55 protein-coding genes, 2 tRNA genes and 1 riboswitch (1 of these 58 only partly in view) are annotated in these 54,852 nt (G+C 72.3%); of the genes, 20 read left to right on the top strand and 37 right to left on the bottom strand.

Annotated elements, in window-relative coordinates; genetic code table 11:
• From ABD207_RS12805 to ABD207_RS12795, 3 genes are all read left to right on the top strand, one after another.
• A protein-coding gene (locus ABD207_RS12805) for a phytanoyl-CoA dioxygenase family protein (protein WP_344012593.1) crosses the window boundary here: on the top strand, nucleotides 1-954 show its 3' portion. It extends 174 nt beyond the left edge of the window; only the last 954 of its 1,128 coding nucleotides appear in the window; its start codon lies off the left edge, out of view; the stop codon is at nucleotides 952-954.
• Between the two features lie 8 nt (nucleotides 955-962).
• Nucleotides 963-1,739, top strand: coding sequence for an SDR family oxidoreductase (locus ABD207_RS12800; protein WP_344012591.1), 777 nt, complete (start codon nucleotides 963-965; stop codon nucleotides 1,737-1,739).
• Between the two features lie 71 nt (nucleotides 1,740-1,810).
• A complete protein-coding gene (locus ABD207_RS12795) occupies nucleotides 1,811-2,815 on the top strand; it encodes a Gfo/Idh/MocA family protein (RefSeq protein WP_344005957.1) in 1,005 nt (334 codons plus the stop codon).
• 64 nt (nucleotides 2,816-2,879) lie between these two features.
• On the opposite strand, the gene ABD207_RS12790 is transcribed toward ABD207_RS12795, so the two are convergent.
• The 5 genes from ABD207_RS12790 to ABD207_RS12770 form a co-directional block, all read right to left on the bottom strand.
• A complete protein-coding gene (locus ABD207_RS12790; RefSeq protein ID WP_344012589.1) occupies nucleotides 2,880-3,899 on the bottom strand; it encodes a Gfo/Idh/MocA family protein in 1,020 nt (339 codons plus the stop codon).
• Between the two features lie 87 nt (nucleotides 3,900-3,986).
• Nucleotides 3,987-4,889 carry a sugar phosphate isomerase/epimerase family protein gene (locus tag ABD207_RS12785; RefSeq protein WP_344012587.1) on the bottom strand — a complete coding sequence of 301 codons (903 nt, stop codon included), beginning with the start codon at nucleotides 4,887-4,889 and terminating at the stop codon, nucleotides 3,987-3,989.
• A gap of 1 nt (nucleotide 4,890) precedes the next feature.
• A complete protein-coding gene (locus ABD207_RS12780) occupies nucleotides 4,891-5,802 on the bottom strand; it encodes an ATP-binding cassette domain-containing protein (protein ID WP_344012586.1) in 912 nt (303 codons plus the stop codon).
• A 5-nt stretch (nucleotides 5,803-5,807) separates the two neighbouring features.
• Nucleotides 5,808-6,884, bottom strand: coding sequence for an ABC transporter permease (locus ABD207_RS12775; RefSeq protein ID WP_344012754.1), 1,077 nt, complete (start codon nucleotides 6,882-6,884; stop codon nucleotides 5,808-5,810).
• Nucleotides 6,884-7,903 carry a sugar ABC transporter substrate-binding protein gene (locus tag ABD207_RS12770; RefSeq protein WP_344012584.1) on the bottom strand — a complete coding sequence of 340 codons (1,020 nt, stop codon included), beginning with the start codon at nucleotides 7,901-7,903 and terminating at the stop codon, nucleotides 6,884-6,886. Before ABD207_RS12770 ends, ABD207_RS12775 begins: the two co-directional genes overlap by 1 nt.
• A 343-nt stretch (nucleotides 7,904-8,246) precedes the next feature.
• Here ABD207_RS12770 and iolC point away from each other — a divergent pair, with 343 nt between their 5' ends.
• The 5 genes from iolC to ABD207_RS12745 are packed head-to-tail and all read left to right on the top strand — an operon-like array spanning nucleotide 8,247 to nucleotide 13,741.
• On the top strand, nucleotides 8,247-9,239 hold the full coding sequence (gene iolC / locus ABD207_RS12765; RefSeq protein ID WP_344012583.1) for a 5-dehydro-2-deoxygluconokinase: 993 nt from the start codon (nucleotides 8,247-8,249) through the stop codon (nucleotides 9,237-9,239).
• Nucleotides 9,240-9,252: 13 nt separating this feature from the next.
• Complete coding sequence (locus ABD207_RS12760; protein WP_344005943.1) at nucleotides 9,253-10,128, top strand: Cgl0159 family (beta/alpha)8-fold protein; 876 nt, start codon at nucleotides 9,253-9,255, stop codon at nucleotides 10,126-10,128.
• 27 nt (nucleotides 10,129-10,155) lie between these two features.
• Nucleotides 10,156-11,049, top strand: a complete 894-nt coding sequence (iolB, locus tag ABD207_RS12755) for a 5-deoxy-glucuronate isomerase (protein WP_344012582.1) — start codon at nucleotides 10,156-10,158, stop codon at nucleotides 11,047-11,049.
• The gene (gene iolD, locus ABD207_RS12750; RefSeq protein ID WP_344012581.1) at nucleotides 11,046-12,923 is read left to right on the top strand and encodes a 3D-(3,5/4)-trihydroxycyclohexane-1,2-dione acylhydrolase (decyclizing); all 1,878 of its coding nucleotides are present in this window, start codon (nucleotides 11,046-11,048) and stop codon (nucleotides 12,921-12,923) included. The genes iolB and iolD overlap by 4 nt, the downstream gene beginning before the upstream one ends.
• Before the next feature lie 32 nt (nucleotides 12,924-12,955).
• A complete protein-coding gene (locus ABD207_RS12745) occupies nucleotides 12,956-13,741 on the top strand; it encodes a GntR family transcriptional regulator (protein ID WP_344012579.1) in 786 nt (261 codons plus the stop codon).
• Nucleotides 13,742-13,748: 7 nt separating this feature from the next.
• Here the strand turns inward: ABD207_RS12745 and ABD207_RS12740 are convergent, their stop codons facing one another.
• The 3 genes from ABD207_RS12740 to ABD207_RS12730 form a co-directional block, all read right to left on the bottom strand.
• Nucleotides 13,749-14,552, bottom strand: a complete 804-nt coding sequence (locus tag ABD207_RS12740; protein WP_344012577.1) for a DUF427 domain-containing protein — start codon at nucleotides 14,550-14,552, stop codon at nucleotides 13,749-13,751.
• Nucleotides 14,553-14,641: 89 nt separating this feature from the next.
• On the bottom strand, nucleotides 14,642-15,313 hold the full coding sequence (locus tag ABD207_RS12735; RefSeq protein WP_344012576.1) for an NUDIX domain-containing protein: 672 nt from the start codon (nucleotides 15,311-15,313) through the stop codon (nucleotides 14,642-14,644).
• A 111-nt stretch (nucleotides 15,314-15,424) separates the two neighbouring features.
• Nucleotides 15,425-15,498 (bottom strand) — tRNA-Pro (locus tag ABD207_RS12730).
• Nucleotides 15,499-15,610: 112 nt separating this feature from the next.
• Between ABD207_RS12730 and ABD207_RS12725 the strand changes: the two genes are divergently transcribed.
• Nucleotides 15,611-16,174, top strand: coding sequence for a DUF309 domain-containing protein (locus ABD207_RS12725; protein WP_344012752.1), 564 nt, complete (start codon nucleotides 15,611-15,613; stop codon nucleotides 16,172-16,174).
• A gap of 92 nt (nucleotides 16,175-16,266) precedes the next feature.
• The gene (gene cobF, locus ABD207_RS12720; RefSeq protein WP_344012575.1) at nucleotides 16,267-17,040 is read left to right on the top strand and encodes a precorrin-6A synthase (deacetylating); all 774 of its coding nucleotides are present in this window, start codon (nucleotides 16,267-16,269) and stop codon (nucleotides 17,038-17,040) included.
• Nucleotides 17,041-17,063: 23 nt separating this feature from the next.
• On the opposite strand, the gene ABD207_RS12715 is transcribed toward cobF, so the two are convergent.
• Nucleotides 17,064-17,816 (bottom strand): cobalt-precorrin-6A reductase, encoded by a 753-nt coding sequence (locus tag ABD207_RS12715; protein WP_344012573.1) that lies wholly within the window; start codon nucleotides 17,814-17,816, stop codon nucleotides 17,064-17,066.
• Nucleotides 17,817-17,905: 89 nt separating this feature from the next.
• On the opposite strand from ABD207_RS12715, the gene ABD207_RS12710 reads away from it, so the two are divergent.
• Nucleotides 17,906-19,426: a diacylglycerol/lipid kinase family protein gene (locus tag ABD207_RS12710; protein WP_344012571.1), complete on the top strand. Its 1,521-nt coding sequence runs from the start codon at nucleotides 17,906-17,908 to the stop codon at nucleotides 19,424-19,426.
• Between the two features lie 11 nt (nucleotides 19,427-19,437).
• On the opposite strand, the gene ABD207_RS12705 is transcribed toward ABD207_RS12710, so the two are convergent.
• Together ABD207_RS12705 and ABD207_RS12700 are read right to left on the bottom strand one after the other, a co-directional pair.
• Complete coding sequence (locus ABD207_RS12705) at nucleotides 19,438-20,205, bottom strand: sulfite exporter TauE/SafE family protein (RefSeq protein WP_344012570.1); 768 nt, start codon at nucleotides 20,203-20,205, stop codon at nucleotides 19,438-19,440.
• A gap of 281 nt (nucleotides 20,206-20,486) precedes the next feature.
• Nucleotides 20,487-21,674, bottom strand: coding sequence for a thiolase family protein (locus tag ABD207_RS12700; protein ID WP_344012568.1), 1,188 nt, complete (start codon nucleotides 21,672-21,674; stop codon nucleotides 20,487-20,489).
• 149 nt (nucleotides 21,675-21,823) lie between these two features.
• Here ABD207_RS12700 and ABD207_RS12695 point away from each other — a divergent pair, with 149 nt between their 5' ends.
• The 5 genes from ABD207_RS12695 (at nucleotide 21,824) to ABD207_RS12675 (ending at nucleotide 25,227) form a co-directional block, all read left to right on the top strand.
• Nucleotides 21,824-22,633 carry an alpha/beta hydrolase gene (locus ABD207_RS12695; protein WP_344012567.1) on the top strand — a complete coding sequence of 270 codons (810 nt, stop codon included), beginning with the start codon at nucleotides 21,824-21,826 and terminating at the stop codon, nucleotides 22,631-22,633.
• An 89-nt stretch (nucleotides 22,634-22,722) separates the two neighbouring features.
• Complete coding sequence (locus ABD207_RS12690; RefSeq protein WP_344012566.1) at nucleotides 22,723-23,205, top strand: Dps family protein; 483 nt, start codon at nucleotides 22,723-22,725, stop codon at nucleotides 23,203-23,205.
• Nucleotides 23,206-23,257: 52 nt separating this feature from the next.
• Complete coding sequence (locus ABD207_RS12685; protein ID WP_344012565.1) at nucleotides 23,258-23,584, top strand: DUF3140 domain-containing protein; 327 nt, start codon at nucleotides 23,258-23,260, stop codon at nucleotides 23,582-23,584.
• A 185-nt stretch (nucleotides 23,585-23,769) separates the two neighbouring features.
• Complete coding sequence (locus tag ABD207_RS12680; protein ID WP_344012564.1) at nucleotides 23,770-24,582, top strand: SAM-dependent methyltransferase; 813 nt, start codon at nucleotides 23,770-23,772, stop codon at nucleotides 24,580-24,582.
• A gap of 117 nt (nucleotides 24,583-24,699) precedes the next feature.
• A complete protein-coding gene (locus tag ABD207_RS12675) occupies nucleotides 24,700-25,227 on the top strand; it encodes an NUDIX hydrolase family protein (protein WP_344005469.1) in 528 nt (175 codons plus the stop codon).
• Between the two features lie 18 nt (nucleotides 25,228-25,245).
• Here the strand turns inward: ABD207_RS12675 and ABD207_RS12670 are convergent, their stop codons facing one another.
• The 9 genes from ABD207_RS12670 to ABD207_RS12630 form a co-directional block, all read right to left on the bottom strand.
• A complete protein-coding gene (locus ABD207_RS12670) occupies nucleotides 25,246-26,433 on the bottom strand; it encodes an ABC transporter ATP-binding protein (protein WP_344012563.1) in 1,188 nt (395 codons plus the stop codon).
• A 25-nt stretch (nucleotides 26,434-26,458) separates the two neighbouring features.
• Nucleotides 26,459-27,292, bottom strand: coding sequence for a carbohydrate ABC transporter permease (locus ABD207_RS12665; protein ID WP_344012562.1), 834 nt, complete (start codon nucleotides 27,290-27,292; stop codon nucleotides 26,459-26,461).
• Nucleotides 27,292-28,200 carry a carbohydrate ABC transporter permease gene (locus ABD207_RS12660; protein ID WP_344012560.1) on the bottom strand — a complete coding sequence of 303 codons (909 nt, stop codon included), beginning with the start codon at nucleotides 28,198-28,200 and terminating at the stop codon, nucleotides 27,292-27,294. The genes ABD207_RS12665 and ABD207_RS12660 overlap by 1 nt, the downstream gene beginning before the upstream one ends.
• Nucleotides 28,197-29,447, bottom strand: a complete 1,251-nt coding sequence (locus ABD207_RS12655; protein ID WP_344012558.1) for an ABC transporter substrate-binding protein — start codon at nucleotides 29,445-29,447, stop codon at nucleotides 28,197-28,199. Before ABD207_RS12655 ends, ABD207_RS12660 begins: the two co-directional genes overlap by 4 nt.
• A gap of 185 nt (nucleotides 29,448-29,632) precedes the next feature.
• Nucleotides 29,633-30,331, bottom strand: a complete 699-nt coding sequence (locus tag ABD207_RS12650) for a response regulator (RefSeq protein WP_344012556.1) — start codon at nucleotides 30,329-30,331, stop codon at nucleotides 29,633-29,635.
• 16 nt (nucleotides 30,332-30,347) lie between these two features.
• Nucleotides 30,348-31,577: a sensor histidine kinase gene (locus ABD207_RS12645; RefSeq protein ID WP_344012554.1), complete on the bottom strand. Its 1,230-nt coding sequence runs from the start codon at nucleotides 31,575-31,577 to the stop codon at nucleotides 30,348-30,350.
• A gap of 129 nt (nucleotides 31,578-31,706) precedes the next feature.
• A complete protein-coding gene (locus ABD207_RS12640) occupies nucleotides 31,707-32,177 on the bottom strand; it encodes a hypothetical protein (RefSeq protein WP_344012552.1) in 471 nt (156 codons plus the stop codon).
• Between the two features lie 104 nt (nucleotides 32,178-32,281).
• Nucleotides 32,282-33,256, bottom strand: coding sequence for a hypothetical protein (locus ABD207_RS12635; RefSeq protein ID WP_344012551.1), 975 nt, complete (start codon nucleotides 33,254-33,256; stop codon nucleotides 32,282-32,284).
• A 265-nt stretch (nucleotides 33,257-33,521) separates the two neighbouring features.
• Nucleotides 33,522-33,595 (bottom strand) — tRNA-Pro (locus ABD207_RS12630).
• Between the two features lie 127 nt (nucleotides 33,596-33,722).
• On the opposite strand from ABD207_RS12630, the gene ABD207_RS12625 reads away from it, so the two are divergent.
• Together ABD207_RS12625 and ABD207_RS12620 are read left to right on the top strand one after the other, a co-directional pair.
• Nucleotides 33,723-34,430, top strand: coding sequence for a transketolase (locus tag ABD207_RS12625; protein WP_344012549.1), 708 nt, complete (start codon nucleotides 33,723-33,725; stop codon nucleotides 34,428-34,430).
• Nucleotides 34,431-34,501: 71 nt separating this feature from the next.
• Nucleotides 34,502-35,422 (top strand): transketolase family protein, encoded by a 921-nt coding sequence (locus tag ABD207_RS12620; RefSeq protein WP_344012547.1) that lies wholly within the window; start codon nucleotides 34,502-34,504, stop codon nucleotides 35,420-35,422.
• Nucleotides 35,423-35,436: 14 nt separating this feature from the next.
• Here ABD207_RS12620 and ABD207_RS12615 read toward each other — a convergent pair whose 3' ends face one another.
• The 10 genes from ABD207_RS12615 to ABD207_RS12570 form a co-directional block, all read right to left on the bottom strand.
• Complete coding sequence (locus ABD207_RS12615) at nucleotides 35,437-35,817, bottom strand: MmcQ/YjbR family DNA-binding protein (RefSeq protein ID WP_344012546.1); 381 nt, start codon at nucleotides 35,815-35,817, stop codon at nucleotides 35,437-35,439.
• A gap of 30 nt (nucleotides 35,818-35,847) precedes the next feature.
• Nucleotides 35,848-36,762, bottom strand: coding sequence for a LysR family transcriptional regulator (locus ABD207_RS12610; RefSeq protein ID WP_344012544.1), 915 nt, complete (start codon nucleotides 36,760-36,762; stop codon nucleotides 35,848-35,850).
• Nucleotides 36,763-36,868: 106 nt separating this feature from the next.
• Nucleotides 36,869-38,065, bottom strand: coding sequence for a glycine C-acetyltransferase (locus ABD207_RS12605; protein WP_344012542.1), 1,197 nt, complete (start codon nucleotides 38,063-38,065; stop codon nucleotides 36,869-36,871).
• A gap of 74 nt (nucleotides 38,066-38,139) precedes the next feature.
• Nucleotides 38,140-39,171, bottom strand: a complete 1,032-nt coding sequence (gene tdh, locus ABD207_RS12600; protein ID WP_344012539.1) for an L-threonine 3-dehydrogenase — start codon at nucleotides 39,169-39,171, stop codon at nucleotides 38,140-38,142.
• A 210-nt stretch (nucleotides 39,172-39,381) separates the two neighbouring features.
• Complete coding sequence (locus ABD207_RS12595; protein ID WP_344012538.1) at nucleotides 39,382-39,957, bottom strand: GAF domain-containing protein; 576 nt, start codon at nucleotides 39,955-39,957, stop codon at nucleotides 39,382-39,384.
• Nucleotides 39,958-40,017: 60 nt separating this feature from the next.
• A complete protein-coding gene (locus ABD207_RS12590; protein ID WP_344012537.1) occupies nucleotides 40,018-40,647 on the bottom strand; it encodes a GTP-binding protein in 630 nt (209 codons plus the stop codon).
• Entirely contained in the window at nucleotides 40,625-41,002 is a 378-nt protein-coding gene (locus ABD207_RS12585) for a DUF742 domain-containing protein (RefSeq protein WP_167996948.1), read from the bottom strand. The genes ABD207_RS12590 and ABD207_RS12585 overlap by 23 nt, the downstream gene beginning before the upstream one ends.
• The gene (locus ABD207_RS12580) at nucleotides 40,999-41,460 is read right to left on the bottom strand and encodes a roadblock/LC7 domain-containing protein (protein WP_344012535.1); all 462 of its coding nucleotides are present in this window, start codon (nucleotides 41,458-41,460) and stop codon (nucleotides 40,999-41,001) included. Before ABD207_RS12580 ends, ABD207_RS12585 begins: the two co-directional genes overlap by 4 nt.
• A 68-nt stretch (nucleotides 41,461-41,528) precedes the next feature.
• Complete coding sequence (locus ABD207_RS12575) at nucleotides 41,529-43,589, bottom strand: sensor histidine kinase (RefSeq protein ID WP_344012750.1); 2,061 nt, start codon at nucleotides 43,587-43,589, stop codon at nucleotides 41,529-41,531.
• Nucleotides 43,590-44,226: 637 nt separating this feature from the next.
• The gene (locus ABD207_RS12570; protein WP_344012533.1) at nucleotides 44,227-45,429 is read right to left on the bottom strand and encodes an MBL fold metallo-hydrolase; all 1,203 of its coding nucleotides are present in this window, start codon (nucleotides 45,427-45,429) and stop codon (nucleotides 44,227-44,229) included.
• A 139-nt stretch (nucleotides 45,430-45,568) separates the two neighbouring features.
• Here ABD207_RS12570 and ABD207_RS12565 point away from each other — a divergent pair, with 139 nt between their 5' ends.
• The gene (locus ABD207_RS12565) at nucleotides 45,569-46,174 is read left to right on the top strand and encodes a TetR/AcrR family transcriptional regulator (protein ID WP_344012531.1); all 606 of its coding nucleotides are present in this window, start codon (nucleotides 45,569-45,571) and stop codon (nucleotides 46,172-46,174) included.
• A 428-nt stretch (nucleotides 46,175-46,602) separates the two neighbouring features.
• On the opposite strand, the gene ABD207_RS12560 is transcribed toward ABD207_RS12565, so the two are convergent.
• Both ABD207_RS12560 and ABD207_RS12555 read right to left on the bottom strand, forming a co-directional pair.
• Nucleotides 46,603-47,388: an SGNH/GDSL hydrolase family protein gene (locus ABD207_RS12560; RefSeq protein ID WP_344005467.1), complete on the bottom strand. Its 786-nt coding sequence runs from the start codon at nucleotides 47,386-47,388 to the stop codon at nucleotides 46,603-46,605.
• 235 nt (nucleotides 47,389-47,623) lie between these two features.
• On the bottom strand, nucleotides 47,624-48,547 hold the full coding sequence (locus ABD207_RS12555; RefSeq protein WP_344012529.1) for a M23 family metallopeptidase: 924 nt from the start codon (nucleotides 48,545-48,547) through the stop codon (nucleotides 47,624-47,626).
• A 2-nt stretch (nucleotides 48,548-48,549) separates the two neighbouring features.
• Nucleotides 48,550-48,713: riboswitch (cyclic di-AMP (ydaO/yuaA leader) on the bottom strand.
• A 500-nt stretch (nucleotides 48,714-49,213) separates the two neighbouring features.
• On the opposite strand from ABD207_RS12555, the gene ABD207_RS12550 reads away from it, so the two are divergent.
• On the top strand, nucleotides 49,214-50,011 hold the full coding sequence (locus ABD207_RS12550) for a tyrosine-protein phosphatase (protein ID WP_344012528.1): 798 nt from the start codon (nucleotides 49,214-49,216) through the stop codon (nucleotides 50,009-50,011).
• A gap of 31 nt (nucleotides 50,012-50,042) precedes the next feature.
• Here the strand turns inward: ABD207_RS12550 and ABD207_RS12545 are convergent, their stop codons facing one another.
• The 5 genes from ABD207_RS12545 to ABD207_RS12525 form a co-directional block, all read right to left on the bottom strand.
• The gene (locus ABD207_RS12545; protein WP_344005465.1) at nucleotides 50,043-50,153 is read right to left on the bottom strand and encodes a DUF6126 family protein; all 111 of its coding nucleotides are present in this window, start codon (nucleotides 50,151-50,153) and stop codon (nucleotides 50,043-50,045) included.
• A 41-nt stretch (nucleotides 50,154-50,194) separates the two neighbouring features.
• A complete protein-coding gene (locus ABD207_RS12540) occupies nucleotides 50,195-50,818 on the bottom strand; it encodes a helix-turn-helix domain-containing protein (RefSeq protein ID WP_344012527.1) in 624 nt (207 codons plus the stop codon).
• Nucleotides 50,819-50,975: 157 nt separating this feature from the next.
• Nucleotides 50,976-52,394 (bottom strand): aspartate aminotransferase family protein, encoded by a 1,419-nt coding sequence (locus ABD207_RS12535; RefSeq protein ID WP_344012525.1) that lies wholly within the window; start codon nucleotides 52,392-52,394, stop codon nucleotides 50,976-50,978.
• The gene (gene dxs, locus ABD207_RS12530; protein ID WP_344012524.1) at nucleotides 52,391-54,364 is read right to left on the bottom strand and encodes a 1-deoxy-D-xylulose-5-phosphate synthase; all 1,974 of its coding nucleotides are present in this window, start codon (nucleotides 54,362-54,364) and stop codon (nucleotides 52,391-52,393) included. The genes ABD207_RS12535 and dxs overlap by 4 nt, the downstream gene beginning before the upstream one ends.
• 28 nt (nucleotides 54,365-54,392) lie before the next feature.
• Nucleotides 54,393-54,852: flavodoxin-dependent (E)-4-hydroxy-3-methylbut-2-enyl-diphosphate synthase (locus tag ABD207_RS12525; RefSeq protein WP_344012523.1), on the bottom strand; the 460-nt coding region annotated here is incomplete at its 5' end.

Raw genomic sequence — 54,852 nt, 5'->3', positions numbered from 1 at the left:
GGCGGTCCCGGCATCGTGGTCGTCCGCGGGGCCTTCCCCGACACCGCCGTGGTGGACCGGGCCACCGCCGTGTTCGACGCCCTGATCGCCGCCCAGCGCGCCGCGGGCACCGTGGCCGGGGACCACTTCGCCGCGCCGGGCGCCAACGACCGGGTGTGGAACGCCCTGGAGAAGGCGGCCCTGCACGACGCGGAGACGTTCGCCGACTACTACGCCAACGAGGTGATCGCCCTGGTCTCCTCGGCCTGGCTGGGGCCCGGCTACCAGATCACCTCGCAGATCAACGTGGTCAACCCGGGCGGCGCCGCCCAGACCGTGCACCGCGACTACCACCTCGGTTTCCTGTCCGACGAGGCGGCCGCCGCCTATCCCCCGCATGTGCACCGCCTCTCCCCCGTGCTCACGCTCCAGGGCGCCGTCGCGCACTGCGACATGCCGGTGGAGTCCGGCCCGACCATGTACCTGCCGCACTCGCAGAAGTACGAGCCCGGCTACCTGGCCTGGCGGCGCCCCGAGTTCCAGGAGTACTTCGCGGCGCACCATGTGCAGCTCCCGCTCGCCAAGGGCGACGCGGTGTTCTTCAACCCCGCGCTGTTCCACGCGGCCGGCGCCAACCGCTCGGCGGACATCCGGCGCATGGCCAATCTGCTGCAGGTGTCCTCCGCGTTCGGGCGGGCGATGGAGACGGTGGACCGCACGGCCGTGGTCGACGCCGTGTACCCGGTGCTGCTCAAGCGCAAGGCGGAAGGGGCCGGCGAGGAGTGGCTCGAGCGGGTGATCGCCGCGAGCGCCGAGGGCTATCCCTTCCCCACCAACCTCGACCGGGACCCGCCGGTCGACGGGCTGGCCCCGCCCTCGCAGGCGGACCTGGTACGGCGCGCGCTGCGCGAGGAATGGAGTCCGCAGACGCTCCGGGAGGAGCTGCGGGCCGCCGACTCACGGCGAGAGAGCTGAGGTACGCGATGGGACTTCTCGACGACAAGGTCGTCCTGGTCAACGGCGGCAGCCAGGGCGTGGGCGCCGCGATCGCCCGGGCCGCCGTCCGCGAGGGCGCGGTGGTGGCGTTCACCGGGCGGCGCCCCGAGCCCGGCGAGGCGCTGGTGGACGAGCTGACCGCCGCGGGCGGCAAGGCGATGTTCGTGCGCGCCGACCTGGCCGACGCCGAGCAGGCCAAGGCGTCGGTGGCGGAGGTGGTACAGGCCCACGGCAGGGTCGACTGCCTGGTGAACTCGGCCGGGCTCACCTCCCGCGGCACGCTGCTCGACACCACGCCGGAGCTGTTCGACCAGCACATCGCGATCAATCTGCGGGCGCCGTTCTTCGCCATGCAGGCCGCCGTCGCCGACATGGTGCGCCGCGAGGCGCCCGGCACCATCGTCAACATCATCACCTCGTCCGCGCACGGCGGGCAGCCGTTCCTCGCCCCGTACGTCGCCGCCAAGGCCGGGCTGATGGGCCTGACCCGCAACGCGGCGCACGCCCACCGGTGGGACCGCATCCGGATCAACGGCCTGAACATCGGCTGGACCGCCACCGAGGGCGAGGACGCCACGCAGCGGGCCTTCCACGGGGCCGGGGACGACTGGCGCGAGCGCGCCGCCGCCCGGCTGCCGATGGGCAAGCTGGGCCAGCCGGACGAGATCGCGGACTTCGTGGTGTTCCTGCTCTCGGACCGTTCCGGAGTGGTCACCGGGTCCGTGATCGACTGGGACCAGAACGTGCTCGGCGCCCTCGACTGAGGACCCTCCCCCACAGCTCCGTGTCCCCGTGAGGGGGCGCGGTTCGTACCCCTCTCAAGGAGCAACACCCCATGCGTATCGGAATTCTCGGTCTCGGACGGATCGGCGCCTTCCACGCCGAGACCCTGCACGGGCTCGGTGCCGTCGAGTCGCTGGTCGTCTCCGACCCGTTCGCGGACGCCGCCAAGGCCGCCGCCGAACGGTTCGGTGCCGAGGTCGCCGACTCCCCCGAGGCCGTGCTCGCGGCCGGGGTGGACGGCGTGGTGGTCGCCGCCGCCACGGACGCCCATCCGGGCCTGATCCGCGCCTGTGTGGAGGCGGGTGTGCCGGTGTTCTGCGAGAAGCCGGTGGCCCGCACCATGGCCGAGGGCGTCGAGGTCCTCCGGGCCGTCGAGGGGCGGGACGTGCCGGTGCAGATCGGCTTCAACCGCCGTTTCGACGCCGGGTTCGTCGCCGCGCGCAAGGCCGTGCGGGGCGGGGAGCTGGGGACGCTGCACACGGTGCGCTCCACCACTTTGGACCCGGCGCCGCCGCCCGCCGCGTACATCGCCGCCTCCGGGGGCATCTTCCGCGACTGCGCGGTGCACGACTTCGACATCATCCGCTGGGTGACGGGCCGTGAGGTGACCGAGGTGTACGCGGCCGGCGGCAACCGGGGCGCCGACTACATCGCGGCGGCGGGCGACGCCGACACCACCGGTGCGGTGCTCACCCTGGACGACGGCACGATCGCGGTGGTGTCCAACTCGCGGCACAACGGCCGGGGGTACGACGTGCGCATGGAGATCCACGGCTTCGAGGACTCCATCGCGGTCGGTCTCGAGGACAAGCTGCCGCTGCGGTCGGTGGAGCCGGGGGTGACCTTCCCCGCGGGCACCCCGCACGACTTCTTCATGGACCGCTTCACCGAGGCATACCGCGCCGAACTCGCCGCCTTCACCGAGGTCGTTGCGGGCCGCCGGCCCTCGCCGTGCACGGTGGCGGACGCGCTGGAGGCGGGCTGGATCGCCGAGGCGTGCACGCTGTCGCTGGCCGAGCACCGGCCGGTGCGCATCGAGGAGGTCCGGCAGGACTGACGGCGGACGACACGGCTCGGGCCCGCCCCCTCGGCCGAGGGGGCGGGCCCGAGCCGTGTGCTGCTCAGCGGTAGAGCGGGGGCCGGTCGACGAGGGCGACCTCCACCCTGCCGCCCTGCTCCAGCGCCCGCACGCCCGCCTCGCAGACCGCCGCCGCCGCGTAGCCGTCCCAGGTGCTGGGGCCGGTGACCTCGCCGCGGCGGGTGCTGTCCACCCAGGCCTGGACCTCGTCGTCGTAGGCCTGGGCGAAGCGTTCGGTGAAGTCCTGGGCGATGGTGCCGCCCCAGCGGCCGGCCATGTTGGTGATCAGGGCGTGGCCGTCGCCGATGCGGGCGGTGCCGCGCTCGCAGACCGCCTCGGCCTGGACCTGGTAGCCGAAGCCGCAGTTGACGAAGATCTCCACGTCGGACAGGGCGCCGCCGGAGGTCTCCAGGACGACGAACTGGGGGTCGCTCAGGCCGTCGGGGGCGCCACTGGACGGGGTGGGGCGCAGCACGGTGACCGCGGTGATCTCCTGTTCCAGCAGCCAGCGGGTGGCGTCGACCTCGTGGGCGACCGAGTCGGTGATCAGCATGGAGCTGGTGAAGAAGGGCGGGCTGGCCACGTTGCGGTGCCGGTTGTGCAGCATCAGCGGCCGGCCCAGCTGGCCGGAGGCCAGCAGCGCCTTGAGCCTCACGTACTCGGCGTCGTAGCGGCGCATGAAGCCGACCTGGACGCGGCGGTGGCCGAGGGCCTGTTCGGCTTCCAGCACGCGCAGCGCGCCGGCCGCGTCGGGGGTGAGCGGCTTCTCGCACAGCACCGGCAGGTCGCGCTCGAACGCGGCGAGCAGCGCGGCCTCGTGGGCCGGTCCCGGGGAGGCGATGAGCACGGCGTCGACGCCGGCCCCCGCCATCGGGGCGGCCGGGTCGGTGTGGGCGGTGCAGCCGTCGACGGTCGCGGCCACGGCCTTGGCGCGTTCGGCGTCGGTGTCGGCCACGGCGACCACCCGGGCGCCGCTGATGACGCGGTCGATGCGGCGTACGTGGTCGGCGCCCATGCGTCCGGTGCCGATGACGGCGACACCGAGCGGCTCGCGACGGTTCATGGCGTGGCCTTTCTGGTCGTCGAGCTGTGGTGGGTCCGGGCGGTCGCCGGCCTGGCCGGCGAACTGTTGTGGGCCGGCGGCCGGTCGTCAGGCGCCGCAGGAGCGCAGGAACCGGCGGGTGCGCACCGCGATCGGCAGCGGCTTGTCCGGGTCGCAGGGGTACATGTCCTGCTCGACGATGGCGAACAGGTCCACGCCCAGGTTCTGGGCGGCGGTGAGGACCGGGCCCAGCTCGGGCACGCCGCCGGGCGGTTCGCACATGACGCCGCGCTGGACGGCGGGGCCGAAGGGGATCTCGTTCTTCACCACGTCGGCCAGGATCTCGGGGTCGACCTGCTTGAGGTGCAGATAGCCGATGCGTTCGCCGTAGGTCTCGATCAGCTTGACGCTGTCGCCGCCGCAGTAGGCGTAGTGGCCGGTGTCCAGGCAGAGGCTGACCAGGTCGGAGTCGGTGGAGTCGAGGAAACGCTCGACGTGCTCCTCGGTGTCGATGTGGGTGTCGGCGTGCGGGTGGACGACGATGTCCAGGCCGTACTTCTCCCGCACCTCGCGGCCGAGGCGTTCCATGCCGCGGGTGAGGTGGCCCCACTGCTCGGTGGTGAGCTCCGGGGGTTCGAGGATCTCGGCGGTCTTGTCGTCCCGCCAGAAGGAGGGGATGACCACGAGGTGCCTGGCGCCCATGGCCTGGGTGAGGGAGGCGACCCGGCTGACCTGCTCCCAGGTGGCGTCCCACTCGGAGGGGCCGCGGTGCAGTCCGCAGAAGATGGTGCCCGCGGACACCTTCAGGTTCCGCCGGCCGACCTCGTCCTTGAGGCGGGCCGGGTCGGTGGGCAGGTAGCCGTAGGGGCCGAGTTCGATCCACTCGTAACCGGCCTCGGCGACCTCGTCGAGGAAGCGCTGCCAGGGCACCTGCAGCGGGTCGTCGGGGAACCAGACGCCCCAGGAGTCGGGTGCGGAGCCGACCCGGATGCGGTCGAGCGCGACTGCCATGTCAGGACTTTCCTTCCGGGGTTGCGGCCGCGGAGGCCTTGAGGTCCGCCTCCTCGGGGAGCTCCTCGACGTCGACGCCGCGGACCTGTGCGAGTTCGTGCTTGAGCGCGGCCAGTTCGGCGCCGCCCGCCATGTGATTGGTCAGCTCCTCGAGGCTGACCTCGCTGCGGTCGGCGGACAGTTCCATGGTGCCCAGACGCAGCACGCTGAAGTGGTCGCCGACCATGTAGGCGTGGTGGGGGTTGTGGGTGATGAAGATGACGCCGAGGCCGCGGTCGCGGGCGGCGGCGATGTACTTCAGCACGACACCGGACTGCTTGACGCCGAGCGCCGCGGTGGGCTCGTCGAGGATGAGGACGCGGGCGCCGAAGTAGACGGCGCGGGCGATGGCGACGCACTGGCGCTGGCCGCCGGAGAGCGTGCCGATGGGCTGCTCGAGGTCGTCGAGGACGATGCCCATGTTGCGCAGCTCCTCGTCGGCGGTCTTCTTCATCCGCTCGATGTCGAGGCGGCGCAGGGGCCAGGGGCCCTTGGTCATCTCCGAGCCGAGGAAGAAGTTGCGCCACACCGGCATCAGGGGGACGACGGCGAGGTCCTGGTAGACGGTGGCGATGCCCTTGTCGAGGGCCTCGCGCGGGGTGGAGAAGCGCACCGGTTCGCCGTCGACGAGGAACTCGCCCTCGGTGTGCTGGTGCAGCCCCGAGATGATCTTGATGAGGGTGGATTTGCCGGCGCCGTTGTCGCCGAGCACGCAGGTCACCCGGCCGGGGTGGACCTCCAGGTCGACTCCGTGCAGAGCACGGATGTTGCCGTAGGACTTGCCCGCGCCGCGCAGTTCGACCAGGGGGCGGTCGCCGTTCGCCGCGGTGTCCTTCGCGGTGGTCCCGTGGGTGCCGGTGGTCTTGTCGGTCATTGCGGTCACCTCCGGGTCGCCGTGCGCTGGACCCACAGATTGATGAGGACGGCGCCGAGCAGCATCACGCCGAGGAAGGCCTTGAACCAGTCGGGGTTCCAGCCGGCGTAGACGATGCCCTGCTGCACCATGCCGAACATGAAGGCGCCGAAGACCGGGCCGATCGCCGAGCCGGCGCCGCCGGTGAGCAGACAGCCGCCGATGACGGCCGCGGCGATGTAGATCAGCTCCTGGCCGACGCCCTCGCCGGACTGCACGGTGTTGAAGGAGAACAGGTTGTGCATGCCGACGAACCAGGCGCCGAAGCCGACGAGCATGAACAGCGAGATCTTGGTGAAGGTGACGGGGACACCGACCGCGCGGGCGCTCTCCTTGTTGCCGCCGACGGCGAAGATCCAGTTGCCGTACTTGGTGCGCAGCAGCACCCAGGTGGCCAGGGCGGCGAACACCAGCCACCACACGACGGTGATCTTCACCTGGACGCCGGCGACGTCGAAGGTGGAGGCGAAGATCGTCTTGGCCTGCTCGAAGCCGTCCATGTCGCTGATGGAGTTGGTGGCGACGTTGCCGGTGACCAGCTTGGTCACCGCGAGGTTGACGCCCTGCAGGATCAGGAAGGTGCCGAGGGTGACGAGGAAGCTGGGCAGCCCCGTCTTGATCAGCATCCAGCCGTTGAACAGCCCGATGCCGAGGGAGACGGCGAGGGCGACGATCACGCCCATCCAGACGTTCAGGGTGAGCTGGTAGCTGAGCATGCTGGCGGTCAGCGCCGAGGTGATCACCGCGACACCGGCCGACAGGTCGAACTCTCCGCCGATCATCAGCAGGGCCACGGGCAGCGCCATGATCCCGATGGTCGACGACTGGTACAGGATGTTGGCGATCGAGCTGCCGTCGCGCACGGGCGGCGCGGCGAACAGGAAGAAGATCAGTACGGCGACGGCTCCGAGGAACACCCCGACCTCGGGCCGGGCGAGCAGGCGCAGCGCCAGCGGGCGCCGCGCCGTCCGGCCGTCGGATTCCTCGGGGCCGGGAGCCGGCGGTGTGGTCACCGCCGGCTGGGCCTGCTGGGTCATGCTGATCACCGGGTGCCCTTCGCGGCGAAGTCGGCGACCTTGTCGACGTTGGACTTGTCGACGAACGCCGGGCCGGTCAGCACCGGCTGCTCGCCGCCGCCGCTGTAGTTGCCGTTGTTCTTGTAGAGCCACAGACCGTCGATGGCCAGGTACCCCTGCAGGTAGGGCTGCTGGTCGACGGCGAACGTGATGTCACCGTTCTGGATCGCGCTGGTCAGCTGCTTGTTGAGGTCGAAGGTGGCGACCTTCGCCTTGCTGCCGGCCTCCTCCACGGACTGCACCGCGGTCAGCGCGAAGGGCGCGCCGAGGGTGGCGACGTAGTCGATGGAGGAGTCCTGCTTGAGCTTGGCGGTGATCGTCGACTTCACCGAGGGCATGTCGGTGCCGTTGACGTTGAGGACCTGCAGCTTGCCCTTGAAGGTCTTCTTCACGCCGTCGCAGCGCTGGGTCAGGCCGATGTTGCCCTGCTCCTGGATGACGCAGACGGCGTTCTTGGCGCCGACCTCGTTGAGCTTCTTGCCGAAGGCCTCGCCGGCGACGTTCTCGTCCTGGCCGAAGAACTCCAGCAGGCCGAGGTCCTTCCAGTCGCTGACGCCGGAGTTGAGGCCGACGACGGGGATGCCGGCCTTCTCCGCCTTGGCGATGACGCCCTTGAGCGCGTCGGGCTTGGCGAGGGTGACGGCGATGCCGTCGACCTTCTGGTCGATCGCGTTCTGCACCAGGTTGGCCTGGTTGCCGGCGTTCGGGTCGGCGGAGTAGACGAGCTTGACATTGTCCTTGGCGGCCGCGGCCTCGGCGCCCTTGCGGACGATGTCCCAGAAGGTGTCGCCGGGCGACTGGTGGGTGACGAGAGCGACCGTCATGCGGGGCGTGCTGGCCTTGCCCGCCGAGGCGTCGGCGCCGCCCTCCTCGGCCTTCTTGCCGCCGGAGCTGCTGGAGCAGCCGGCGAGGGTCAGGGCTGCTGCCGCGGCCACCGCGACGAACGGCGCGATTCTGCGGGAGCGGGTGTGAGAAGAGCGGTCCATCTGTCCTGCACCTCACTGTGCTACGCGGGGAAGGGATAACGGGCGGGTCCGGTGGTCCGGACCGGCGCCTTGCGGAGTCCGGATGCATGTACCGGATTCCGGATCGTCTGCCAGGGAGAACGGCTGTCGTGCTGGGACCGGATCCAATCCCCTGGCGAGCCCTCTGTCAATACTTTGTTAAGACATCATTTCACGCGCTAGTCCGAATGTAAGTACAAACTATTGACAGCGCCACCCCCTGAGACCTACACCTTGGAGGCGGCAGGTTCCCGAGAACCACGCCCCCACCGTGGCAGGGCGCCCAGGGACCCGCATCCCCAAGAGCCTCGAGGAGCGTCGCTCAATGGCCGACTCACCACAGTATTTCGACCTGATCACCATGGGACGCATCGGGGTCGATCTCTACCCGCTGCAGACCAGTGTGCCTCTGCCGCAGGTGGAGACGTTCGGCAAGTTCCTGGGCGGCTCCGCCGCCAATGTCGCCGTCGCCGCCGCACGCCTGGGCCGCTCCACCGCGGTGATCACCCGCACCGGCGACGACCCCTTCGGCGTCTATCTGCACCAGGCCCTGAAGGACTTCGGCGTCGACGACCGCTGGGTGACCCCGGTCGCCGACTACCCGACGCCGGTCACCTTCTGCGAGATCTTCCCCCCGGACGACTTCCCGCTGTACTTCTACCGCCGGCCCAAGGCCCCCGACCTGGAGATCCACACCCATGAGCTGGATCTCGAGGCGATCCGGGCGGCGGGCATCTTCTGGATCACCGGCACCGGTCTGAGCGAGGAGCCGAGCCGCTCCGCCACCCTCGACGCGCTCCGGGCCCGCGCCAAGGCGGGCACGACCGTCTTCGACCTCGACTGGCGGCCCATGTTCTGGCGCGACCCCGACCAGGCCCGCCCCTACTACCGCGAGGCCCTGCAGCACGCCACGGTCGCCGTCGGCAACCTCGACGAGTGCGAGATCGCCACCGGTGTCCGCGAGCCCGCCGCCTGCGCCGAGGCGCTGCTGGCGGCCGGCGTGGAGCTGGCGGTCGTCAAACAGGGGCCCAAGGGCGTGCTCGCCGTGCACCGCGACGGCACCCGGGCCGAGGTCCCTCCGGTGCCGGTGGACGTGGTCAACGGCCTCGGCGCGGGCGACGCCTTCGGCGGCTCGCTCTGCCACGGCCTGCTGTCCGGCCGGTCCCTGGAGGAGACCATGCGTCACGCCAACGCCGCCGGTGCCCTCGTCGCCTCCCGCCTCGCCTGCTCGTCCGCCATGCCGACACAGCAGGAGATCACGGACCTTCTCGCCCGGGCCGCCTCGCCGAGCCCGGCGGGCCGGCCGAGCCAGTCCTGAACGGAGCCCTGTCTTGAACCTCAGCATCCCCGACCTCACCACGGTCCGGGCCCGCAACCCCGAGGCCGTCGCCGAGGCCGCCGCCCGCCGGGTGCGCCGCCCGCTGCTCGGCGACAGCGGGCGGCTGATGATCGTGGCCGCCGACCACCCCGCCCGGGGCGCGCTCGGCGTGAACGGCCGGCCGCTGGCCATGGCCAACCGCGCCGACCTGCTGGACCGGCTGTGCCGCGCGCTGTCCCGGCCCGGAGTCGACGGGGTGCTGGCCACCGCCGACATCCTCGAGGACCTGCTGCTGCTCGGGGTACTGGACGACAAGGTCGTCATGGGGTCGATGAACCGGGGCGGCCTGGCGGGCGCCTCCTTCGAGATGGACGACCGCTTCACCGGCCACCGCGCCGAGGACATCGAGCGGCTCGGCTTCGACGCCGGCAAGCTGCTGGTGCGCATCGACTACGACGACCCGGGCTCGCTGACCACCCTGGAGTCCACCGCCCGCGCCATCGACGACATGGCCGCACGCCGGCTGCCGGTGTTCGTCGAGCCGTTCATCTCCCGCCGCGTCGACGGCCGGGTGCGCAACGACCTGTCGGCCGAGGCCGTCACCCGCTCCGTCGCCATCGCCTCCGGCCTCGGCGGCACCTCCGCCTACACCTGGCTGAAGCTGCCCGTCACCGACGACGTCGACGACATGGCGGAGGTGCTGGCCACCTCCACGCTGCCCGTGGTGCTGCTCGGCGGCGAGGTGGGCGACCAGGAGGCGGCGTACGAGCGCTGGGGCAAGGCGCTGCGGCTGCCCACGGTGCGCGGTCTGGTGGTCGGCCGGTCGCTGCTCTACCCGGCGAAGGGCAGTGTGGAAGAGGCGGTGGACACCGCCGTCAGCCTGCTGTGAGACGCCCGTCGTGACGAAAGGGAACCCATGACGTATCACCTTCCCGCGGGCAAGGCGCACGCCGGCCCCTATCTCGTCGACGTCACTCCCGAGTCCGCCGGCTGGGGCTTCTCGAGCCTGCGCGTGCTGGAACTCGCGCCGGGCGGGACGCACACCTTCGACACCGGTGAGAGCGAGTGGATCGTGCTGCCGCTGGCCGGAGGCTGCACCATCGCCTCCGCCGACGACTTCGGCCACGACACCTTCGAGCTGACCGGCCGCACCAGCGTGTTCGACGGGGTGAGCGACTTCGCCTACCTCCCCCGCGACGCCCGCGCCACCATCACCTCCACCGGGGGCGGACGCTTCGCCCTCACCGGCGCCCGCTGCACCCGCCGCCTGCCCGCCCGCTACGGACCCGCGTCCGGCGTCCCCGTGGAGCTGCGCGGCACCGGCAACTGCTCGCGGCAGGTGAACAACTTCGGCGCGGCCGGGGTGTTCGACTGCGACAAGCTGATCGCGGTCGAGGTCCTCACCCCGGGCGGCAACTGGTCCTCGTTCCCGCCGCACAAGCACGACGAGCACCGGCCGGGCGAGGAGTCCGTGCTGGAGGAGATCTACTACTTCGAGTTCGCGCCCCACGAGAACATCCCCGGCCTCGGCTACCAGCGGGTCTCCCCCTCCGGTCCGGGGCGCGAGACGGACGTGCTGGCCGAGGTGCGCGACGGCGACGTCGTGCTCATCCCCGACGGCTGGCACGGGCCGTCCATGGCCGTGCCGGGCCACCACATGTACTACCTCAACGTCATGGCGGGCCCGGAGGCCGAGCGCGCCTGGCTGATCTGCGACCACCCCGACCACGCCTGGATCCGCGACACCTGGCCGGACCAGCCGGTCGACCCCCGACTGCCCCTCTACACCGCACCGGAGAGGTCCCTATGAGCCCCGCAACCCGCCGACTGACGACCGCCCAGGCCCTGGTGCGGTTCCTCGCCGCCCAGTACACCGAGCGCGACGGCGTGCGGCGCAGGCTGATCGCGGGCACCTGGGGCATCTTCGGCCACGGCAATGTGGCCGGCATCGGCCAGGCGCTGGTGGAGTACGGCGACCTCATGCCCTACCACCAGGGCCGCAACGAGCAGGCGATGGTGCACGCGGCCGTGGGCCACGCCCGCCAGCTGAACCGGCTCTCCGCGCAGGCCGTGACCACCTCCATCGGCCCCGGCGCCACCAACCTGGTCACCGGCGCCGCCCTGGCCACCATCAACCGCCTGCCGGTCCTGCTGCTGCCCGGCGACTACTTCGCCTCGCACTCCGCCGACCCGCTGCTGCAGCAGCTGGAGCACCCGGTGGAGGCCGATGTGTCGGTCAACGACACCCTGCGCCCGGTGTCGCGCTACTTCGACCGGATCACCCGCCCCGAGGCGCTGATCCCCTCCGCGCTGAACGCGATGCGGGTGCTGGCCGACCCCGCCGAGACCGGCGCGGTCACCCTGGCGCTGCCGCAGGACGTGCAGGCGGAGGCGTACGACTGGCCGGAGGATTTCTTCGCCGAGCGGGTCTGGCGGGTGCGCCGCCCGGCGCCGGACCCGGTGGAGCTGAGCGCGGCCGTCGCCGCCGTGCGCTCCGCCCGGCGCCCGCTGATCGTGGCCGGCGGCGGGGTGCACCACAGCGAGGCCGAGGAGGCGCTGAAGGCGCTGGTCGACGCCACCGGCATCCCGGTCGCCTCCACCCAGGCAGGCAAGGGCTCCCTGCGCCACGACCACCCCGCCGACCTCGGCGGCATCGGGCACACCGGCACCGCGGTCAGCGACGACCTGGCCCGCACCGCCGACCTGGTGATCGGCGTCGGCACCCGCTACACCGACTTCACCACCGCCTCCGGCACCCTCTTCCAGAACCCTGACGTCCGCTTCCTCAACCTCAACATCACCGGCTTCGACGCGCACAAGCTGTCCGCCCGCACCCTGGTCTGCGACGCCCGCACCGGCCTTGAGCAGCTGACCCGGGAGCTGGCCGGACACCGGGTGGACGCGGACTACGAGGCCGAGTACCGGGCCGGCAAGGAGCGCTGGGAGCGCGTCGTCGAGGACGCCTACCGCGCGCCGGACGAGAACGCCGTGCCGACGCAGACGCAGGTGCTGGGCGCGCTGGACGGGGTCGTCGGCGACGAGGACGTGGTGATCAACGCGGCCGGCTCGCTCCCCGGCGACCTGCACAAGCTGTGGCGCTCGCGCAGCCCCCGCCAGTACCACCTGGAGTACGGCTACTCCTGCATGGGCTACGAGATCCCGGCCGCCATCGGCGTGCAGCAGGCCGCGCCCGGCACCCCCGTGTGGGCGCTGGTCGGCGACGGCACGTATCTGATGATGCCGACGGAGATCGTCACCGCGGTCCAGGAGCGCCTGCCGATCAAGATGGTCCTGATCCAGAACCACGGCTACGCCTCCATCGGCGGCCTGTCCGAGTCGGTGGGCGGCGAACGCTTCGGCACCGCCTACCGCCACCGCGCCGCCGACGGCACCTTCACCGGCGCCCCGCTGCCGGTGGACCTCGCCGCCAACGCGGGCAGCCTGGGCATGGACGTGCTGCGCGCCAAGACCGTGCGGGAGCTGCGGCACGCGCTGGCCGAGGCGCGCTCCTCGGACCGCCCGACCTGCGTGTACGTGGAGACCGACCCGGCGCCGACCGCTCCCCCGGCCGAGGCGTGGTGGGACGTGCCGGTCGCCGAGGTGGCCTCCCGCGAGCCGGCCGTCCAGGCCCGCGAGCGGTACGAGGAGCAGGTCGCCGCACGCCGCCGCCATCTGTCGGCCTGACCGTGACCGCACGACCGAGGGGAGGCACGTCCATGGCGAGGACCGGCGGACCGGCCCGCGAAGGAGCCGCGACGGCGCTGGGCCGGCTGGACCTCGCCGTGGACCGCGGCAGCCCGGTGCCGCTCTACCACCAGCTCGCCCAGCAGCTGGAGGCGGCGATCGAACGGGGCAGGCTGGCGCCGGGCGACCTGCTGGGCAACGAGGTCGACCTGTCGGTGCGGCTGGGCCTGTCCCGGCCGACCGTGCGCCAGGCGATCCAGTCGCTGGTCGACAAGGGCCTGCTGGTGCGCCGCCGCGGGGTCGGCACCCAGGTGGTGCACAGCAAGGTCCGGCGCCCGCTGAAGCTGAGCAGCCTCTACGACGACCTGGAGGCGGCGGGGCAGGCGCCCACCACCGAGGTGGTGCGCAACGAACCGGTGCCGGCCTCACCGGAGGTGGCCGCCGCCCTGGGGGTGGCCGAGCACAGCGAGGTGATCCTGCTGGAACGGCTGCGGCGCACCCACGGCCAGCCGGTCGCCCTGCTGTGCAACTACCTCCCGCCGGGCCTGCTGGAGCTGGACGACGCCCGGCTGGCGACGACCGGCCTGTACCGCATGATGCGCGCGGCCGGCCTCACCCTGCACAGCGCCCGCCAGACGGTGGGCGCCCGCTCGGCCACCGCGGCGGAGGCCGCCCGCCTGGACGAGCAGGAGGGCGCCGCCCTGCTCACCATGCAGCGCACCGCCTACGACGACACCGGCCGCCCGGTGGAGTACGGCACCCATCTGTACCGGGCGTCGCGCTACGCCTTCGACTTCCAGCTGCTGGTCCGGGGGTGAGGGCCGTTCACCGGCCGAGGGCGGCGCTGAACGGTGTCTGGGGCCGGTGGAGCCGCTCGCCGTCCACGACGAGATCGACCACTTCGTTGTAGAAGGCGAGCCGGTCCTTGATCACGGCCACGGAGGGCAGCGGGTCGGGGTAGCTCCACAGGACGTTCGGCGGCACCTCGGCCTCGCCCCGGTACGACCAGTAGCAGGCGGTGCCCTTGTAGGGGCACCGGCTGCTGTGGTCGGTGGGCTCGAACAGCTCCAGGCGCACGTCCTGGGGCGGGAGGTAGTAGCGGGGCGGCAGGGACGTCTCGAACAGCACCACGGGTTCGCGCGTGTCGGCGACCACGGTGCCGTCGATCTCCACGACCACATGCCGCCTGCTGGGCAGCGCGTCCACCCGGCTGTGCGGGTCCCGGGGGTGGACGAAGACCTCCTCGTCCTCCTCGTACCAGTGGTCCAGTCCCCGGTCGGGGCGCAGGAACCACTCGAAGGCGATGTGGCCGGCGAGGTCCTCGGCGGGGAACACCCAGGCCGCGTTCGGACGCACCTCACCGTCGGCCACGAGGTCGTAGAACACCCGGGAGCCGGTGTGCAGTCCGGTGCGCGGCTTCTCGGCCGGGCGCAGCAGATCGGTGCGCACGTCCTCGCGCGGGAAGGCGTACTGCGGCACGGGCAGGCCCGGCTCCCAGACGAGCACGGGGCGGCGGCTGTCGACGACGGTGATGTCGCCCTTGCGGCCCCGGACCCAGCGCTCGGAGGGCTCCCACAGCAGGCCCTCGGGGGTGGCGCGCAGGGCTCGGGCGCCGGGGTGGGTGGTCATGGGACGGCTCCCTTCCGGACGGGTCCGGGTACCTCTCCACGGTCCCACTCCCGGGCCGGACGGCACAGCGGGTGCGGGCGTGCGGTGCGTCAGCCGTCACGGCGGGCGAACGGGCCCTCCAGGGCCGCCCACTGGATCAGCATGATGGTCTTCGCGTCGTTGATCTCACCGGTTCTGATCATCTCGAGGGCGCGCCGGAAGGGCAGTTCGAGGATCTCGATGTCCTCGCCCTCCTCGCCGAGTCCCCCGCCCTCGTGGGTGCGGGTCGAGGGCCCGTACTCGGCGGCGTAGAAGCTGACCCGCTCGGTGACCGAGCCGGGGCTCATGTAGACGTCGAAGACGTGCTGGACGGGACCGATGGTGTGCCCGGTCTCCTCCACCACCTCGCGCCGCACCGCGATCTCCGGGTGCTCGTCCTCGTCGTCCAGCACCCCGCCGGGCGTCTCGATCAGCATGCCGTCGGGGTGTCCGTTGACGTACACCGGGAAGCGGAACTGGCGGGTGAGCAGCACCGTCTCGCGTTCGGTGTCGTAGAGGAGCATGGTGGCGCCGTTGCCCCGGTCGTGCGTCTCGCGCTCCTGGGTGCTCCAGGTGCCGTCGGCGTGCTGGAAGTCGAAGACGGTGGTCCGCTCCACGTACCAGTGGCTGGACAGCAGTTTCACGTCCCGGACCTTGACCCGGGGGTTGCCGGTGAGGTCCCGCCCCGTCCGGTCCAGTCCGGTACGGCCCCGGCGGTCGGGGGTGTCGATCCCGGCGGTCATGTCCGCTGCTCCCCTCCTGTGTGCACGCGCGGAGGCGTCCTGTGCACGCGCCAGACGCGCGAGAACGCGCGAAGGCCCCGCAGGCAGAAGCCCGCGGGGCCTTTCACACCGTCGGGACGACAGGATTTGAACCTGCGACCCCTTGACCCCCAGTCAAGTGCGCTACCAAGCTGCGCCACGTCCCGGTGCTCTCCCACGCGGTGACCCGCGTGATCGCGCGAAGGTCACTTTACCGCACGCCCCCGGCCGCGCCGAAGCGGGCCCGGCCGCGCGACAATCGGCCCCATGGGCAGCTCCATGGGCAGCGAGGACGGCACACCGGCACGCCCGGCCCCGGAACGGGCCGCTCCGGCAGGCACGGCACCGGTCGCCCGGGACCGGGACAGTGAGGGGCGGGCGCGCAACGCCCGGCCGCGGGACGGGCTGGGCCGGCCCCTGCCGTACGGGGCGCAGGGGGTGCCCCGGCAGCCCGAGGGAGTGGTGCGGCGGCCGGAGGAGAGCGTGGCCGAGGCGCAGCGCCTGCTGGACGAGGGCAAGCCGTTCCACGCGCACGAGGTGTTCGAGGACGCCTGGAAGTCGGGGCCGGATGAGGAGCGCGAGCTGTGGCGGGGACTCGCCCAGCTGTCGGTGGGCCTCACGCATGCCGCCCGCGGGAACGCCACGGGCGGGGCCCGGCTGCTGCGGCGGGGCGCCGGTGCGGTCGAGGAGTGGGCGCGGGGCGCGGGCGGGCGTCCGTACGGCATGGATCTGCCGGGGGTGGTCGCCTGGGCGCGTGCGCTGGCGGCGGAGGTGGAGCGCGGGGAGGCCGGCGGCCCGGTGGACGCGGCGGCACGAGCGCCCCGGCTCACCGGCGGGTCGTAGCCCCGGCCGACCGGCGGGTCGTAGCCCCGGCTGACGGGCGGGTGGTAGCCCCGGCCGACCGGCGGGTCATGGGGGTGCGGCAGACTCGGGGCGTGCGAACCATTCATGTCATCGGCATCGGCGCGGGCGACCCCGATCAGCTGACCCTCCAGGCGGTCAAGGCGCTGCGGGACACCGACGTGTTCTTCATCCTCGACAAGGGCGAGGTGAAGTCCGACCTCACCCGGCTGCGCCGGGACATGCTGGAGGCGCACGCACCGGAGGGGACGTACCGCATCGTCGAGGCGCGGGACCCGGAGCGGGACCGCTCGGCCGGCGGCGCGGCCTACTCCCCCGCGGTGGGCGACTGGCGCAGCGCCCGCGCGGACATCTACGAGCAGCTGATCGCCGGGGAGCTGGGCGAGGACGAGACCGGCGCCTTCCTGGTCTGGGGGGACCCGTCGCTGTACGACAGCACGCTGGGGATCCTCCAGGAGGTGCTGGAGCGGGGGAAGGTCGCCTTCGAGTACGACGTGGTGCCGGGCATCAGCAGCGTCTCGGCGCTGGTGGCCCGGCACCGTACGGGCCTGAACCGGGTCGCGCGCCCGGTGCAGATCACCACGGGCCGCCGGCTGGCCGAGGGCTTCCCGGAGGGCGTGGACGACGTGGTGGTCATGCTCGACGCCCACCAGGCGTTCCGGCGGTACGCCGATCAGGACATCGACATCTACTGGGGCGCCTACATCGGCACCCCGGACGAGATCCTGGTCTCCGGTCCGCTGGCCGAGACCGCCGAGCGGATCGAGCGGCTGCGGGCCGAGGCCCGTGAGCGCAAGGGCTGGATCATGGACACGTATCTGCTGCGCCGCCGGACGGCGGAGGAGTAGCGGGCCCGGCCGGCCTGGGAGCCTCAGCCCTCCGTCAGGACCGACCGCAGGTGGTCCAGGGCGGTGGCGACGTCCGGGACCGCCGTCACCCCCTGCGGCAGGGGCGGGCGGCGGACCAGCACCACCGGCAGCCCGAGTTCGCGGGCGGCGGTGAGTTTGGCGGAGGTGGCCTCGCCGCCGCTGTCCTTGGTGACCAGCACGTCGATGCGGTGCTCGCGCAGCAGGGCGGTCTCGTCGGCGAGGGTGAACGGGCCGCGGGCGGTCAGGGTGTGCGTGTGCGGCGGCACGGGGGGCTCCGGGGGCTCCACCGACCGTACGAGGAAGTGCAGTTCGGTCAGGTGGGCGAAGGCGGCGAGGCCGAGCCGTCCGGTGGTGAGGAACACCCGCCGCCCGAGCCGGGGCAGCAGGTCCGCGGCGTCGTCCAGTGAGGGGACGGGGTGCCAGCGGTCGCCGGGGCCGGGACGCCAGCCCGGCCGGCGCAGCACCACCAGGGGCACCCCGGTCAGTGCGGCGGCCCGCGCCGCGTGGCCGGTGATGGCCGCGGCGAAGGGATGCGTGGCGTCGAGCACCGCGCGCACCTCCTGCTCGCTCAGCCATGCGGCCAGCCCCGGTACGCCGCCGAATCCGCCCACCCGCACCTCACCGGGGAGGGCGCGCGGCCGGGTCACGCGTCCGGCGAGCGAGGTGGTGACCCTGATTCCGGGGCGGGAGGCCAGCGCGGCCGCGAGTGCGCGGGCCTCACCGGTGCCGCCGAGGACCAGGACATGGGCAGACATGAGGGTGAGCGTAGAGGGCAAGCGGCGGTTGGCGTCGGGCCGGGTGCGGGCCGGTGCGGCCTACGATGGCGCCGGCGACTGGAGGAGTCATGGCCGTGGACCTGAGCAGGCGGGCCTACCGCGTCCAGCGATGGGCCGCCCGCGCGGCGCTGGCCTCGGCCACGGCCGCCGTGCTGATCCCCCTGGTGTACGGCGGGTGGCGCGGTCTGCTGCTGCTGATCTGCGGGGTCGCCGCGCTGGGGGTGAGCGCGGCCGCGGTGTGGTGGACACTGACCCTGCGCGGGCCGCTCAGGTGGCTGGCGGCGCTGGTCGCCGTCTGTGTGCCGGCGGCCGTGGTCGCGCTGTTCGCCGCCGCCCTGTTCTGGGCGCTGCTGGTGTCGCTGGCGCTGTGGGGAGTCGCGGTGTGGAGCGGCCGCTTCGCGCTCCGCGGCACGGAGGGCACCGGGCGCTCGGCTCGGGAGCGGCGCGCACCGCCGCCCAGGCGCCCGGTGCTGATCATGAATCCGCGGTCGGGCGGCGGCAAGGTGGGCCGCTTCGGGCTGCGGGAGAAGGCCGAGCGGCTGGGTGCCCGGGTGGTGCTCCTGGACCCGGAGAAGGACGACGTCACCGAGCTGGCGCGGGCCGCCGTCGCGGACGGCGCGGATCTGCTGGGCGCTGCCGGCGGTGACGGCACCCAGGCGCTGGTCGCGGCCGTCGCCGCCGAGCACGATGTGCCGTTCCTGGTGATCAGCGCCGGCACCCGCAACCATTTCGCCCTGGACCTGGGCCTGGACCGCGGCGACCCGGCCTCCTGCCTGGACGCGCTCCACGACGGGGTGGAGCTGCGGGTCGACCTGGGCTTCGCGGCGGACCGGCCGTTCGTCAACAACGCCTCCTTCGGCGCGTACGCGGCCCTGGTGCAGAGCCCCGCCTACCGCGACGACAAGATCGGCACCAGCCTGGAGATGCTGCCCGATCTGCTCACCGGCCAGCAGGGGCCCCGGCTGACGGCCCGCGCCGGCGACACGGTGATCCACGCTCCGCAGGCCGTGCTGGTCAGCAACAACCCGTACCGCACCGACGACCCCTTCGGCCTCGGCCGGCGCGACCGGCTCGACACGGGGGTGCTCGGGGTCCTCGGGGTGAAGCTGGAGGGCGCGGTCGACTTCGCCGCGCTGCTGTTCGGGCCCGAGCCGAGCGGGCTCACCAAGACCACCGCGCGGGAGGTGGTCGTCGAGGGCGACCGCGAGGAGATCGAGGTCGGTCTGGACGGGGAGGCCCTGGTCCTGCCGGCGCCGGTGGTGTGCCGGATCGCGCCGGGCGCGCTGCGGGTCCGGGTCCCGCGCAAGCGGCCCGGCGCCACCCGCCCCACGGGGCTGAACTGGCGCCGGCTGCGCAAGCTGGCGGCGACGGTGGGCCGCACGGCCGCGCCGCACCGGCGTCACCGGGAGCCCGGGCCGACTGGGCCGAGCGGGCCGAGCGGACCGAGCGGATCGAGCGGGCCGAGCGGACCGAGCGGACCGAGCGGACCGAGCGGACCGAGCGGACCGAGCGGGCCGAGCGGATCGAGCGGATGGAACGGACCGTCCGGCGGCATCGGACCCGCGGGTTCCTCCGATCGGGCCGGCTGACGGGCGGCGGCTCAGCGCAGCAGCAGCTGCAGTCCGCCCACCACCGTCGCCGCGATCACCAGCTGCTCGAACAGCCGCTGATCGATCCGGTCCACGGCCCATGTGCCGATCAGCGCGCCGGGCACCACGAACAGCACCAGCACCGCGTCCAGCAGCAGCGACCCGGCGTCGATCAGCCCCAGTCCCGCGCTGAACGGCACCTTGGACGTGTTGACGATCAGGAAGAAGAAGGCCGAGGTGCCCAGGAAGCCCAGCTTCCGGAAGCCCGCGGAGAGCAGATACATCGACATCACCGGGCCGCCCGCGTTGGCGACCATGGTGGTGAAGCCGCCGAGGACGCCGTAGGAGCGGGCCTTGATCCGGCCCGCCCGGGTGGTGACCGCCTCCGGTTCCTCCTCGCGCTCGGCGCGGCGCCGCCGCCACACCGTCACCCCCGCCATCAGCAGCAGGATCGCCCCGATCGACATGCGGACCGCCTGGTCGTCGGCCCAGGTGAGGAAGACGGTGCCGACCACGACACCGGCCGCGACGGCCGGGAACAGCCGCCACAGCGTGGGCCAGTGGGCGTGCCGGCGGTAGGTGAGCACGGCGAGCACATCACCGGCGATCAGGATGGGCAGCAGCACACCGGTGGAGGCCCGGGCGGGCAGCACCGCGGCGAAGACGGCGAGGCTGACGGTGTTGGCCCCGCTGACGGCCGTCTTGGAGAAGCCGACCAGGCAGGCGGCGAAGGCCAGTGCGGCGAACTCCCACCCGGTGAGCTGCGTGATCGTGTCCATGCGAGGCTGATGTTATGTCCTGACAAGCAGCCCCCGGAAGAACCGTCTCAGGGACCGGGCCGGCGCCCGCCCCTGACGTCGGGCGCCCCGGCGTCAGGGGCCGTCGACATCAGGCGCCCCCGGTGTCACGGGCCGTCGGCATCAGGCGCCTCCGGCGTCAGGGGCCGTCGGCATCAGGCGCCTCCGGCGTCAGGGGCCGTCGGCATCAGGCGCCTCCGGCGTCAGGGGCCGTCGGCATCGGGCGCCCCGGGTACGAGGCGCCCGCCCGCGGGCTTCCGGCGTCAGTGGCGCTCGACCAGCACCGCGCTGCCCTGCCCGACACCGACGCACATCGTCGCCAGCCCCCGCTCCGCCCCGGTGCGCCGCATCCGGTGCAGCAGGGTCGTCAGGATGCGCGCGCCGGAGCAGCCGAGGGGGTGGCCGAGGGCGATGGCGCCGCCGGTCGGGTTGACCAGCTCGGGGTCGATGCCGAGCTGGTCCACGCAGGCGAGCGCCTGTGCGGCGAAGGCCTCGTTGAACTCGGCCTCCTGGATGTCGCCGATGGTCCAGCCGGCACGGGCCAGCACCTTGCGGGTGGCGGGGACGGGCCCGATGCCCATGACGTCCGGGTGGACGCCCGCCGAGGCACCGGCGACATAGCGGCCGAGGGACTCCAGGCCCAGGTCGTTCAGCGCCTCCTCGCTGACCAGGAGCAGTCCGGCCGCCCCGTCGTTCATCGGGGAGGCGTTGCCCGCCGTGACGGAGCCGCCCTGGCGGAACACCGGCTTCAGCCGGGCCAGCTTCTCCAGCGAGGTGTCCTCGCGGATGCACTCGTCGGCGTCCACGACCACCCCGTCGGGGCGCTCGACGGGCAGCAGCTCGTCGTCGAAGACGCCGTTCTTGCGGGCCTCGGCCGCCCGCTGGTGGCTGCGCAGCGCGAACTCGTCCTGCCGCTCACGGGAGATGCCGTAGCGCTCGGCAACCTCCTCGGCGGTCTCACCCATGGACAGCAGCCCGTGCAGTTCCTTCATCGCCGGGTTGACCAGCCGCCAGCCGAGCCGGGTGTCGAAGGTCTCCATGCGCGGCGGCAGGGCCTCGTCCGGGCGGGGCAGGACGAAGGGGGCGCGGCTCATCGACTCGGAGCCGCCCGCGATCACGATGTCGGCCTCGCCCGCGGCGATGGTGCGGGCGGCGGTGGTGACGGCCTCGAGACCGGAGGCGCACAGCCGGTTGACGGTGGCGCCGGGCACGGACTCGGGGAGCCCGGCGAGCAGCGCCGCCATGCGGGCCACGTTGCGGTTGTCCTCGCCCGCCTGGTTGGCGGCGCCCCAGTAGACGTCGTCCACACGGGCCGGGTCCAGCGCGGGCACCTCGGCGATCAGACCTCGGATGACGGCGGCGGCCAGGTCGTCCGGACGGACCGGGGAGAGGGCTCCGCGCAGCTTGCCGATGGGGGTGCGGCGGGCGGCCGCGAAGTGGACGGGACGCACGAGGAGGACTCCTGACGGAAACAGAGGGCTGTGCCGTGTCCGGTGTCTTCTTAATTAGCACCGCTAGTTTCGAACTATAGACCGCGGGGCGGCCGGCTGGGAAGATCCTCAGGACGTGACGGCCTCACACCGGACGATCTGGAGGATCCATGCCCCAGGCCCGTGCCTACCACCTCACCGGCACCCGCGGCACGCTGGCGGTCCGCGAGTGGTCCGGCGACCGTCCCCGGTACCTGGCGCTGGTGGTGCACGGGTACGGCGAGCACATCGGCCGGTACGTCCCGCTCGCCGAGCTCCTCGTCCGGCACGGCGCCCTGGTCGCCGGGCCCGATCACATGGGGCACGGCGAGTCGGCGGGCGAGCGGGTGCTGATCGAGGACTTCGAGGAGGTGGTCACCGATGTGCACGCCGTCGCCCGGCGGCTGCACGAGGACCGCCCCGGTCTGCCGCTGGTGGTGATCGGCCACTCCATGGGCGGGCTGATCGCGGCCCGGTACGCCCAGCGGTACGGCGAGTCGCTCGCCGCCCTGGTGCTCTCGGCGCCGGTGATCGGCGACTGGGAGCTGCCGCGCCGGCTGCTCGCCCTGGACGAGATCCCCGACACGCCGATCAGCCCGGCGGCGCTCTCCCGCGACCCGGCGGTCGGCGCGGCGTACGCGGCCGACCCGCTGGTCTGGCACGGCCCGATGAAGCGTCCGACGGTCGAGGCGTTCGCCCGCACGCTGGACACCGTGACCGAGGAGGGCGACGTCGGCCCGCTCCCGTTGCTGTGGCTGCACGGCGACGACGACCGGCTGGTGCCGCTGCCCGGCAGCCGCATCGGCGTGGAGCAGCTGAGCGGCGGAAAGCTGACCGAGCGGGTGTTCCCCGGCGCCCGGCACGAGGTCTTCAACGAGACCTGCAAGGCGGAGGCTTACGAGACGCTGACGCGCTTCCTGGACGGCGTTCTCGCAGGCTGAGCCGCTGCCACGCGCCGGCCGTCCGGTTTGTGACCGCCGGTCCGGGGCACCCGCACAGCCCGGATGGACGAGTCGAGGACCACTGACTGATGACTGTTGTGCGCAGCACCCTGCCCGAGGAAGCCCGACGGGTCTCCTGCGAGGCTCTCCAGGACACCCTGGTGGATCTTCTCGGTCTGTCGCTGATCGGCAAGCAGGCCCACTGGAACGTCGTGGGCCCGCGGTTCCGCTCGGTCCACTTCCAGCTGGACGAGGTCGTCACCGCCGCGCGCACCCACGCCGACACGGTGGCGGAGCGGGCCGCCGCGCTGGGCGTGCCGCCGGACGGCCGCCCGGAGACCATCGCCAAGGTGTTCGCCCTGCCCGCGCCCGACGAGGGCTTGCTGCGCGACACCGAGGCCGTGCGGGTGATGACGGACGCCCTCGGCACGGCCGTAGCCCGCCTGCGCGAGCGCATCGACGCCACCGAGAAGGCCGACCTGGTCACCCAGGACCTGCTGATCTCCATCACCGCCGACCTGGAGAAGCAGCGGTGGATGTTCGAGGCGGACAACGGCCCGGACGGCACCTGACCGCGGCGCACAGGCACCGACGCAGGCACCGCACGCACGGAAGGAGCCCTCGATGGCCGACGCCCTCGAACTCGACGCGCTGTGGGAGGAGTTCCACCGCGTGGTGAACATGACGTCGTCGGAGCTCGCGGCCTGGCTGCACGTGTCCGAGGCCGGCGAGCACACCGAAGCGCTGCCGGAGGGCGAGGCCACCGGGCTGCGGGTCCTGGCCGTCCTGCAGAAGCGGCGCACCGACCTCACCGAGGACGACCTCGAGGTGATGTGGGAGGTCGTGGACGCCGTGGACGCGCAGCGCGGCCCCGGGCACGGGCCGGCCGCCGAGGACACGGCCCGCCGGCACCGCCTGATGTCGCTCGGCCACGACCCGCTGCGGGCGTGAGCACGAACGGCCGGGACGAGCGCGTCGTGCGGGCGCTCGTCCCGGCGCCACCCAATTCGGCCACCCGGCAGTCCTGTTGACCAGGCCCCGCTCCTCCCCCTCCGTTCCCGGGACAATGTGATCATCGCGCGGCACAATGGCCGCAGGGCCGGTCGCGGCCGTACGGGTGAGGGAGAGGAAGAGACGTGAGTGGGAGCCACACCCCGCCGAGCGGGTCGGCCAGGCTGAACACCGGTGTGGCGCACAACGCGCGCGTGTGGAACTACTGGATCGGCGGCAAGGACAACTACGAGGTCGACCAGAAGGTCGGCGACCACGTCGCCTCCATCAACCCGATCATCCGGGACATCGCCCGGGCGGACCGGGAGTTCCTGGGCCGGGCCGTGACCTACCTGGCCGCGGAGCGCGGAGTGCGGCAGTTCCTCGACATCGGCACCGGACTGCCGGCCGCGGACAACACCCATGAGATCGCCCAGCGGATCGCGCCCGACGCCCGGATCGTCTACGTCGACAACGACCCGATCGTGCTGGCGCACGCCCGCACCCTGCTCACCGGCACCCGCGACGGCGCCACCGACTACATCGACGCCGATGTGCACGACCCCGACGCGATCCTGAGGCGCGCCGCGAACACCCTCGACCTCGACCGTCCGGTCGCGGTGATGATGCTGGGCATCCTCAACTTCGTCCTCGACACCGCCGAGGCCCGTGACATCGTGCGCCGGGTCATGGCCGCGGTGCCCTCCGGCAGCTTCCTGGTGCTCACCCACCCGACCTTCGACCCCGAGGTCGGCGGTGAACTCCAGGTCCCCGCGATGGAGTTCTGGAACAAGAACGCCACTCCCCCGATCACCGCCCGCAGCGGCACCGAGATCGCCGCCTTCTTCGAGGGCCTGGAACTGGTGGAGCCGGGCCTGGTGTCCTGCTCCCGGTGGCGTGCCGCCTCCGGCTCGGCCGTCGTGGTACCGCAGTACGGGGCGGTGGGCGTGAAACCCTGACCCCACTCCGGCCGGGTCCGCGCCCCGCACGGGCCCGGGCACCGGCCGGCCGCCGGGTGTACGACCGGCTTCACCGCAGTCCCGCACCGTCGAAAGTATGATCAAGCAATGTCTGACATGACCGAGACCACGCCCGGCTGGCTGACCTCCGACGAGCTGGAGTCGGCCCGCGCCCGCATGCCGATCCTGTACGTCGAGGCCGTTCCGGTGCGGGTGGACGACAGCGGCGAAGTCACCAGCGTCGGGCTGCTGCTGCGCATCGGCCCCGACGGAACGGTCAGCCGGACGCTCGTCTCCGGCCGCGTCCTGCACCACGAGCGGGTGCGCGACGCCCTGCTGCGGCATCTGGAGAAGGACCTGGGCCCGGTGGCGCTGCCCCGCGTGCCGGCCTCGCTCCAGCCGTTCACGGTCGCGGAGTACTTCCCCACGCTGGGCGTCACCCCGTTCCACGACCCGCGCCAGCACGCGGTGTCGCTGGCCTACATCGTGCCGGTGACGGGCGACTGCCGGCCCCGGCAGGACGCGCTGGACCTGGTGTGGTTCAGCCCGCAGGAGGCCGTGTCGGAGGCGGTGCAGAGCGAGATGCCGGGCGGGCACGGGGTGCTGCTGAAGCAGGCACTGGCGCACGCGGGCTGCGCGATCTGACCACGGCCCGCGCCCGGCTCAGGTTCCGGTCTTCTCCGGGTGCGTGAGGTTGGTGCCGGTGGCCGGGTCGAAGACATGCGCCTTGCTCATGTCCACCCGCAGCTCGATCGGCGCGCCCTCGCGGGCCCGGGTGCTGGCGTTCAGCCGCGCCACGACCTGCTGTGCGCCCCCGGCGCCGGTGTCGCGGGCACCCGATTCGGTGGCCAGTTCGTCCAGCTCGGCGGTGCTCACCGGTCCGCCCTCGGCGCTGAAGTAGACGTACGCGTCCGAGCCCAGCGACTCCAGCACGTCCACGGTGGCGGTGACGGTGGGGCCGCCCGTGTCCGGGGCGAGGGCGATGTCCTCGAAGGCCTCGGGACGCAGCCCCAGGATCACCTCGCGGGGCGCCTTCTGCCGCTCCAGCGCCTGCCGCGCGGCGTCCGGCAGCGGCAACTCGCCGAGCGGTGTGCGCAGCCGGCCCGCCTCCAGGGTGGCGTGCACGAAGTTCATCGCCGGGGAGCCGATGAAGCCGGCCACGAACAGGTTGCGCGGGTGGTCGTAGAGCTCGGCGGGGGTGCCGACCTGCTGGACCACGCCCTGCCGCATCACGACGACGCGGTCGCCGAGGGTCATCGCCTCGGTCTGGTCGTGGGTGACGTACACGGTGGTGGTGCCCAGGCGCCGCTGCAGCCGGGAGATCTGGGTGCGCATCTGCACCCTGAGCTTGGCGTCCAGGTTGGACAGCGGCTCGTCCATCAGGAACGCCTTGGGGTCGCGCACGATGGCCCGGCCCATGGCGACCCGCTGGCGCTGGCCGCCGGAGAGGTTCGAGGGCTTGCGGTCCAGGAAGTCGGTGAGGTCGAGGATCCGCGCGGCCTCCTCCACCTTGGCGTCGATGGTCGCCTTGTCGACCTTGGCCAGGCGCAGCGGGAAGCCCATGTTCTCCCGCACGCTCATGTGCGGGTAGAGGGCGTAGCTCTGGAACACCATGGCGACGTCGCGTTCCTTGGGCGGGAGGTCGTTGACGACCCGGCCGTCGATGCGCAGCGTGCCCTCGGTGATGTCCTCAAGGCCGGCGATCATGTTGAGCGTGGTGGACTTGCCGCAGCCGGACGGGCCGACCAGGATCACGAACTCGCCGTCGGCGATGTCCAGGTCCACTCCCTGCACGGCGAGGGACCCGTCGGGGTAACGCTTGCTGACTCCCTCGAGGACGATCTCGGCCATGGGGGGCGCCTCCTTGCCTTCGGACTCATCCCTTGACCGCGCCGGACGTGAGGCCGGCGACGATCCGCCGCTGGAAGAGCAGGACGAACACGATGATCGGGATGGTGATCACCACGGCGGCGGCGGCGATCGACCCGGTGGGTTGCTGGAACTGGGAGCTGCCGGTGAAGAACGCGATCGCGGCCGGCACCGTCCGGGCGGACTCGGTGGAGGTCAGCGAGATCGCGAAGAGGAAGTCGTTCCAGCAGAAGATGAACACGAGGATGGCGGTGGTGAACACGCCGGGTGCCGCGAGCGGCACGATGACCAGGCGGAACGCCTGCGCGGCCGTCGCCCCGTCGACCTTGGCCGCCTTCTCCAGGTCCCAGGGGATCTCCCGGAAGAACGCCGACAGGGTGTAGATCGCCAGCGGCAGCGAGAAGGTCATGTACGGGATGATCAGGCCGGGCCAGGTGTCGAAGATGCCGATGATGCGCTCGATGTTGAACAGCGGCGACACCAGGGAGATCGGCGGGAACATGGCGATGAGCAGCGACATGCCGATCAGCAGCTTCTTGCCGGGGAACCTCAGCCGGGCGACCGCGTAGGCGGCCATGGTGCCGAGGATGACCGCGATCACGGTGGCGATCAGGGCGATGCCGATGGAGTTGATCAGGGCGCGGGTGAACTCGGACGTGTCGAAGATGCCCTTGTAGTTCTCCAGGGTCCAGTCGGTGGGGACGTAGCTGCCGTCGGTGAGGGTGCTGGGGTCCTTGAACGACAGCGCGGCGATCCACCACACCGGGAACAGGGCGTACAGCACCACGACGACATTGACGATCGCCCATCGCGTGGCGTGGGTCTTGCCGACGGCGGCCATCAGCGCTTCACCTCCGCGCCGGGTGCGGCGGCGCCGAACAGCTTGACGAAGGTGAAGGCGATGATCCCGACACAGATGAAGATCAGGACCGAGATCGCCGACCCGATGCCGAGGTTCAGCGCGGTGAACAGGTTGTCGTAGCCGAGGATGGACACGGAGCCGGTGTCCTGGGCGCCCGCGGTGAGGATGTAGATGTTGTCGAAGATCCGGAAGGCGTCCAGGGTGCGGAAGAGCAGCGCCACGAGGATGGCCGGTTTCATCAGGGGCAGCATGACCCGGACGAACCGCTGCCAGGCGGTGGCGCCGTCGACCATCGCGGCCTTCAGCGTCTCCTCGGGGACGAGGGCGAGGCCGGCGAGCAGCAGCAGCGCCATGAACGGGGTCGTCTTCCACACCTCGGCGAGGATGATCAGCCACAGGGCGGGCCACTGCTCGGTCAGCGGGGCGTCGCCCTCGGGCAGCAGTTCGGCGAGGTAGCCGAGGTCGGGTGTCCAGGCGTACTGCCAGGAGAACGCGGCGACGACGGTGACGATGCCGTACGGGATGAGGATGGCGGTGCGGACGGTGCCCCGCCAGAAGAGGGTGCGGTGCATCACCAGCGCGAGGCCCATGCCGAGGACCAGCTCGATGGCGACGGACACGCCGGTGATGAACAGCGTGACCCAGAAGGCGTCCCACCAGAACGGCGAGGACAGCACCGCCCCGTAGTTGTCCAGGCCCACGAACTCGGCCCGGCCGGGGAAGCGCAGGTCGTAGCGCTGGAGGGACAGGTAGACGGCGTATCCGATGGGGTAGGCGGTCACGGCGAGCATGACGATCACGGCCGGCGCGCACAGCAGCCAGCCCAGGCGGCGCTCCTGCCGGGCACCCTCCGAGAGCGCCTTGCCGCGCGGTGGGCGGTCGGTCACGGGATCACACCCTCGGATCGCAGGGCCTTGTCGATCTGGTCCCGGATGGTCTCCACGGAGCTCTCCGGTTCGATCTCGGAGGGCGGGGAGAGCGTGTGCGAGACGGCGATCGACACGTTCTGGTAGGCGGGGGTCCGGGGCCGCACGCTCGCCGTCTGCAGCGAGGCCAGCACCTCCCGGTGGAAGGGGTACTCCTTCTGGAACGCCGGCTCGTCGTACAGGGCGCGCAGGGTGGGCGGCAGGCCGCCCTCGAGCGCCGCGGTGAGCTGGTTCTCCCGGTTGCGCAGGCACAGCGCGGCCTCGAAGGCGAGGTCGGGGTGGCGGGAGTAGGAGCTGACGGCGAGGTCGATGCCGCCGATGGTGGTCCGGGTGGGCCGTCCGGCGTCGACGCGCGGGTAGGGCGCCCAGGCGAAGTTCTTGAACAGCTGCGGGTTGTTCGACTTCATCGAGGGATAGACGAACGGGTAGTTGAGCTGGAACGCGGCCACTCCCGCCTCCATGGCGAGGCGGTTGGCGTCCTCCATCTGGTTGGGCAGCGAGGGGTCGGCGGCCGGGGAGTTCGCCAGCTCCCGGATGATCGAGGCGGCGCGGACGGCCGGGGGGCCGAGCGAGGGCTCGGTGGCGCTGGCGTTGAGGATGGAGCCACCCGCGCTGCTGATGAGCGTGTTGAACCAGACGGTGAGGCCCTCGTACTGGGCTCCCTGGATCTCCACGAAGTGCGGCTTGCGCTGCCGGGCCAGCTCGCGGGACATCTCCAGCATCTCCGCCCAGGTCTTCGGCGGGGTGGGCACCAGGTCCTTGCGGTACCACAGCAGCTGGGTGTTGGTGTTGTACGGGACGGCGTACAGCTTGCCCTTCCAGGTGGCCGTCTGGATCGGCACCCGCAGGGTGCCCTCCGTGGCCTGCCGCTTCCTCTCGCCGGTCCACTCGCGGACCCAGCCGGCCTCGGCGAACTCGGCGGCCCAGGTGACGTCGAGGCCGAGGACGTCCATGGAGTCGTCCTCGGCGGCGAGGCGGCGGACCAACTGCTGGCGCTGGCCGTCGGCGGCGCGGGGCAGCTTGTTGTAGACGATGCGGTAGCGGCCGCCGGAGGCCTTGCTGCACCGGTCGGCGGCCTTCTGCAGGGCGCCGGAGTCGTCGGGGAAGTTGTACCAGTTGATGGTGGTCCGGCCGCCGGAGTCCCCGTCGTCGTCGCCGCAGGCCGCGAGCGTCGCGGCCAGCAGCGTCAGCGCGACGACCGCCCGCATCCGCCGCGCCCTCCTGGGGCGTCCGCACCTCGCGTGCACGCGCTCCACACCTCGCTTCCGGGACGGCGGCGCGGGTGTCGGACCCCGCGGTGCTGCTTACTCGGCGAACGCTAAACAGGACACAGCACAACATCAAGTGCAAGACCGGAGGATTCGCCCGAATGCACCTCGGGGCAGGCGTGTGGTCAGCCCGCGGAGCCCCGGGGCACCACCAGGCCGGTCTCGTAGGCCACGACGACGGCCTGGGCGCGGCTGCCCAGGTCGAGCTTGGTCATGGTGCGGTTCAGGTGGGTCTTGACCGTCGCCTCGCTGATGAAGAGCTGCTCGGCGATCTCGGTGTTGGACAGTCCGCGCGCGGTCAGCCGCAGCACCTCGCGCTCCCGTGCGGTGAGCGCCTCCAGGGACGCCGGGGAGTCCGGCACCGGCTCCGCGCGCTGGACGTAGGCCTCGATGAGCCGGCGGGTCACGCTCGGGGCGAAGAGCATGTCGCCGCGTGCCACCGCGCTGACCGCCTCCAGCAGCCGTTCCGGTCCGGTGTCCTTCAGGAGGAAGCCGGACGCCCCCGCGCGCAGCGCGGCGTAGACGTACTCGTCGAGGTCGAAGGTGGTGAGCACCAGCACGCGCGGCAGGCCGGCCCCCTCCTCCGGGGTCCCGGATCCGGCGGCGGCCTCGGCGAGGATGCGCTCGGTGGCGGCGATGCCGTCCATGCCCGGCATGCGGATGTCCATCAGGACGACGTCGGGCCGGGTGCGGGCGGCCAGGGACACCGCCTGAGCGCCGTCGGTGGCCTCCCCGACGACCTCCACACCGGGTGCGGCGCGCAGCAGCGCGACCAGCCCCGCGCGGATCAGGTCCTGGTCGTCGACCACGAGCACCCTGATCATCCGCGTATCGAATTCCTCATCTCCCGGCGGCCGGCGCCGCGGTGGGGAGGGTGAGGCACACCCTGAATCCGCCGCCGGGGCGCGGACCGATGTCCACGGTGCCGCCGTAGAGCCTTGCGCGTTCGCTCATGCCGATCAAGCCGTGCCCGGAGGACGGCGGGACATTGGCCTGAAGTGGTCGTTCCCCCCGGCGCCCGTCGTCGGTGACCGTGACGGTCAGCTCCCGGGGCCCGTAGGCGACGACGACCGTGGCCCGGGCGGGGCGGGCGTGTTTGATCACATTGGTCAGGGCCTCCTGCACCACGCGGTAGGCGCACAGTTCGACTCCGGGCGCCAGTGGCCGGGGAGTGCCCTCGGTGCGCAGCTCCACCGGGACCCCCGCGGCCCTGACCCGCTCGGCCATCTCACCGAGCCGGGACAGTCCCGGCATCGGCGCGTACGGGGCGGCCCCGGCCTCCGTCTCCGCCAGGGCGCCGGACGGTTCGTCCGCGGTGTCGTCGGGGCCGCTGCGCAGCAGGGTCAGTATGCGGCGCAGTTCGCCGAGCCCCTCCTTGCTGGTCTCGGTGATCGTGCGCAGGGCCGCGCGGGCGGTCTCCGGCTCCGAGCCGAAGACATAACTCGCGAGCCCCGACTGCACATTGATCACCGACATGTGGTGGGCGACCATGTCGTGCAGCTCGCGGGCGATCCGCCGCTGCTCCTCGGCGACGGCGCGGCGCATCCGGTGCTGCTGCTCGCGCCGCAGCTGCTCGGCGAGTTCGGCGAGCCGGTCGGCGCGGCGGGCGGATATCTGCGCGGCGATGCCGACGCGGCAGCCGACGGCCGGGAAGACGATCGCCTGGGCGAAGACCGCGGGCGTGGCCTGCCCGATGCGCCAGCCGGCGTACACCCAGATGGCACCCACCAGCACGGTGCAGACGAGGGCCGGGCGCAAGGGCCGCAGCGAGGCGACCGTGTACAGCGCGAGGAACGGGCCCATGGAGTTGACCACGGGCCAGTAGCCGAGGGTGATGAACAGCACCCACGCCGAGCCGCTCACCAGGAAGACGGTGAGCGGGGCGCGCCGGCGGAGGGCGAGCGGGGCGTTGACCAGACAGGAGACGGCGATGCCGAGGCCGTCCTGGGGCCGCCATCCCGTCCCCTCGGGATCGCGGCCCACCAGGACCGCCACCGTCGTGAAGGCCAGGGCGATCAGGGCGTCCAGCCACGGTTCCCGACGATCGATCAGGCGTTTGATCCAGCGCACGGGCGCAGCGTACGGCCATGACCGGGCCCCGGCCGCCGCTTCGCGACGACCGGGGCCCGCTGGGCCGGTGCCTTCGGCCCCGCCTCGGATCACTTCAGCAGTCGCCTCCGCTCATGCCGGGAACCCGCCTCACTTCAGGAAGTGGCCGTAGCACTCGGAGTTCCACGCCCAGCGGTGCGAGCTGATGCCGTTGTTGACTCCGGCGCCGCTGCTGAACTTGTCGTCGCTGAGGTTGCTCGCGTAGTACTCGGAGCGGGCCAGGCAGCTGTAGCCGCCGCCCCAGTCGGTGCCGGTGCCGTTGTAGACGGCCACGGCCATGCCGGAGGTGCCCTTGTTCAGCACGGAGCTGGCCTTGTTGGTGTCGCCGCCCTGGAACGGGCCCGAGCCGTTGCCCCAGTTGGAGTCGTTGCCGGAGGCCTTGCCCAGGAAGCCGACGCAGTTGATGCCGTCATAGGCGTAGAAGTAGCCGGAGGTCGCGCCGTACCAGGCGTCCTTGCAGGTGTGGACGGGCTGTGCGGCCGCGTGGGCGGTGGCCGCCGGGACGGCCAGGCTCAGCGAGGCGATGCCGAGCGCCGTCAGGACGGCGGAGATCTTGCGCATGAGAGTTCCCCCTTCGAGTCGGTCGTGCGATGCGTCGTGTGTGACGCGTGTGGTGTTCGGTGGTGCGTTCCGCGGCGCGGGCGCCGCGGAAGTCCTCGTCCCGGTCAGGGCGTTGCCGCGTCGGCCTCCAGGGCCCGGGCGCGGGAGAGCGCGGTGAGGCTCATCCGCTGGAAGGTGGCGATGTCGTCGCGGTAGGGGCGCAGCTTCTCCTCGCGCAGCCGCTTCTCCAGGCTGCGTGCGGTGCGCGCCAGCGGGGTGCGGTTGGCGCAGGTCGCCTCCGCGACGGCGAGCCTCACTTCGGTGGCCCGCGCCTCCTCGGGGCTCATGCCCCTGGTGATCCGGGGCCGTTGCTCGCGGATCTCGCGCGGGGTGGCGTAGGGGTGACCGGCCTTGCGCATGCAGGCGGACCAGGCCCCGACCGCGCGTTTGAAGCGGGGGTCGGCCAGGATGTCCGGGGCGTAGAGGGCGGTGAGGCTCTGCACCGTCTTCTTCACCCGGAACCAGGTGGGCAGATCGCCGTACAGCTCCGCCATCGCCCGCGCCCGGCAGCCGTCGCGGGGCATCCACACCGTGCCGCCCCGCGGCAGCTCCACCTTCAGCGGATCCTTCTCGAGGGTGCCGTCGAGGGCCTTGTTGTAGCGGGCGAGGTCCCGCCGGTTCAGGCGCTCGGTGTAGGCGGTGTTGCGGTCCTCCAGCCGCGCCCGCCGTGCCCGCTCCTCGAGTTCCCTGCCGTAGCCGTACCGTTTCGCCCATGCGACATCGGTGAGCACATAGCCGTGGCCCTGGCGGTCGGCGAGGCCGGCGACCGGGCCCGGCCAGTACCGGAAGCCGCGCTCGCGCATGCATCGGGCGACCAGGATCTCCTCGCCGCGTTCGACCGTGATCCGCTCGGCGTCCGTCAGCTCACGGGCCTCCCCCGCCCGCGCTGCCGCAGCCGCCGTCCCCTTCCCGGCCTGGGGCCGGTCCGCCGGCCCCCCGCACCCCGCCAGCACGACGGTGCTCATGGTCAGCGCCGCGCAGAGCGGGGCGAGCAGTGTCCTCGCCCTGAATCCCCCGTTCCTCTTCACGGTCGAGAACATGCCCGCCCCCCTTGCGGCCCCCCGTCGGCGAGGTGTTCCCCTCGCTCGCCACAGAAGCTACGCCGCCGGCCGTCCGGGATCGTCAAACCTCCGTTTGATCGTCGGGGTAAACCTTCGCGGTATGCCGGCGGGCCGGCTCAACCGTGGTTGCAGCAGGGGGCTTGCCCGCCCCGGGAGGCGGGGAACGAAGAACCGGTGCGCCCGGGAATGGCGAAGAGGCCGCCCGGAAGATCCGGTACGGCCTCTGAACTGCGACTCTCGCACGTCGGGACGACAGGATTTGAACCTGCGACCCCTTGACCCCCAGTCAAGTGCGCTACCAAGCTGCGCCACGTCCCGTTGCCCGTCTGACCTGGGGATTCCCCCGGCCGAACGCGCACGGAAACCATACCGCACTCGCGGTGGTGATCGCGCACTCCTTTTCCCGCTTGACCTCAAGTTTGGTTGAGGTTGCAGCATCGTCGTCATGACGACGACCGAGGCAACCAGGCGTGTGTACGGGTACGCGGACGTGCCCGGACTGATGAGTCTCATGACCGGCGACGAGAAGCACGGGCCGGCCGCCACCTCCACGCTGGACGTGCTGTGGGTGCTGTACGACCGCGTGCTGCGGGTGAGCCCGCGGACGGCCGACGACCCGCAGCGCGACCGGTTCCTGCTGTCCAAGGGGCACGGGCCGATGGCGTACTACGCGGTGCTGGCCGCCAAGGGCTTCCTGCCGGTGGAGTGGCTGCCGGGCTTCGGCTCCTTCGACTCCCCGCTCGGCCACCATCCCGACCGGACGCTGGTGCCGGGCGCGGAGATCGGGAGCGGCTCTCTGGGCCACGGACTGCCGATCGCGGTGGGCACGGCCCTGGGGCTGCGGGCGCAGGGGCTGAACGAGCCGCGCGTGTGGACGCTGCTCGGGGACGCCGAGCTGGACGAGGGCAGCAACCACGAGGCGATCGCCTTCGCCGGGCCGGCCGGCCTGGACCGGCTGCACGTGGTCGTCATCGACAACTCCTCCGCCAGCCACGCCCGGCCCGGCGGCATCGCGGCCCGCTTCGAGGCGGCCGGCTGGTCGACGCGCACCGTCGACGGACGCGACCACGAGGCGCTGTACGCCGCGTTCACCGCACCGCACCCGGGCCGGCCGCATGCGGTGGTGGCCCGGGTCGAGCCGAAGCCCGCCTGACGCTCCCCCACCACCGCCCGATCGACCCGCCCGAGTCACCCAACCCGCTTACCAGAAGAGGAGCGATCCCCGTGGACACCATGCGTGATCGTCTGGCCCCTGTCGTCTCCCGGCTGCTCGACGAGGACCCCCGGGTCGCCGTGGTGCTCGCCGAGGTCGGCATGGCCGGATTCGAGGCCGCCCGGCGCCGGCACCCCGACCGGGTGGTGAACGTCGGCATCCGCGAGCAGCTGCTGGTGGGGGCCGCTTCCGGAATGGCGCTCACGGGACTGCGCCCGGTGGTGCACACCTTCGCCGGCTTCCTGGTGGAGCGGCCCTTCGAGCAGGTCAAGCTGGACCTGGGGCACCAGGGGGTGGGGGCGGTGCTGGTGAGCGCCGCCGCGTCCTTCGACTGGCCGGCCGGCGGCTACACCCACATGGCGCCGGGCGACGTGGCGCTGCTGGACACGCTGGACGGCTGGACCGTGCATGTGCCGGGGCACCCGGACGAGGCCGGGACGCTGCTGCGGCAGGCAGTGGCCGCCGGCGACGACAAGGTGTACGTGCGGCTGTCGGTGCAGTCCAACGGGCAGGCCATGCCGGTCGACGGGGAGCGGTTCCTCACGGTGCGCGAGGGGAGCTGCGGCGTGGTCGTCGCGGTCGGGCCGATGCTGGGCCCGGTGCTCGGCGCGACGGAGGGCCTCGACGTCACCGTCCTCTACGCCACGACCGTGCGTCCCTTCGACGCCGCCACGCTGCGCTGGGCCACCGAGGGGGCCGGGGCGGACGTGGTGCTCGTCGAGCCCTACCTGGCCGGCACCTCGACCGGGGCGGCGAACGACGCGCTGCCGGACGTGCCGCACCGGGTGCTCGGCCTGGGCGTGGGCCGGGCCGAGCTGCGCCGCTACGGCACGATCGAGGAGCATGTGGCCGCGCACGGCCTCGACGCGCGGTCGCTGCGGGAGCGGATCACCGGCTTCCTGGCAGGACGGCCCGCACCGGCCGGTGTGTGAGACGGCTCCTGACGTCAGGCGGCCCCGCCGGGAGGCCGGTTCGCGGGCGGCAGCCCCAGCGCCGGGTGGGCCTCCAGCAGGCGGGGCGGGGCCGCCTGGCGCCAGGAGTCGGCGAGGATGTCGTGCAGCTCGGCCTCGTCCTCGAGGGCGGCCAGCCGGACCCTCACCCAGGCGAACTGCGCCTCGTGGCCGGCGATCCAGAACTTCTCCGGCTCGGCGAGGGCCAGTTCGTCGCGCTCCTCCTTGGGGCAGCGCACCGCGATGGACGTCTCGTCCTCGGGCAGCGTGGCGAACATCTTCCCCGCGACCCGGAAGGTGGGCATGCCCCAGGCGATCTTCTCCGTGGTGTCCGGCAGGGACAGCGCGATCCGTCGTACGTCTTCGGCATCCGGCATGGCAGGCACCGTAGCGCCCGCCCCTGACAATCACCTGGTGGGAGAGGCGGGGGCGGCTTCCTGGAGCGCGTCGAGGACGGGCTTGATCAGCGGGTGCTCCTCCGCGCCCCGGCGCACGGCGGCGAACACCCGGCGGGTGGGCGCCACTCCGTCGACGGGCCGCACCACCACACCGGCGAGATCCATGCCGCGCAGCGCAGAACGCGGCACCAGCGCCACCCCGGCGTCGGCCGCGGCCAGCGCGACCACCGCGCGGAAGTCGTCCGAGGAGTGCTCAAGCCGCGGCTGGAACCCGGCGTTCTCGCAGGCCAGGACGACCACGTCATGGCAGGGGTTGCCGGGATAGGGGCCGATCCACGGGTCCTTGGCCAGCTCGGACAGCGGCACCTCAGGGGTCTCCGCGAGCCGGTGGGTGACGGGGACGACCGCGTCGAACGGCTCGGCGTACAGCGGCACATGGGCCAGCCGGGGGTCGTCGGCGGGCGGTGCGCCCCGGTACTCGACCGCGACGGCCACGTCGACCTGCCGGTCCAGCACCATCGGCAGGCTGGCGTCGCCCTCGGCGTCCTGGACGCGGATGCGGATGCCGGGCGCCGACCCGGCGAGGCTCGCCACCGCGGGCGCGACGACCTCGGCGATGCCGGTGGCGAAGGAGGCGACGGTGACCGTGCCGGCCGAGCCGGAACTGTAGGCGGCGAGCTCGGCCGCGGCCCGCTCCAGCTGGGCGAGGATCGCGTTGGTGTGATTGAGCAGGATCTCGCCGGCCGGGGTCAGCCGTACGCCCCTGGCGCTGCGTTCCACCAGCTTGTGGCCGGTCTCCTGCTCCAGCGCGGTGAGCTGCTGGGAGACCGCCGACGGGGTGAGGTAGAGCGCGGCGGCAGCCGCCGTGACCGTACGGTGGTCGGCCACCGCACGGAGGATGTGCAGCCGCCGTGCCTCGATCATGTGGCCGATTGTCTCAAACGTGACGGAGCACTCCGCCCGGGCAGGACGGAGTGCTCCGATTGTCCGGAAACGGGAAACGGGAAACGGGGAACGGGGGATGCCCCGCTCAGGCCGCCTCCAGTTCCGCGCGGGCTGCGACGAAGGCGTCCACGGCGCGGTCGACGTCCTCGGTGGAGTGGGCGGCGGAGAGCTGGACGCGGATGCGGGCCTGGCCCTGCGGGACCACCGGGTAGGAGAAGCCGATGACGTAGACGCCGCGGTCCAGCAGCAGCTCCGCCATGCGGCCGGCCCGCGCCGCGTCGCCGATCATCACCGGGGTGATGGGGTGGTCGCCGGGCAGGATGTCGAAGCCCTCCTCGGACATCCGGCGGCGGAAGCGGGCCGTGTTCTCGGCGAGCCGGACGCGCAGGTCGTCCGCCGACTCCAGCAGGTCGAGGACCTTCAGCGAGGCCGCGGCGATCACCGGGGCGAGCGTGTTGGAGAACAGGTAGGGCCGCGAGCGCTGGCGCAGCAGCGCGACGATCTCGGCGCGGGCGGCGACATAGCCGCCGGAGGCGCCGCCGAGGGCCTTGCCGAGCGTGCCGGTGATGATGTCGACGCGGTCCATCACGCCGTGCAGCTCGGGGGTGCCGCGTCCGCCGGGGCCGACGAAGCCGACGGCGTGCGAGTCGTCCACCATCACCATCGCGTCGTAGCGGTCGGCGAGGTCGCAGATCTCCCGCAGCGGCGCCACATAGCCGTCCATGGAGAAGACGCCGTCGGTGACGATCAGCCTGCGGCGCGCGTCCGAGGCCTCCTTCAGCTGCCGCTCCAGGTCCTCCAGGTCACGGTTGGCGTAGCGGAAGCGGCGGGCCTTGGACAGGCGGATGCCGTCGATGATGGACGCGTGGTTGAGCGCGTCGGAGATGACGGCGTCCTCGGGGCCGAGCAGCGTCTCGAACACGCCGCCGTTGGCGTCGAAGCAGGAGGAGTACAGGATCGTGTCCTCCTGGCCGAGGAAGGCCGACAGCCGGGCCTCGAGCTCCTTGTGCACCTCCTGGGTGCCGCAGATGAAGCGGACCGAGGCCATGCCGTAGCCCCAGCGGTCCAGGGCCTGATGGGCGGCGGCGATCACCTCGGGGTGGTCGGCGAGGCCGAGGTAGTTGTTGGCGCAGAAGTTGAGGACCTCCCCGGGGCGGCCGCCGGCGGTGACGTTCACCGTGGCGGACTGCGGGGTGCCGATGACGCGTTCCGGCTTGTGCAGGCCGGCGGCGCGGATCTCGTCGAGGGTGGCGCGGAGGTCGTCGCGGACGGAAGCGAACATGGCGGATGCTCCTGAGGGTGTGGCGCGGAAGCGGTCGGCGCGGCGGGCGGGCGGCGGTGCGGCCCGCGAGGGCGTCAGGCGGTCCAGTCCAGGATGACCTTGCCGCCCTTGCCGCCGGCCGCGTCGTCGAAGGCGGCCTCGAAGTCGCGGTAGCCGTAGCGGCCGGTGATGACCGGGGCGAGGTCAAGGCCGCCCTCCAGCAGCACCGACATCGCGTACCAGGTCTCGAACATCTCGCGGCCGTAGATGCCCTTGATGGTGATCATCGAGGTGACGATCCGGGCCCAGTCGACGGGGAACTCCTCGGCGGGCAGGCCGAGCATCGCGATCCGGCCGCCGTGCGTCATGTTGGCGAGCATGTCCCGCATGGCCTCGGGGCGGCCGGACATCTCCAGACCGATGTCGAAGCCCTCGCGCAGGCCGAGGGTGTGCTGGCCGTCGGCGATGCTCGACTCGGCGACGTTCAGGGCGAGGCTGACGCCGATCTTGCGGGCCAGCTCCAGGCGCTCCTCGCTCACATCGGTGATCATGACGTGGCGGGCGCCCGCGTGGCGGGCCACGGCGGCGGCCATCAGGCCGATGGGTCCTGCCCCGGTGATCAGCACGTCCTCGCCGACGACCGGGAAGGACAGCGCGGTGTGCACGGCGTTGCCGAACGGGTCGAAGATCGCGGCGATGTCCAGGTCGACGGGGACGCGGTGCACCCAGACGTTGGAGGCGGGCAGCGTGACGTACTCGGCGAAGGCGCCGTCGCGGCCGACTCCCAGACCCACGGTGGCCCGGCACAGGTGGCGGCGGCCGGCCAGGCAGTTGCGGCACTTGCCGCACACCAGGTGGCCCTCGCCGCTGACCAGGTCACCGGTCTTGATGTCGTCGGGAACGTCCCGCCCGGTCTCCACCACCTCACCGACGAACTCGTGCCCGAGGACCAGCGGGGTGCTGATGGTCTGCTGGGCCCAGCCGTCCCAGTTCCGGATGTGCAGATCGGTACCGCAGATACCGGTGCGCAGCACCTTGATCAGTACGTCGCCGGGTCCGACGGCGGGCTCCGGAACGTCCGCGAGCCACAGCCCGGGTTCCGCCTTCTCCTTGACGAGCGCCTTCAACGCAACGGCTCCTGTGGGTGTGTCCCGGCACCCGGGCATGCGAAGGAGGCCCGGGTGCCGGGGAGAGGAGTGGAATCGCACTGCAATCTGCCGTACAACACCATCACCGGTCCATCGAGGATTTCTTAAGCTCAGCCACAGCTTTCCTTCACGCGTCACCTCATCGGCGGTGCACCGCGCTCAGGGCGTTCGAGGCCCGCTCCGGGCGGCTCAGAGCAGCAGACCGCCGTCCTCCCGGCCCTCCAGGCGTACGACGAGCCGGGCCGCCTGCTCCTTGATCGCGGCGAGGCCCTCCTGCCCCCAGGCCCGCGGCCGGATGTCGCAGACCGACACGGTGCCCAGGACCATGCCGGTGCTGTCGATCAGCGGGGCGCCCAGATAGGAGCGGATGCCGAACTCGTCGACGACCGGATTGCCCGCGAACCGCGGGTAGTCGCCGACGTCCTGCAGGGCCAGCGCCTTGCGCCGCGCCACCACATGGGGGCAGAAGCCGTGGTCACGGGGCAGTGACCGGCCCAGCAGAGTGCCGGTGCCGTCGCTGCGCACGGCGGGCGGGGCGGACGGGGTGTACAGGCCGGCGAAGAACTGCCCTTCCTCGTGCAGGAAGTTGACCATGGCGTACGGGGCGCCGGTGAGCTCGGCGAGCCGGTGGGCGAAGGCGTCGAGGGCGGGCTCGGGGCGTTCCCCCAGTCCCAGCAGCTGCAGCCTGCGCCTGCGGGCGGGTGCCCCCTTGTCCTCGGGGGTGAGCAGCAGACGACCGGCCGGGCGGGGCGGGTCGTAGCTCATGGGCGGGCTCCCTGTGGGTGGGCGAGAGTCATGTACGGGCTCCGTGACGGTGTGCGGGGATCACATGTGGGCGCCATGTCCGGTGGCGGTGGCCGGGGCGTAGGCGATGAGGTGCCGGACGAGGGTGAGCAGGGTCTGGACGCCGGAGCTGGAGATCCGGGCGTCGCAGCACACCACGGGGATCTCGTCCGGCAGGTCGAGTGCGGCACGCACCTCCTCGGGGTCGTAGCGGAAGGCGCCGTCGAACTCGTTGACGGCGACGATGAATCCGAGGCCGCGCTGCTCGAAGAAGTCGACGGCCGGGAAGCACTCCTCCAGGCGCCGGGTGTCGACGAGGATGACCGCGCCGAGGGCGCCCTCGCAGAGCTCGTCCCACATGAACCAGAACCGCTCCTGGCCGGGCGTGCCGAACAGATAGAGCACGTGTTCCGGGTCGAGGGTGATCCGGCCGAAGTCCATGGCGACGGTCGTCTCGACCTTGTTCTCGATGCCGTCGAGGCTGTCGGTGGCGGCGCTGACCGTGGTGAGCAGTTCCTCCGTGCTGAGCGGCGCGATCTCGCTGACCGCGCCGACGAAGGTGGTCTTGCCCACGCCGAACCCGCCCGCGACGAGGATCTTCAGCGCGGTGGGGAAGACGTCGGCGCCGTGCTCGGTGCCGTCGCCGTAGTCAGAGCTGTCGTCGTAGTCCATCGAGCACTGCCTCCAGAAGGGCCCGGTCCGTCGGGGTGTGGTGGAACGCGGGGGGCTTGGTGGTCAGCGCCCCGCAGTCGACGAGGTCCGCCAGCAGCACCTTGGTGACGGCCACCGGCAGCTTGAGATGGGCGGCGACCTCGGCGACCGGGACGGGGGCGCGGCACAGGTCCAGGGCCTGTGCGTGTTCGGGGCCGAGATAGCCGAGGGGGGTGGCTCCGGTGGCCATCACCTGCGACAGCAGGTCGAGGGCGACGGTGGGACGGGTGCGGCCGTTGCTGACGGTGAACGGGCGCACCAGCCGCCCGGCGGCGTCGTCCAGCCAGGGTCCGTCGCCGGCCGCCGTCGCGCTCAAGACCTCATCGCCGGGGAAGCCGGCGAACCCGGGGATGCCTGGGGCTCGCCGGCGTGCTGCCGGGGTGCGGTCACCAGGTAGGGCCGGACGCTCTTGACCAGCATCGCCATCTCGTAGCCGAGCACGGCCGCGTCGGCCTCCCGGCCGGCCAGCACCGCGAGGCAGGTGCCGGATCCGGCGGTGGTGACGAACAGCAGGGTGGAGTCCAGCTCGACGACCACCTGCCGCACGTCGCCGCCGTCGCCGAAGCGGATGCCGGCGCTGCGGCCGAGCGAGTACAGGCCGGAGGCCAGGGCGGCCATGTGGTCGGCGCTGTCCGGGTCGAGGCCGTGCACGGACTTCACCAGTCCGTCGCAGGACAGCAGTACGGCGCTGCTGGTGTGCGGTACGCGCTGCACGAGGCCGCTCATCAGCCAGTCGAGATCGGATACATGGGCGGTCGGCGCATCGCTCGCCATGGTGGATCGACTCCTTGTCGTACGAAGGTCAGCGGGAGCGCTGGGGCTGAGGCCGGGGGTGGAGGTGGTCATCCGGCGGATGCGCTCCCGTCGTGCCGGGGGGTGTGCTCGATACGTTCCGGGTCCCGTGCGGGAAGGGGTGTGCGGTCGGGTCCGGCGGCCCGCTCGGCGGACCGGGGCTCAGTGGCCCGGGGCTCGGCGGACTGGGTGCCGCCGGGGTGCTGCTGGGTCTCGGCCAGGCTGATGCCACGCCGGAAGGCGGCCATGAGGTTGGGGTCGTGGCCGGGGACCTCCTCGGGGTCCTGGCGCGGGACGGGGCCGTCGCGGAGCTGGGGTGCGATGTGCTCCTGGGCGCGGCGGCGGGGCAGTTGGGGCCGGCCCATGGTGCCCCGCACGGTGCCGGTGCGCGGGGTGAGCGGCTCGTTCTCCTGCTCGGCGAGGACCTGCCGGTCCTCCGCGCTGATGCCGGGCACGGCCTCCGCCGGGGTGGGCCGCGTCTGCCGTCCGCCCCGCACGGGCAGCGGCGGGGCGACGGACCGGCCGTTCGCGGACCGGGCCGAGGGCACGAACGGGGCGGCCGAGGCGGGCTGTTCGGACGGCGCGGGCGCGGAGGACGTCGCCTGCGTCACGGGCGCCGCCGGCCGCGCGTGCCCCGCGGACCGGGTGTGCTCCGCGGACCGGGTGTGCTCCGCGGACCGGGTGTGCCCGGCGGATGAGGCGGTCGAGGCGGGCGCGGACACCGGTGCGGGCGAGGGCTTGCCGCCCGGACCGGGCCGCTGCCACTGCGGCACGGAGGGGGTGGCGGCCGGGGTCAGCGGCACACCGGCGGGTGGCGTCGCCCGGCCGGTACCGGTGCCGGACGTGCCGGTCCCCGTACCGGTACCGCCCGTGCGGTCCTGCCCGCCCGCCGGGGCGGCGCCCGGCTCCGCGCCGAGCAGGGTCTGCGGCACCACGAGCACCGCCTGCACACCGCCGTAGATGTTGGTCTGCAGCCGCACTTGGATGCCGTGCCGCTTGGCGAGCTGCGAGACCACGAACAGCCCGATCCGCCCGTCGGCCAGCAGGCTGGCCACATTGACCTGGTCGGGGTCGCTCAACAGGGCGTTCATCCGCTCCTGTTCGTCCACCGGCAGGCCGAGCCCGCGGTCCTCGACCTCGACGGCGAGCCCCGAGGTGACCCGGTTGGCCCGCAGCAGCACCTGGGTGTGCGGGGCGGAGAACACCGTGGCGTTCTCGACGAGTTCGGCGAGGAGGTGGATGACGTCGGCGACGGCGTGACCGCGCAGGGTGCCCTCGATGGGCGGCACCAGTTTGACCCGCGAGTACTGCTCGACCTCGGCGATGGCCGAGCGCAGCACCTCGGTCATGGAGACGGGGTTGCTCCACTGCCGCCGGGAGACGGCGCCGCCGAGCACGGCCAGGTTCTCCGCGTGGCGGCGGATGCGGGTGGCCAGGTGGTCGACGTGGAAGAGGCCCTTGAGCAGCTCGGGGTCCTCGATCTCGTTCTCCAGCTCGTCGAGGGTCGAGATCTCCCGGTGCACCAGGGACTGCAGTCGCCGGGCCAGGTTGACGAACACCTCGAGCTTCTGCTCGCTGCCCGCCTGGCTGGACAGCCGGGAGGCCTGCACCACGGCGGTCACGGCACCGTCGTGTGCGCGCGCCAGGTCGGCGGCGAGCAGGTCGAAGTCGTCGGCGTCCCGGGGCGGTCCGCCGTAACGGGCCCTGGGCGGCGGGCCGTCGCCGCGGCGCAGCGTCTCGACGAGGGCGCGCAGTTCGCCCTCGCGCCGGGCGGTGCTCCGGCGCAGCAGGGCGATGCGGTCGCCCACGGAGCGCGCGGTGCGGCCGGCGGCCACGGCGGCGATGACGATGCCGGCGAGCGCCACGCACACCGCGCCGCCGAGCACGGCCCACAGGGCGGGACTCGGCCGCACCCCGGTGGACCGGACCATGAACAGCACGGCGGCGCAGGCGCTGAGCGCGACGGCGACGGGCGGCAGCACGGCGAGCCGCAGCAGCTGCGGCCGTATGTGCGTCTCGGCCAGGGGCGCGGCGGGTCTGGCGGCCGGGCGCCCGTGCCGTCCGCCCTCGCGCCGGGGCGTGCCCTCGCGCCGGGGCACGCGCCCGCGCACGGCCGGCCCGGTCTCCGACTCGGCACCCACGCCTCCCGGCCGGTTCCCTCGTCCGACTTGTGCCTGCACGTACCGGTCCCCGCTCCCTCTTGTCCCTCTTGCGACGCTGTCGACCGACACTCACCGTAGTCGTCCCCGCATCATGTGCGGTGGGCAGTTGACAAACTCCCCCGGCCTACGTCCCGCTCTGGTATGAGGCCTCGTACGACAGACCGATAACCCGGCCGACCGGTGACCGAGTCTCGATCACGAACCGATCAGCCCTGTTCAGAAGCAGTCAGGGGCGATCGATGCGATCGAGGAGCTCGTGCCTCTCACTCCCTCGTTCCGACCCGTCCGGCGCGCCGGACCGGGACGGGAACACGCCAGGAGACCCCGGCCCGACCACCTCGCAGAGGTCACTTTCAGTAATCATCAGGCCCAAGGTTCCGCCGCCTGTTTCGCAGGTGGCGGGGATGCGGGCCGCGGCTAAGGCGACATCTTCTCCACCCGCGCCACCGGTGAGGTGCGCCGGGCCTTCAAGGAGCAGGCCCGGGCCGACTGGGAGGCGTTCCTCACCCACCGGGCGCGGGAGCTGTGCCCCGGCGGGCAGCTCGTGTTGCTGGGCGGGGCGGCCGCCGACGACGGGTCCAGCGGCTCACCGCTCGCCCGCGAGGTCGAGGTCGCGCCCCGTCGCCTTTGCGGGCTCGCCGGGCTCGGCGGCGCCTTCCGGCCGGCGCCAGTGGCGGGCGACCGGACCGGACACCCCGCGCCACCAGGCCTCCACCGGCAGCTTGCCCGCGGGCTCGAACGGCTCGCCCGGACGCGGGAACGCCACCGCCTGGCCGGCCTCCTCGGCCACGTCCTTGGTCCACTCCCCCGGCTCCGCCCAGGCGTGCGGGGCCAGGTTGAAGGTGCCCCAGTGGATCGGCAGGAGCACCCCGCCCGGCTGCCCGCCCTGGAGGTCGAGATGCGCGCGCAGGGCCTCCTCGGGCGTCATGTGGATGTCGGGCCAGAACTCCGAGTACGCGCCGAGCTGGATCATCGTCGCGTCGAACGGCCCGTGGGCCGAGCCGATGTCCGTGAAGCCGGTGAAGTAGCCGGTGTCGCCGCTGTGGTAGACACGGTGCTGCTCGGCCGCGACCACCCAGGACGCCCACAGGGTGTGCTGGGCGTTGCGCAGGCCCCGGCCGCAGAAGTGCCGGGCGGGGGTCGCGGTGAGCGTGAGGCCGCCGATCCGGGTGGACTCGTGCCAGTCCAGTTCGCGCAGCCGCCCCTCGGACACGCCCCAGTGCTCCAGGTGGGCGCCGACGCCGAGCGGCACCGCGAACAGGGTGTCGGTGCCGGCCAGCGCCTTGATGGTGGGCAGGTCCAGGTGGTCGTAGTGGTCGTGCGAGATCACCACGACGTCGACCGGGCCGAGGGCTGCCAGCGGCAGCGGCACCGGGTGCAGCCGCCGGGGTCCGGCGAAGGGGAAGGGTGAGCAGCGCTCGCCCCACACCGGGTCGAACAGCACCCGCTGCCCGTCGATCTCCGCGAGCACGCTGGAGTGCCCCATCCAGGTCAGGCGCAGCCCGGTGGCGGGCGGGCGGGCGATGTCGGCGAGGGTGGTGGGGTGGACCGGCACCGTGCCCTGGGGGGCGCGGCGGGCGCGGCTCTCCTTGCCGAGCAGGGCCTTCGCCAGGTCCCGGGAGGAGCCCGAGGGGCGGGTGCGCGCGGGGCCTCCGGGGTTGACGAAGGCGCCGTCCTTGAAGTGCGGGGACCTGCGGATGCGCGCCATGCGCTCACCGCTGGGGTCCGCGCCGAAGGCCGGGGGCCGCAGCGCGCGGAGCCCGGAGCTGTGGGTACGGAATCCGGCCACGGTGCCTCCAGCTGGGATAGGTCAGGCTTTCCATTATGTGCGGCCGGTCCCGGCGACCCGGTGCTGATCGGCTGAGGCGGTGCTGTTCGGCTCGTACGGGCGTCCCTCGCCGTGACATGTACGGGCTAGGGTGACCGCCGTGACGAGGGTGCGGTTGAGCGTGGCGGAGCGGCGCGAGGAGATGCTGCGGGCTGCCATCGAGCAGATCGAGGAACGGGGTGTGGCCGCCGTACGGATCTCCGACGTGGCCTCGGCGCTCGGGGTGAGCAACGCGCTGGTGCTGTACCACTTCGCCACCAAGGAGCGGCTGGTCGACGCCGCGTTCGCGCACGCCGCCGAGGCCGACCTGGCCCGGCTGCGGAAGCTGCTGAGCCGCCGTACCACGGCCCTGCGCAGGCTGCGCGCGGCCGTGCGCTGGTACGCGCCGACCGGGCAGGCGAAGGGCTGGCGCCTGTGGATCGAGGGCTGGGCGGTGTCCCTGCGCGATCCGGCACTGCGCGAGGTGGCCCGGGACCTGGACCGTCAGTGGAAGGCTGCACTGACGGAGGTCATCGAGGAGGGCGTGGAGTCGGGCGAGTTCACCTGCCCCGACCCCGCGGGGGCGGCCCTGCGCCTGACGGCCCTGCTGGACGGCCTCGCCGTCCAGCTGACCTCCTACACGGGAACGATCCCGCGCTCCCGCGCCAGAACCTGGGTCGAGGAGGCGCTGGCACGGGAACTGGAGCTTCCGGGGCCGGGCCGGTGATCCGCCCTGCGTGAGGGCGGGCGCGGACGACATCCCGTGCGCTGCCGGGACGGCGCGGGCGGCATTACGACGTTGCCGCAGCGCTCGGACGACACCTCGACGACCCCGGGCCGCGCGGCCCGCCCCCGCCACCGGCGGTCGGCTCAGGCCCGGCGAACGGTCCTACGGCGCCTCCGGGGTGCGCGGACAACGCTACGGCGCCTCCGGGGTGCGCGGACGACGCCACAGCACCCCCGAGGTGCGCGGACGACGCCACAGCACCCCCGAGGTGCGCGGACGACGCCACAGCACCCCCGAGGTGCGCGGACGACGCCACAGCACCCCCGGCGTTGTCGAACGACTCCACGGCGCTGCTGAAGTGCCCGGACGGCACCTCGACGCCCCGGCCGCGCCGGCCGCCCCCGCTACCGGCGGCCGGCTCAGCGGACTCAGGCCACCGCGCCGATCCGCGAGCGGATGTCCTCCGGGGACAGCGTGCCCTTGGGTGTGACGTGGTCGCCGGAGGACTCGCCTCGCAGGCGGCGGCCGATCCACGGCACCAGGTACTCCCGCGCCCAGTGCACGTCGTCCCGCCGGACCTCCAGGGTTCCGCGCGGCGGCTGCGGCGGCCACGGCTGCTCCGGGTCCGCCGGCACCTCGAGCCCCAGGACCTGCCCGGCCCGCAGCGCGACACGGGTGTGCCCCTCGGGCGAGAGGTGCAGCCGGTCCGCGTCCCAGGCCCTGCGGTCCTGCACGCTCTTGAGCGACCACAGGTCGAGCACCGGGCAGCCGTACCGGTCGGCGATCGCCCGGACGTGCCCGTTGTAGGTGGCGATCTTGCCCCGCAGATGCTTGAGCAGCGGCACGCCGCGGGTGTCGAACCCGGTCGTCACCATCACGGTCCCGGCCGCCTCGGTCAGCCGCGCGACCGCGCGCTCGAAACGCTCGGCCACCTCGTCCGGGTCGGTGCCCGGCCGCAGGATGTCGTTGCCGCCCGCGCAGAACGAGACCAGATCGGGGGCGAGTTGCACGGCCTGCGGCACCTGGTCCGCGACGATCTGGTCGAGCAGTTTCCCGCGCACGGCGAGGTTGGTGTACTGGAAGTCGCCTTCGGGCCTGCGGTCGGCGAGGAGCACGGCGAGCCGGTCGGCCCAGCCGACGAACGCCCCGTCGGGGCCTGGGTCCCCGACACCCTCGGTGAAGCTGTCCCCCACCGCCACGTACGACCCGATCACTGCTGCGCTGTCACTCTTCGAATCGTCTGCCACAGCCCCTCATGATTCACCTTCGAATGTGACCTACGCGACCGTAGGCAGGGCTTGACGGGCGGTGAGATAAGCCACTCTCAAAGAATCCGCCAACCCCGGAATACGGGGCGGGTGTGCTCCGCGCAACACCGAAGGCCGGACCCGGGGATCGGGGTCCGGCCTTCGGCGGCGTGTCAGGGAGATGCAGCGGTTGCCGCGGGCGTCAGATGGCGACGCCCTTCGAGCGCAGGTAGGAGATCGGGTCCACGTCGGAGCCGTAGTTCGGCGTGGTGCGGATCTCGAAGTGCAGGTGCGGGCCGGTCACGTTGCCGGTCGCACCGGAGAGGCCGACCTGCTGACCGGCGCTCACCGTCTGGCCGGCCGAGACGGACAGCGAGGACAGGTGGGCGTACTGGGCGTAGTAGCCGTCGTTGAGCTTGATGACGACCTGGTTGCCGTAGGCGCCGCCCCAGCCCGCGGAGACCACGGTGCCGGAGCCGACGGCCTTCAGGGAGGTGCCGGTCGGGACGCTGAAGTCGACACCGGTGTGGTAGCCGCTGGACCACATGCTGCCGGCCACCTTGTAGGCGGTGCCGATGGCGCCGCCGGGCACCGGCGAGGTGAAGCCGGAGGTGGTGGCGGCCTGCTGGGCGCCGGTCGCCTTGGGGGCGGACTGCTCCGGGGCCTTCTCGGCCTTGGGCTTCGCGGCCGGCTTCGACTGCGGCTTGGCGGCGGCCGGGTCGGCGGCGGTGGACTTCTTCGGCGCGCTCTCGGCGGCCTTGCCGTCGATGGTGAGCTTCAGACCCGGGTGGATGAGCGACGGGTCGTCACCCACGGCCTCGCGGTTGTCGGCGTACAGCTTCTTCCAGCCGCCGTCGACGTTCTCCTTGTCGGCGATCTTGACGAGGTAGTCGCCGGGCTTCACGACGTACGTGCGGGCCTCGCCGCCCTTGTCGCCGTCGGCCTTCTGGCCGGCGACGGAAAGGGTCTGGACGGTCTTTTCCGGGGCCACCTGCGCGGTGGCGGCGGTGGCTCCGGTGGCGCCGAGAAGCGGCAGCGCGAGTGCGGCGCCACCGGTTCCGGCGACGGCGATGGATCGGGTGAAACCAAGCGTCCTGGGACGACGGTGCTTACCCTTCGCGGGCATGACGAATTCCTCTCCGGCGCCTGCGAGGTGAGCTGTCGGGTTCGGGCTGGAGATGCCCGGCCGCGCCTCAACGCGACTTAACCCCAAGCCTGTTCCGGAGACCGGTCCAGGCGTCTTACCTGTGGGTCCCCCGCTCCTGCCGAACACGGGTCAGTGGTGTGTGCGGGCCCCGGACGGCGGCAGGATTAGGCGTCCGTCCGGATCGGTGTGGAACGTAAGCGAGCAAGACGCAATGGGACAAGCACGAGGTTCCCTGCGAAGCCGTTTTTCCGTGATCCACAGGCACAAATGCGGTCACCGAGCGTCGCACCGGAATCCGCGCGGGCCGCGAATTCCCTTGTAAAACCCGTGAATTACGTGAACATGGCGACAACGCATCGTCACGAATATGACGATGCTCACGCCCCCCATTCCCATCTCCCTTTCTTTCGGGGCACGTTATGGCGAAATGACCTAAACGGACAGAACGGCTTAAGAGATGATTTGGCCGCCGTGTCGCCGGCGTCGCGACAGGGCATGCGAAGCTCGCCCGCCCGGCCGGACACCTCAGGACATATCGCCCATATCGACGGGGTAGCTCGTTCTCGTTGCCCAGGGCAGCCATGTCGTATCGTCGACAGAACCCGCCGCCGAGCCGCGCGGCGGCGCAGAGTGGGAGGAGCCCCCGTGACGCAGCACATCCCGTCGACCGAGCCCGAGCTGGCCGGAGTACGCAACTTCCGCGACGTGGGTGGCCTGCCGACCGTGGACGGACGACGGGTGCGGCACGGCGTGCTGTTCCGCAGCGGTCATCTGGCGCACGCGACGGCCGAGGACGCGGCGTTCCTCTCCTCCCTGGGGCTGCACACGATCTTCGACTTCCGCAACGCGGCCGACCAGAAGCTGGAGGGGCCGGACGTCGAGCTGCCGGGCGTGCGCAATGTGAACCTGCCGCTGAGCGACCCGGCCGACGGCGCCGAGTTCTGGAAGATGGTCCGCGACGGGGACCTGGAGCAGCTGCGCGAGATCCTCGACGACGGCAAGGGCGCGGCCCGGATGATCCACTCCTACCGGACCATGATCGTCACGCGCACCGCGGAGCACTCCCGGGTGCTGCACTCGCTCGCCGAGGACAGCGTCCCCGCGCTGATGCACTGCGCGGCGGGCAAGGACCGCGCGGGCCTGTCGGTGGCGGTGACGCTGCTCGCGCTGGGCGTCGAGCGGGACGCGATCTTCGAGGACTATCTGAAGTCCAACGCCAAGCACCGGCGCTACAAGGTGCGCCGCAGCAGCGACGCACCGGCGGCCCACTCGCCCGAGGTGATGGAGCTGCTCAGCCCCCTGTTCGACGCCCGCGCCGAGTACCTGTCGGCCGCCCTGGAGACCATCGACGAGACCTGGGGCGGCGTCGACACCTACCTGGAGCAGGGGCTGTCGTTCAGCCCCGAGCACCGGGAGCGGCTTCGCCAGCGCCTGCTGGACTGAGCACCGCCCGCCAGGTGGCGCCGGCCTCCCGCTACTTGGCGCCCACCTCGAACAGCAGGTAGATGAAGGCCGCGAAGACGTGCCCCACCGCGATGTAGATGAACAGCCTCACCCACAGCGCGCGCGGGAACCTCTCCTCCATGTCCTTGGTGTTGCGGCCTGCGTCCTTCGTGTTCTTGTCGGTCACGGTGCCTCTTCACTCGTCGGGCCCAGGCACAGTGTGGCCGTGGGACTCTGCAGCAGGGTGTGGACGAACAGCAGCTCGAGCCCGTCGGGGTCCTCGGCCGCGATCCGGTGCGGGGTGAGCGAGTCGAAGTGGGCGCTGTCGCCCGGCCCCAGCCGGTGCAGCCCGTCCCCGAGGCGCAGCCGCAGCCGGCCCTTGAGGACGTACAGCCACTCCTCGCCGGGGTGGACGCGCACGATGTCGCCCTGGGAGCCGTACGGCACCCGCACCCGCAGCGCCTGCATGCCGCGCCCGGAGGCACCGGCCTGCCAGTACGTCCAGCCGCCGGCGGCGGTGGGCTCCATGCCGGCGGCGCGGATCACCGCGTCCCGGCCGGCGGCCGTCTCGCCGAGCAGCTCGGAGACCGTCGTACCGTAGATGCGGGCCAGCGAGAGCAGCACCGGCAGCGAGGGCTGGCGCTGCCCGGTCTCCAGCCGGGACAGATGCGCGGGCGACAGACCCGCCTCACGGGCCGCGGCCTCCAGCGTCAGCGAGGCGCGGCGCCGCAGCGCCCGGAGCTGGGGCGCGACCGCGGGAAAGGCAGCGGCCGGTCCGGCCGGCCGCCCCGTCTCGGGGGAGCTCATGCCTCCATTCAGCCGGAGGTTTGCCCACGAGGCAAATCTTTTGCCTCACGGGCAAAGCCCTTGGCATCCACCGCCCCCGTCGCCCGCCTCACCTCCGCGCGACGGAACGCCTCACCTCCGCGCGACGGAACGCCTCACCACTGCGCTACGGACCGACTCACCTCTGTGCGACCGCCTGCTTCACCAGCGTCTTGCCGAAGTCCCACATCAGGTTGCCGCCGTCGTGCGCGTCGTCCATCACCGCGGTGAACGCCGCCACGAACCGGTCCACCTCGCGCTCGCCGATGATCAGCGGCGGGATCAGCTTGATCACCTCCATGTGGTCCCCGGAGACCTGGGTGAGGATCCGGTGCCGCTGCAGCAGCGGTACGACGACCATCTGGGCGAAGAGCCCCTTGCGCGCGGCCTGGAGCACGGTCCAGCGTCCGCGGAGTTTCAGCGAGCGGGGCCGGCCGAACTCGATGCCGATCATCAGGCCCCGGCCCCGCACATCGGCGAGCAGCTCGTACTTGTCCTTGAGCGCCGTCAGCCGGTTCTTCAGCAGCTCGCCGGTGGCCCGGACGCCCGCGACGATCTGCTCGTTCTCCATGACCGACAGCACCGCGAGGCCCGCCGCCATGGCCTGGGCGTTGGCCCCGAAGCTGGCGGAGTGCACCAGCACCCGGTCCATGGACGAGTAGACCTTCTTGAAGATCCAGTCCTTGCCGATGGTGGCCCCCACCGGGACGTAGCCGCCGGAGAGCGCCTTGGCCACGCACACCAGGTCCGGCTCGACGCCCTCCTCGTGCTGGTAGGCGTAGAAGTCGCCGGTCCGGCCCAGGCCGGTCTGCACCTCGTCGGCGATCAGCAGCGCCTTGTGCCGGTGCAGCAGCTCCTGCGCGGCCCGCAGATAGCCGGGCGGGGCCTCGTGCACGCCCTTGCCCTGGATCGGCTCCACGATCAGCGCGGCGACGTCGCCCTTGCGCAACTCCCGCTCCAGCGCGTCGAGATCGCCGAGCGGTACGGCCGTGTCCGGCAGCAGCGGGGCGAACCCGTCCCGGAAGCCGGACTCGCCGTTGACCGACAGGGAGCCGGTGGTCAGCCCGTGGAAGGCGTGCTCGCAGTACAGCACGCGCGGGCGGCCGGTGACGTAGCGGGCGAACTTCAGCGCGCCCTCCACGGCCTCCGTGCCGCTGTTGCCGAAGAAGACCCGGTCCAGGTGCGGGCTGTGCGCGAGCAGCTTCTCGGCGAGCAGTCCGGGCAGCGGCTGGCAGTCGAAGCGGGTCAGGTCGGCGAGGTTCAGGTCCAGCACGTCGTGCAGCGCCTTGCGGACGACGGGGTGGTGGCGGCCGAGGCCCATCACCCCGAACCCGGCGAGCATGTCCAGGTAGTCGTTGCCCTCCGCGTCCCAGAAGTAGGCGCCCTCGGCCCGCTCGTAGACCTTGTCGAAGCCGATGGTGTGCAGCATGCGCGGGAGCTGGTGGTTCAGGTACTTCTGGTGCAGCTCGTAGCGCTCGGCGCCGCGCTCGGACAGCAGCGCGCCGAGGTCGAAGTCCCCGGCCCGCGAGGACTCCGACGGGGATGGGGCGGTGGTCATGCCTGATGCTCCTGTCGGTCCCGGCCGGCCGGCCCGTCCGGCGACGGCGCGGACAACTCTTCCTTGCCGAGCTCTCTCGTCACGCCCTCCTGCACGAGCTCCTCCTGCACGGCGAGGCTCGCGCCGATCCGGCCGGCGATCTCGACCGGCGTCAGTCCGATGTCGGCGAGCACCTCACTGCGCTTGGCGTGGGCGAGGAACTGCTCCGGGATGCCGAAGCGCCGTACCGGCACGTCGATCTCGGCGTCCCCCAGCGCCAGCGCGACCGCCGAGCCGACGCCCGCCGCCCGGCTGTTGTCCTCCACCACGGCCACCAGCCGGTGCCGGCCCGCCAGCCGGGGCAGTTCGGGATCGACGGGCTTGACCCAGCGGGGGTCGACCACGGTGCAGCCGATGCCGCGCGCCTCGAGCAGCTCGGCGGCCTGCAGGCAGATGGGCGCCATCACGCCCACCGCCACCAGCAGCACCTCCGCCTCGTCGGCCCGGTGCAGCACATCCACGCCGCCGACCCGGTCCAGCGCCGGGATCGCCGGGCCGGCGGACTCCTTCGGGAAGCGCACCAGGGTCGGCGCGTCGTCCACGGCGACCGCCTCGCGCAGCTGGGCACGCAGCTGATCGGCGTCACGGGGGGCGGCGATGCGCAGGCCGGGGACGACCTGGAGGACGGACATGTCCCACATGCCGTTGTGGGAGGGGCCGTCGGTGCCGGTGACACCGGCCCGGTCCAGCACGAAGGTGACCCCGCAGCGGTGCAGCGCCACGTCCATCAGCAACTGGTCGAAGGCGCGGTTGAGGAAGGTGGCGTAGACGGCGACGACCGGGTGGAGTCCGCCGGTCGCCAGGCCGGCCGCGGAGACGGCCGCGTGCTGCTCGGCGATGCCCACGTCCCACACCCGGTCCGGGAACCGCTCGGCGAACGGGCCGAGGCCCACCGGGTGCAGCATGGCGGCGGTGATCGCCACCACGTCCTCCCGCTCCTCGCCGATGCGGACCATCTCCTCGCCGAACACCGACGTCCACGACGGCCCGCCGGACGGGGCGAGCGGGGCGCAGGTGAGCGGGTCCATCACGCCGACGGTGTGGAAGTGGTCCTCCTCGTGGGCGAGGGCGGGTTCGTAGCCGCGGCCCTTCTCGGTGAGGCAGTGGACCAGGACGGGACCGTGGAAGCGTTTGGCGCGGCGCAGCGCGGACTCCACGGCCTTGATGTCGTGCCCGTCGATCGGGCCGACGTACTTCAGGCCCAGGTCCTCGAAGAGACCTTGCGGTGCGAAGGCGTCCTTGAACCCCTTCTTGGCGCCGTGCAGCGCCTCGTAGAGCGTGTTGCCGACGACGGGGGTGCGGGTCAGTACGTCCTTGCCCCAGGCCAGCAGCCGCTCGTAGCTGTCGGTGGTGCGCAGGGTGGCCAGGTGGTTGGCGAGGCCGCCGATGGTCGGGGCGTAGGAGCGTTCGTTGTCGTTGACGACGATGATCAGGGGCCGGTTCTTGGCGGCGGCGATGTTGTTCAGCGCCTCCCAGGCCATGCCGCCGGTCAGCGCTCCGTCGCCGACCACGGCGACCACATGGCCCTTCTCCCCCAGCACGTCGCGGGCCTTGGCGAGGCCGTCCGCCCAGCCGAGGGCGGTGGAGGCGTGGCTGTTCTCGATGATGTCGTGCTCGGACTCCTCGCGGGAGGGGTAGCCGGACAGGCCGCCCTTGCCGCGCAGCTTGGAGAAGTCCTGACGTCCGGTCAGCAGCTTGTGGACATAGCTCTGGTGGCCGGTGTCCCACAGGATGCGGTCCACCGGTGACTCGAAGACCCGGTGCAGGGCGATGGTGAGTTCCACCACGCCCAGGTTGGGCCCGAGGTGACCGCCGGTGCGGGCGACCGCGTTCACCAGGAACTCCCTGATCTCGTGGGACAGTTCGACGAGCTCCCCCTCGGACAGCGCCTTCAGGTCGCGTGGTTGCCGGATTCTCTCCAGGATCGTCACGCCAGGGCCCCCTTCACTTCCGTGCTGTTCAGCTCACGGTGACGGCCGGCTCCCCCGCCGCGGCACCGTCCTTCTCCATCTGCTCGGCCAGCTTCATGGCCTCGTCGATCAGCGTCTCCACGATCTTCGACTCGGGCACCGTCCTGATGACCTCGCCCTTCACGAAGATCTGCCCCTTGCCGTTGCCGGAGGCCACACCGAGGTCGGCCTCGCGGGCCTCGCCGGGGCCGTTGACCACGCAGCCCATCACGGCGACCCGCAGCGGCACCTCCATGCCGGTCAGGCCGGCGGTGACCTCCTCGGCCAGCTTGTACACATCCACCTGGGCCCGGCCGCAGGACGGGCAGGAGACGATCTCCAGGCCCCGCCGGCGCAAATTGAGCGACTCCAGGATCTGGATGCCGACCTTGACCTCCTCGGCCGGCGGAGCCGACAGCGACACCCGGATCGTGTCCCCGATGCCCTGCGACAGCAGCGCACCGAAGGCC

The sequence above is a fragment of the Streptomyces thermospinosisporus genome, assembly GCF_039526425.1.
Lineage (GTDB): Bacteria > Actinomycetota > Actinomycetes > Streptomycetales > Streptomycetaceae > Streptomyces > Streptomyces thermocarboxydovorans.
The sequence above is the reverse complement of the archived record's forward strand: the minus strand, read 5'-3'. Positions and strand labels throughout refer to the sequence as shown.

What these genes read in the sequence shown, in the direction of transcription:
- ABD207_RS12800 (WP_344012591.1), top strand. Translation starts at nt 963, where the DNA reads ATGGGACTTCTCGACGACAAGGTCGTCCTGGTCAACGGCGGCAGCCAG.
- ABD207_RS12795 (WP_344005957.1), top strand. Translation starts at nt 1,811, where the DNA reads ATGCGTATCGGAATTCTCGGTCTCGGACGGATCGGCGCCTTCCACGCC.
- ABD207_RS12790 (WP_344012589.1), bottom strand. Translation starts at nt 3,899, where the DNA reads ATGAACCGTCGCGAGCCGCTCGGTGTCGCCGTCATCGGCACCGGACGC.
- ABD207_RS12785 (WP_344012587.1), bottom strand. Translation starts at nt 4,889, where the DNA reads ATGGCAGTCGCGCTCGACCGCATCCGGGTCGGCTCCGCACCCGACTCC.
- ABD207_RS12780 (WP_344012586.1), bottom strand. Translation starts at nt 5,802, where the DNA reads ATGACCGACAAGACCACCGGCACCCACGGGACCACCGCGAAGGACACC.
- ABD207_RS12770 (WP_344012584.1), bottom strand. Translation starts at nt 7,903, where the DNA reads ATGGACCGCTCTTCTCACACCCGCTCCCGCAGAATCGCGCCGTTCGTC.
- iolC (WP_344012583.1), top strand. Translation starts at nt 8,247, where the DNA reads ATGGCCGACTCACCACAGTATTTCGACCTGATCACCATGGGACGCATC.
- iolB (WP_344012582.1), top strand. Translation starts at nt 10,156, where the DNA reads ATGACGTATCACCTTCCCGCGGGCAAGGCGCACGCCGGCCCCTATCTC.
- iolD (WP_344012581.1), top strand. Translation starts at nt 11,046, where the DNA reads ATGAGCCCCGCAACCCGCCGACTGACGACCGCCCAGGCCCTGGTGCGG.
- ABD207_RS12745 (WP_344012579.1), top strand. Translation starts at nt 12,956, where the DNA reads ATGGCGAGGACCGGCGGACCGGCCCGCGAAGGAGCCGCGACGGCGCTG.
- ABD207_RS12740 (WP_344012577.1), bottom strand. Translation starts at nt 14,552, where the DNA reads ATGACCACCCACCCCGGCGCCCGAGCCCTGCGCGCCACCCCCGAGGGC.
- ABD207_RS12735 (WP_344012576.1), bottom strand. Translation starts at nt 15,313, where the DNA reads ATGACCGCCGGGATCGACACCCCCGACCGCCGGGGCCGTACCGGACTG.
- ABD207_RS12725 (WP_344012752.1), top strand. Translation starts at nt 15,611, where the DNA reads ATGGGCAGCGAGGACGGCACACCGGCACGCCCGGCCCCGGAACGGGCC.
- ABD207_RS12715 (WP_344012573.1), bottom strand. Translation starts at nt 17,816, where the DNA reads ATGTCTGCCCATGTCCTGGTCCTCGGCGGCACCGGTGAGGCCCGCGCA.
- ABD207_RS12710 (WP_344012571.1), top strand. Translation starts at nt 17,906, where the DNA reads ATGGCCGTGGACCTGAGCAGGCGGGCCTACCGCGTCCAGCGATGGGCC.
- ABD207_RS12705 (WP_344012570.1), bottom strand. Translation starts at nt 20,205, where the DNA reads ATGGACACGATCACGCAGCTCACCGGGTGGGAGTTCGCCGCACTGGCC.
- ABD207_RS12695 (WP_344012567.1), top strand. Translation starts at nt 21,824, where the DNA reads ATGCCCCAGGCCCGTGCCTACCACCTCACCGGCACCCGCGGCACGCTG.
- ABD207_RS12690 (WP_344012566.1), top strand. Translation starts at nt 22,723, where the DNA reads ATGACTGTTGTGCGCAGCACCCTGCCCGAGGAAGCCCGACGGGTCTCC.
- ABD207_RS12685 (WP_344012565.1), top strand. Translation starts at nt 23,258, where the DNA reads ATGGCCGACGCCCTCGAACTCGACGCGCTGTGGGAGGAGTTCCACCGC.
- ABD207_RS12675 (WP_344005469.1), top strand. Translation starts at nt 24,700, where the DNA reads ATGACCGAGACCACGCCCGGCTGGCTGACCTCCGACGAGCTGGAGTCG.
- ABD207_RS12670 (WP_344012563.1), bottom strand. Translation starts at nt 26,433, where the DNA reads ATGGCCGAGATCGTCCTCGAGGGAGTCAGCAAGCGTTACCCCGACGGG.
- ABD207_RS12665 (WP_344012562.1), bottom strand. Translation starts at nt 27,292, where the DNA reads ATGGCCGCCGTCGGCAAGACCCACGCCACGCGATGGGCGATCGTCAAT.
- ABD207_RS12655 (WP_344012558.1), bottom strand. Translation starts at nt 29,447, where the DNA reads ATGCGGGCGGTCGTCGCGCTGACGCTGCTGGCCGCGACGCTCGCGGCC.
- ABD207_RS12650 (WP_344012556.1), bottom strand. Translation starts at nt 30,331, where the DNA reads ATGATCAGGGTGCTCGTGGTCGACGACCAGGACCTGATCCGCGCGGGG.
- ABD207_RS12640 (WP_344012552.1), bottom strand. Translation starts at nt 32,177, where the DNA reads ATGCGCAAGATCTCCGCCGTCCTGACGGCGCTCGGCATCGCCTCGCTG.
- ABD207_RS12635 (WP_344012551.1), bottom strand. Translation starts at nt 33,256, where the DNA reads ATGTTCTCGACCGTGAAGAGGAACGGGGGATTCAGGGCGAGGACACTG.
- ABD207_RS12625 (WP_344012549.1), top strand. Translation starts at nt 33,723, where the DNA reads ATGACGACGACCGAGGCAACCAGGCGTGTGTACGGGTACGCGGACGTG.
- ABD207_RS12615 (WP_344012546.1), bottom strand. Translation starts at nt 35,817, where the DNA reads ATGCCGGATGCCGAAGACGTACGACGGATCGCGCTGTCCCTGCCGGAC.
- ABD207_RS12610 (WP_344012544.1), bottom strand. Translation starts at nt 36,762, where the DNA reads ATGATCGAGGCACGGCGGCTGCACATCCTCCGTGCGGTGGCCGACCAC.
- ABD207_RS12605 (WP_344012542.1), bottom strand. Translation starts at nt 38,065, where the DNA reads ATGTTCGCTTCCGTCCGCGACGACCTCCGCGCCACCCTCGACGAGATC.
- ABD207_RS12595 (WP_344012538.1), bottom strand. Translation starts at nt 39,957, where the DNA reads ATGAGCTACGACCCGCCCCGCCCGGCCGGTCGTCTGCTGCTCACCCCC.
- ABD207_RS12590 (WP_344012537.1), bottom strand. Translation starts at nt 40,647, where the DNA reads ATGGACTACGACGACAGCTCTGACTACGGCGACGGCACCGAGCACGGC.
- ABD207_RS12580 (WP_344012535.1), bottom strand. Translation starts at nt 41,460, where the DNA reads ATGGCGAGCGATGCGCCGACCGCCCATGTATCCGATCTCGACTGGCTG.
- ABD207_RS12555 (WP_344012529.1), bottom strand. Translation starts at nt 48,547, where the DNA reads ATGCCCGCGAAGGGTAAGCACCGTCGTCCCAGGACGCTTGGTTTCACC.
- ABD207_RS12545 (WP_344005465.1), bottom strand. Translation starts at nt 50,153, where the DNA reads ATGGAGGAGAGGTTCCCGCGCGCGCTGTGGGTGAGGCTGTTCATCTAC.
- ABD207_RS12540 (WP_344012527.1), bottom strand. Translation starts at nt 50,818, where the DNA reads ATGAGCTCCCCCGAGACGGGGCGGCCGGCCGGACCGGCCGCTGCCTTT.
- ABD207_RS12535 (WP_344012525.1), bottom strand. Translation starts at nt 52,394, where the DNA reads ATGACCACCGCCCCATCCCCGTCGGAGTCCTCGCGGGCCGGGGACTTC.